54 protein-coding genes, 1 tRNA gene and 1 other RNA gene (2 of these 56 cut by a window edge) are annotated in these 56,922 nt (G+C 69.9%); 23 read left to right on the plus strand and 33 right to left on the minus strand.

The genetic code is table 11. From position 1 onward, the window contains the following. The 4 genes from OG990_RS24180 to OG990_RS24195 form a co-directional block, all read right to left on the minus strand. A protein-coding gene (locus tag OG990_RS24180; protein ID WP_406077270.1) for an SRPBCC family protein crosses the window boundary here: on the minus strand, nt 1-251 show its 5' portion. The gene continues 628 nt to the left of window position 1, outside the view; the window shows 251 of its 879 coding nt (coding positions 1-251); the start codon lies at nt 249-251; its stop codon lies off the left edge, out of view. Beyond that, complete coding sequence (locus OG990_RS24185; RefSeq protein WP_355606691.1) at nt 244-801, minus strand: helix-turn-helix domain-containing protein; 558 nt, start codon at nt 799-801, stop codon at nt 244-246. Before OG990_RS24185 ends, OG990_RS24180 begins: the two co-directional genes overlap by 8 nt. Before the next feature lie 91 nt (nt 802-892). After that, nucleotides 893-2,236, minus strand: a complete 1,344-nt coding sequence (locus OG990_RS24190; protein ID WP_406077271.1) for a class I SAM-dependent methyltransferase — start codon at nt 2,234-2,236, stop codon at nt 893-895. Then, entirely contained in the window at nt 2,233-3,630 is a 1,398-nt protein-coding gene (locus tag OG990_RS24195) for an FAD-binding oxidoreductase (protein ID WP_328423848.1), read from the minus strand. Before OG990_RS24195 ends, OG990_RS24190 begins: the two co-directional genes overlap by 4 nt. 93 nt (nt 3,631-3,723) lie before the next feature. On the opposite strand from OG990_RS24195, the gene OG990_RS24200 reads away from it, so the two are divergent. The 3 genes from OG990_RS24200 to OG990_RS24210 all read left to right on the plus strand — a co-directional run bounded on the left by OG990_RS24200 (nt 3,724) and on the right by OG990_RS24210 (nt 5,320). After that, complete coding sequence (locus OG990_RS24200; protein WP_406077272.1) at nt 3,724-4,194, plus strand: aminoacyl-tRNA deacylase; 471 nt, start codon at nt 3,724-3,726, stop codon at nt 4,192-4,194. Between the two features lie 54 nt (nt 4,195-4,248). Continuing rightward, nucleotides 4,249-4,533, plus strand: coding sequence for a DUF427 domain-containing protein (locus OG990_RS24205; protein ID WP_406077273.1), 285 nt, complete (start codon nt 4,249-4,251; stop codon nt 4,531-4,533). A gap of 73 nt (nt 4,534-4,606) precedes the next feature. Beyond that, nucleotides 4,607-5,320: an RICIN domain-containing protein gene (locus OG990_RS24210; RefSeq protein ID WP_406077274.1), complete on the plus strand. Its 714-nt coding sequence runs from the start codon at nt 4,607-4,609 to the stop codon at nt 5,318-5,320. Between the two features lie 10 nt (nt 5,321-5,330). On the opposite strand, the gene OG990_RS24215 is transcribed toward OG990_RS24210, so the two are convergent. Then, on the minus strand, nt 5,331-6,686 hold the full coding sequence (locus OG990_RS24215; RefSeq protein WP_406081860.1) for an MFS transporter: 1,356 nt from the start codon (nt 6,684-6,686) through the stop codon (nt 5,331-5,333). A 1-nt stretch (nt 6,687) separates the two neighbouring features. Here OG990_RS24215 and OG990_RS24220 point away from each other — a divergent pair, with 1 nt between their 5' ends. Continuing rightward, nucleotides 6,688-7,695, plus strand: a complete 1,008-nt coding sequence (locus OG990_RS24220; RefSeq protein ID WP_406077275.1) for a GlxA family transcriptional regulator — start codon at nt 6,688-6,690, stop codon at nt 7,693-7,695. A gap of 143 nt (nt 7,696-7,838) precedes the next feature. Here OG990_RS24220 and OG990_RS24225 read toward each other — a convergent pair whose 3' ends face one another. The 8 genes from OG990_RS24225 to OG990_RS24260 all read right to left on the minus strand — a co-directional run bounded on the left by OG990_RS24225 (nt 7,839) and on the right by OG990_RS24260 (nt 16,398). After that, nucleotides 7,839-8,303, minus strand: coding sequence for a hypothetical protein (locus OG990_RS24225; RefSeq protein WP_328423836.1), 465 nt, complete (start codon nt 8,301-8,303; stop codon nt 7,839-7,841). A gap of 28 nt (nt 8,304-8,331) precedes the next feature. Next, nucleotides 8,332-10,284 (minus strand): vWA domain-containing protein, encoded by a 1,953-nt coding sequence (locus tag OG990_RS24230; protein WP_406077276.1) that lies wholly within the window; start codon nt 10,282-10,284, stop codon nt 8,332-8,334. Between the two features lie 2 nt (nt 10,285-10,286). Beyond that, on the minus strand, nt 10,287-11,747 hold the full coding sequence (locus OG990_RS24235) for a magnesium chelatase (RefSeq protein WP_406077277.1): 1,461 nt from the start codon (nt 11,745-11,747) through the stop codon (nt 10,287-10,289). Between the two features lie 58 nt (nt 11,748-11,805). Further along, nucleotides 11,806-12,882, minus strand: a complete 1,077-nt coding sequence (locus tag OG990_RS24240) for a hypothetical protein (RefSeq protein WP_386984930.1) — start codon at nt 12,880-12,882, stop codon at nt 11,806-11,808. A 76-nt stretch (nt 12,883-12,958) separates the two neighbouring features. Next, the gene (locus OG990_RS24245) at nt 12,959-13,609 is read right to left on the minus strand and encodes a response regulator transcription factor (protein ID WP_386984932.1); all 651 of its coding nucleotides are present in this window, start codon (nt 13,607-13,609) and stop codon (nt 12,959-12,961) included. Further along, entirely contained in the window at nt 13,606-14,850 is a 1,245-nt protein-coding gene (locus tag OG990_RS24250) for a sensor histidine kinase (RefSeq protein ID WP_406077278.1), read from the minus strand. The genes OG990_RS24245 and OG990_RS24250 overlap by 4 nt, the downstream gene beginning before the upstream one ends. Nucleotides 14,851-14,914: 64 nt before the next feature. Further along, nucleotides 14,915-15,421: a hemerythrin domain-containing protein gene (locus OG990_RS24255; protein ID WP_355606653.1), complete on the minus strand. Its 507-nt coding sequence runs from the start codon at nt 15,419-15,421 to the stop codon at nt 14,915-14,917. Next, entirely contained in the window at nt 15,418-16,398 is a 981-nt protein-coding gene (locus tag OG990_RS24260; RefSeq protein ID WP_406077279.1) for an aldo/keto reductase, read from the minus strand. The genes OG990_RS24255 and OG990_RS24260 overlap by 4 nt, the downstream gene beginning before the upstream one ends. A gap of 69 nt (nt 16,399-16,467) precedes the next feature. Between OG990_RS24260 and mgrA the strand changes: the two genes are divergently transcribed. Then, nucleotides 16,468-17,463, plus strand: a complete 996-nt coding sequence (gene mgrA, locus OG990_RS24265) for an L-glyceraldehyde 3-phosphate reductase (RefSeq protein WP_406077280.1) — start codon at nt 16,468-16,470, stop codon at nt 17,461-17,463. Nucleotides 17,464-17,487: 24 nt separating this feature from the next. Here the strand turns inward: mgrA and OG990_RS24270 are convergent, their stop codons facing one another. After that, nucleotides 17,488-18,408 carry a lytic polysaccharide monooxygenase gene (locus OG990_RS24270; protein WP_406077281.1) on the minus strand — a complete coding sequence of 307 codons (921 nt, stop codon included), beginning with the start codon at nt 18,406-18,408 and terminating at the stop codon, nt 17,488-17,490. Between the two features lie 114 nt (nt 18,409-18,522). Further along, entirely contained in the window at nt 18,523-19,479 is a 957-nt protein-coding gene (sigJ, locus tag OG990_RS24275; protein WP_406077282.1) for an RNA polymerase sigma factor SigJ, read from the minus strand. 181 nt (nt 19,480-19,660) lie between these two features. Between sigJ and OG990_RS24280 the strand changes: the two genes are divergently transcribed. The 10 genes from OG990_RS24280 (at nt 19,661) to OG990_RS24325 (ending at nt 32,394) form a co-directional block, all read left to right on the plus strand. Continuing rightward, entirely contained in the window at nt 19,661-20,758 is a 1,098-nt protein-coding gene (locus OG990_RS24280; protein WP_406077283.1) for a nuclear transport factor 2 family protein, read from the plus strand. A 537-nt stretch (nt 20,759-21,295) separates the two neighbouring features. Continuing rightward, complete coding sequence (locus OG990_RS24285) at nt 21,296-22,300, plus strand: hypothetical protein (RefSeq protein ID WP_406077284.1); 1,005 nt, start codon at nt 21,296-21,298, stop codon at nt 22,298-22,300. Between the two features lie 1,051 nt (nt 22,301-23,351). Further along, the gene (locus tag OG990_RS24290) at nt 23,352-24,644 is read left to right on the plus strand and encodes a GTP pyrophosphokinase family protein (RefSeq protein WP_406077285.1); all 1,293 of its coding nucleotides are present in this window, start codon (nt 23,352-23,354) and stop codon (nt 24,642-24,644) included. 214 nt (nt 24,645-24,858) lie between these two features. Further along, nucleotides 24,859-25,440: a hypothetical protein gene (locus tag OG990_RS24295; RefSeq protein ID WP_406077286.1), complete on the plus strand. Its 582-nt coding sequence runs from the start codon at nt 24,859-24,861 to the stop codon at nt 25,438-25,440. 215 nt (nt 25,441-25,655) lie between these two features. Beyond that, a complete protein-coding gene (locus OG990_RS24300) occupies nt 25,656-26,321 on the plus strand; it encodes a hypothetical protein (protein ID WP_406077287.1) in 666 nt (221 codons plus the stop codon). Nucleotides 26,322-28,045: 1,724 nt separating this feature from the next. Continuing rightward, nucleotides 28,046-28,168, plus strand: a complete 123-nt coding sequence (locus tag OG990_RS24305) for a hypothetical protein (RefSeq protein WP_406077288.1) — start codon at nt 28,046-28,048, stop codon at nt 28,166-28,168. Then, on the plus strand, nt 28,165-29,430 hold the full coding sequence (locus tag OG990_RS24310; RefSeq protein ID WP_406077289.1) for an MFS transporter: 1,266 nt from the start codon (nt 28,165-28,167) through the stop codon (nt 29,428-29,430). The genes OG990_RS24305 and OG990_RS24310 overlap by 4 nt, the downstream gene beginning before the upstream one ends. A 715-nt stretch (nt 29,431-30,145) precedes the next feature. Then, the gene (locus tag OG990_RS24315) at nt 30,146-30,448 is read left to right on the plus strand and encodes a transposase (RefSeq protein WP_406077290.1); all 303 of its coding nucleotides are present in this window, start codon (nt 30,146-30,148) and stop codon (nt 30,446-30,448) included. 192 nt (nt 30,449-30,640) lie between these two features. Beyond that, nucleotides 30,641-31,726 carry an IS110 family transposase gene (locus tag OG990_RS24320; RefSeq protein WP_406077291.1) on the plus strand — a complete coding sequence of 362 codons (1,086 nt, stop codon included), beginning with the start codon at nt 30,641-30,643 and terminating at the stop codon, nt 31,724-31,726. 23 nt (nt 31,727-31,749) lie between these two features. Then, nucleotides 31,750-32,394 carry an IS3 family transposase gene (locus OG990_RS24325; protein WP_406077292.1) on the plus strand — a complete coding sequence of 215 codons (645 nt, stop codon included), beginning with the start codon at nt 31,750-31,752 and terminating at the stop codon, nt 32,392-32,394. On the opposite strand, the gene OG990_RS24330 is transcribed toward OG990_RS24325, so the two are convergent. After that, entirely contained in the window at nt 32,360-33,757 is a 1,398-nt protein-coding gene (locus tag OG990_RS24330) for an IS30 family transposase (RefSeq protein ID WP_406077293.1), read from the minus strand. The genes OG990_RS24325 and OG990_RS24330 overlap by 35 nt on opposite strands. Before the next feature lie 20 nt (nt 33,758-33,777). Between OG990_RS24330 and OG990_RS24335 the strand changes: the two genes are divergently transcribed. Continuing rightward, nucleotides 33,778-34,101: an integrase core domain-containing protein gene (locus OG990_RS24335; protein WP_406081861.1), complete on the plus strand. Its 324-nt coding sequence runs from the start codon at nt 33,778-33,780 to the stop codon at nt 34,099-34,101. A 6-nt stretch (nt 34,102-34,107) separates the two neighbouring features. On the opposite strand, the gene OG990_RS24340 is transcribed toward OG990_RS24335, so the two are convergent. After that, nucleotides 34,108-35,052, minus strand: a complete 945-nt coding sequence (locus OG990_RS24340; RefSeq protein ID WP_406077294.1) for an IS481 family transposase — start codon at nt 35,050-35,052, stop codon at nt 34,108-34,110. Between the two features lie 626 nt (nt 35,053-35,678). Here OG990_RS24340 and OG990_RS24345 point away from each other — a divergent pair. Next, nucleotides 35,679-35,840, plus strand: coding sequence for a hypothetical protein (locus OG990_RS24345; protein ID WP_406077295.1), 162 nt, complete (start codon nt 35,679-35,681; stop codon nt 35,838-35,840). 358 nt (nt 35,841-36,198) lie between these two features. Here OG990_RS24345 and OG990_RS24350 read toward each other — a convergent pair whose 3' ends face one another. Both OG990_RS24350 and OG990_RS24355 read right to left on the minus strand, forming a co-directional pair. Continuing rightward, a complete protein-coding gene (locus OG990_RS24350; RefSeq protein ID WP_406077296.1) occupies nt 36,199-36,516 on the minus strand; it encodes a hypothetical protein in 318 nt (105 codons plus the stop codon). Between the two features lie 102 nt (nt 36,517-36,618). After that, nucleotides 36,619-37,329, minus strand: a complete 711-nt coding sequence (locus OG990_RS24355; protein ID WP_406081862.1) for a creatininase family protein — start codon at nt 37,327-37,329, stop codon at nt 36,619-36,621. A 168-nt stretch (nt 37,330-37,497) separates the two neighbouring features. Between OG990_RS24355 and OG990_RS24360 the strand changes: the two genes are divergently transcribed. Further along, nucleotides 37,498-38,250 (plus strand): tyrosine-type recombinase/integrase, encoded by a 753-nt coding sequence (locus OG990_RS24360; protein WP_406077297.1) that lies wholly within the window; start codon nt 37,498-37,500, stop codon nt 38,248-38,250. Nucleotides 38,251-38,335: 85 nt separating this feature from the next. On the opposite strand, the gene OG990_RS24365 is transcribed toward OG990_RS24360, so the two are convergent. Together OG990_RS24365 and OG990_RS24370 are read right to left on the minus strand one after the other, a co-directional pair. Next, a tRNA-Ala gene (locus OG990_RS24365) sits at nt 38,336-38,408 on the minus strand. 85 nt (nt 38,409-38,493) lie between these two features. Continuing rightward, nucleotides 38,494-39,084, minus strand: a complete 591-nt coding sequence (locus tag OG990_RS24370) for a YqgE/AlgH family protein (protein WP_355606635.1) — start codon at nt 39,082-39,084, stop codon at nt 38,494-38,496. Between the two features lie 172 nt (nt 39,085-39,256). Between OG990_RS24370 and OG990_RS24375 the strand changes: the two genes are divergently transcribed. Together OG990_RS24375 and mdlC are read left to right on the plus strand one after the other, a co-directional pair. Next, the gene (locus OG990_RS24375; RefSeq protein WP_386984944.1) at nt 39,257-40,057 is read left to right on the plus strand and encodes an S-methyl-5'-thioadenosine phosphorylase; all 801 of its coding nucleotides are present in this window, start codon (nt 39,257-39,259) and stop codon (nt 40,055-40,057) included. Between the two features lie 143 nt (nt 40,058-40,200). After that, nucleotides 40,201-41,796 carry a benzoylformate decarboxylase gene (gene mdlC, locus OG990_RS24380; protein ID WP_406077298.1) on the plus strand — a complete coding sequence of 532 codons (1,596 nt, stop codon included), beginning with the start codon at nt 40,201-40,203 and terminating at the stop codon, nt 41,794-41,796. 55 nt (nt 41,797-41,851) lie between these two features. Here the strand turns inward: mdlC and OG990_RS24385 are convergent, their stop codons facing one another. The 10 genes from OG990_RS24385 to pruA all read right to left on the minus strand — a co-directional run bounded on the left by OG990_RS24385 (nt 41,852) and on the right by pruA (nt 50,680). Next, complete coding sequence (locus tag OG990_RS24385) at nt 41,852-42,796, minus strand: hypothetical protein (protein WP_406081864.1); 945 nt, start codon at nt 42,794-42,796, stop codon at nt 41,852-41,854. A 53-nt stretch (nt 42,797-42,849) separates the two neighbouring features. Beyond that, on the minus strand, nt 42,850-43,353 hold the full coding sequence (locus tag OG990_RS24390) for a hypothetical protein (RefSeq protein ID WP_406077299.1): 504 nt from the start codon (nt 43,351-43,353) through the stop codon (nt 42,850-42,852). Between the two features lie 154 nt (nt 43,354-43,507). Beyond that, nucleotides 43,508-44,188, minus strand: a complete 681-nt coding sequence (locus OG990_RS24395; RefSeq protein WP_406077300.1) for a hypothetical protein — start codon at nt 44,186-44,188, stop codon at nt 43,508-43,510. A 122-nt stretch (nt 44,189-44,310) separates the two neighbouring features. Next, nucleotides 44,311-44,686: a transfer-messenger RNA gene (ssrA, locus tag OG990_RS24400) on the minus strand. Between the two features lie 104 nt (nt 44,687-44,790). Continuing rightward, nucleotides 44,791-45,270, minus strand: a complete 480-nt coding sequence (gene smpB, locus OG990_RS24405) for an SsrA-binding protein SmpB (protein WP_328423795.1) — start codon at nt 45,268-45,270, stop codon at nt 44,791-44,793. 151 nt (nt 45,271-45,421) lie between these two features. Then, nucleotides 45,422-46,297 carry a permease-like cell division protein FtsX gene (ftsX, locus tag OG990_RS24410; RefSeq protein ID WP_355606617.1) on the minus strand — a complete coding sequence of 292 codons (876 nt, stop codon included), beginning with the start codon at nt 46,295-46,297 and terminating at the stop codon, nt 45,422-45,424. A 67-nt stretch (nt 46,298-46,364) separates the two neighbouring features. Continuing rightward, nucleotides 46,365-47,045, minus strand: coding sequence for a cell division ATP-binding protein FtsE (gene ftsE / locus OG990_RS24415; RefSeq protein ID WP_328423791.1), 681 nt, complete (start codon nt 47,043-47,045; stop codon nt 46,365-46,367). A gap of 117 nt (nt 47,046-47,162) precedes the next feature. After that, entirely contained in the window at nt 47,163-48,284 is a 1,122-nt protein-coding gene (gene prfB, locus OG990_RS24420) for a peptide chain release factor 2 (protein WP_328423789.1), read from the minus strand. Between the two features lie 64 nt (nt 48,285-48,348). Then, nucleotides 48,349-48,864: a PadR family transcriptional regulator gene (locus OG990_RS24425; protein WP_328423787.1), complete on the minus strand. Its 516-nt coding sequence runs from the start codon at nt 48,862-48,864 to the stop codon at nt 48,349-48,351. A 187-nt stretch (nt 48,865-49,051) separates the two neighbouring features. Continuing rightward, nucleotides 49,052-50,680 (minus strand): L-glutamate gamma-semialdehyde dehydrogenase, encoded by a 1,629-nt coding sequence (gene pruA, locus OG990_RS24430; protein ID WP_406077301.1) that lies wholly within the window; start codon nt 50,678-50,680, stop codon nt 49,052-49,054. Nucleotides 50,681-51,019: 339 nt separating this feature from the next. On the opposite strand from pruA, the gene OG990_RS24435 reads away from it, so the two are divergent. Then, nucleotides 51,020-52,099, plus strand: coding sequence for a hypothetical protein (locus OG990_RS24435; protein ID WP_406077302.1), 1,080 nt, complete (start codon nt 51,020-51,022; stop codon nt 52,097-52,099). 13 nt (nt 52,100-52,112) lie between these two features. Here the strand turns inward: OG990_RS24435 and OG990_RS24440 are convergent, their stop codons facing one another. Beyond that, nucleotides 52,113-52,622 carry a DUF6912 family protein gene (locus OG990_RS24440; protein WP_355606607.1) on the minus strand — a complete coding sequence of 170 codons (510 nt, stop codon included), beginning with the start codon at nt 52,620-52,622 and terminating at the stop codon, nt 52,113-52,115. A gap of 214 nt (nt 52,623-52,836) precedes the next feature. On the opposite strand from OG990_RS24440, the gene OG990_RS24445 reads away from it, so the two are divergent. Then, entirely contained in the window at nt 52,837-53,064 is a 228-nt protein-coding gene (locus OG990_RS24445) for a helix-turn-helix domain-containing protein (protein ID WP_328423779.1), read from the plus strand. 101 nt (nt 53,065-53,165) lie between these two features. Then, complete coding sequence (locus OG990_RS24450) at nt 53,166-53,756, plus strand: Rv3235 family protein (protein WP_406077303.1); 591 nt, start codon at nt 53,166-53,168, stop codon at nt 53,754-53,756. Between the two features lie 350 nt (nt 53,757-54,106). Here OG990_RS24450 and secA read toward each other — a convergent pair whose 3' ends face one another. Next, nucleotides 54,107-56,922: the 3' portion of a preprotein translocase subunit SecA gene (gene secA / locus OG990_RS24455; RefSeq protein ID WP_386984963.1), read on the minus strand. Its footprint extends 106 nt past the window's final position; the window shows 2,816 of its 2,922 coding nt (coding positions 107-2,922); its start codon lies off the right edge, out of view — the gene reads right to left on this strand; the stop codon is at nt 54,107-54,109.

A 56,922-nucleotide genomic window follows, 5' to 3' on the forward strand; every position in this document is an offset into this window, starting at 1 on the left:
AACTCGCTCGTGGTCTCCACGCCGTCGAGCAGCCAGCTGAAGCGCAGCGTGTCGTCGTCGGCGTGCAGCAGTCGCTGGTGCGGGGCGTCGCCCTCGGGCGTGTACCGGCCCCAGAACTCGTACCGCTCGGGCAGCTCGACCTCGACGTGCTCGGCCAGCCAGAGTCGCAGCTCGGCCGGGTCGGTCAGTGCCTGGCGGACGCGCCCGACGGGCGCGGAGAGGCGGGCCTGCACCTTCATCGGTTCACTCATGGTCGTTCCCTTTCGGATAGCAGGCCACGGCGAGCTTGAAGGCATCCCCTTCGCTGCCGCCGTAGCGGGTGAACAAGTCCTGAAGTGCGGTTTGCAGGTCGTGCAGGAACTGCTGGCGCTGCTCGGCCGGCACCCGGATCTCGCCGGAGACCCCGATCGAGGGCAGCTCAGGCGCTGCCCGGTCCAGGCCGGCGATGTCGGCCTGGACCTCCTCCATCAGGTCGAGCAGGTAGCCCAGGCTCAGCTCGTCGCGGGCCCGGCGCAGCCCGATCCGGCCGACCAGCCGGGGGGAGAGCCAGTAGGACCGGGCGGCGGCCTGGTAGATGCCCTCGGTGATGCCGCGAACCTTGCGCTCGTTGACCAGGTCGACCAGGCCGGCCGCGACGAGCTGCTTGACGTGGTAGTAGACGCGCTGCGGCGTCTGGTCGAGTCGGGCCGCGATCTCGGTGCAGGTGCGCGGCTCGGCCAGTTGCCGCAGCACCGCGACGCGCTGCGGCTTGAGCAGGGCTTCGGCCTGCTCAATCTGCTCCAGGTACAGGACGTCTCTCATGGCAAAATCAGTTTGTACGTACAAAACTTGTTTGTCAATCGGTTCGCCAAAAGCCGCGCCGACTTTTCGGCGCGGCTTCAGGCGGTGACGGTCAGGGCAGCCAGTCGGGCCGCAGCGGGTAGCTGCTCTGACCCTCCGGGCCGTTGTGGGTGGCCAGCACCTGGTGCAGCTGGATGCCGTTGCGCTCGAACGCCATCCGCGACCCGGCCATGTACAGCCCCCACACCCGGGCGGTGCCCGCGCCCACCTCGGACACGCAGAAGTCCCAGTGCTCGACCAGGTTGCGACACCAGGCGGCCAGCGTCAGCGCGTAGTGCTGGCGCAGGTTCTCCTCGTGGTGCACCTCCAGCCCGGCGTCGTGCACCTCGCTGATCAGCCGACCCGGCCCGGCCAGCTCACCGTCCGGGAAGACGTACCGGTCGATGAACGCTCCGGAGCGGTGCGGCGCCCGATTGTCCGCCCGGGTGATGCAGTGGTTGAGCAGCCGCCCGCCCTGCCGCAGCCGATCGCGCAGCGCCCCGAAGTAGGCAGGGTAGTTGCGCACCCCGATGTGCTCGGTCAGCCCGATCGAGGAGATGGCGTCGAACTGCTCCGCAGGCGCGTCCCGGTAGTCCAGGTGCCGCACCTCGGCCAGCTCGGTCAGCCCCTCCCGCTCGATCGCGGCCTGCGCCCACTGGGCCTGCGCCTTCGACAGGGTCACCCCGAGCGCCTTGACGCCGTACTCGCGCGCGGCGTGCCGGACCATGCCACCCCAGCCGCAGCCCACATCGAGCAGCCGCATCCCCTGCTTGAGCGCCAGCTTGCCGGCGACCAGGTCGTACTTCGCCGCCTGGGCCTGCTCCAGGGAGTCGTCCGGGGACCGGTACACCGCGCAGGTGTACGTCATCGACGGGCCGAGCACCTTCTCGTAGAACGCATTGGAGACGTCGTAGTGGTGCGAGATGGCGGTGCTGTCCCGGACGCGCGAGTGCCGCAGCCCGTTCATCACCCGCTTCCAGCGCGGCTGCGCCTCCTGCGGCGGGGCCGGTGGCGGCAGCAGCCGCTCCCAGCCCAGCCTGCGGGCCAGCGCCAGCCCCTCCGTCAACGACGGTGGGCGCAGCCGCAGCTCATCCTTGAGCACCCGCAGCGCCTCGTACGGGTCGCCCTCGTGCACTCCCTGCAACGCCAGGTCGCCACTGACGTAGGCCCGGGCCATGCCCAGGTCGCCGGGGGCGGTGAGCAGGTACGACAGGCCCCGCTCGGAGCGGATCGCCAGGGTGATCCCGGCGTCGGCCGGGCCGACGGCGCTGCCGTCGTACCCGGTGATCCGCACCGGCAGTGGCCCTGCGGTGACGGCACGGACCACGTCCGCCACAGTCGGAACCGCTTGCCGGCCCCCCGCCGGCGGGGTGGCGGGGACGCTCGCCGCCCCCTGATCTCGGTCGGTCAGGCTCATGCTCGTGCTACCGCCTTTTCGTACAGTCCCGTCAGCCGGTGGTCCGGGTCGTAGCGGTCCTTCACCGCGCGCCAGGTCTCGCCGCCGTAGAGGCGATCGAAGGCGTCCCGGTCGTAGTACGCGTCGGAGTAGAGCGACTTGTGCCCGCCCGACTCCGACACCCTGCGTTCGATCGTGCGGTTGACGTCGCCGTCGGCGGCGCCCGGCGCGATCGGCACGCTCCCCCAGAACCCAATGTTGACGTAGTCCTGCCCCGGCCGGAGTGGATACAGCGGCCAGGACCGCGCGGAGCCCGGACCCTCCGGCTCGCGCAGGCGCAACGGACAGAGCCACACCGGATTCATCCCCACCGCGCCGGCGAACCAGCGCAGGAAGTCAGCCGTACGTTCGAGCGGAACCTCCACGTCCTGCACCACCCGCTCCCGGGCCGGCTGGCCGCGCAGCCGGTCGATCCGGGCCGCCACCTGGTGCCGATGCTCGAGCCGGACGAGGCGGTGATACACGTCGCTGCGCCGGTAGCGGGCCGGCCAGAGCCGGCGCACCACCGGGTGCTGCGCGCCGAAAGCCGCCGAGCACCAGAACCAGTCGGTGTCCCAGCGCCAGAGATAGTCGTACGCGGTGAGCACGTCGCGGGTGCGCTGGCGCAGCGACCGGTAGTAGATCCCCTGGCCGGTGTAGTCGCTGGGCGGCTCGGCCGCGTCGGTGAACGTGGCCAGCACCAGGTACGCCTCGCCGGGGCTGAACATCACCCCGTCCATCGCGTCGACCGGCTCGCCGGCCCAGGACCGGGTCGCGGTCACCTCGGCGATCGCGTCGGTGAGCGCCTCCAACTGGGTGAACCGGATGTTGCGCAACGCCACGTACCGGCCGACCGGCTGCAGCTCGATGCGCAGCCGGGTGGCGTAGCCGAGGCTGCCCAGCGAGTTGGGGAACGCGGTGAACAGGTCGGCGTGCTCGCCGTCCGGCCGGGCCGTGATGATCTCGCCCGAGCCGGTGAGCACATCCAGCTCTCGTACCGACTCGTGCGGCAGGCCGTTGCGGAAGGAGGTCGACTCGATCCCGAGGCCGGTCACCGCCCCACCCAGGGTGATGGTGCGCAGCTGCGGCACCACCAGCGGCATCAGCCCGTGCGGCAGCGTCGCGTCGACCAGGTCCTCGTAGGTGCACATGCCCTGCACGTCGGCGGTACGCCCGGTCGGGTCGACCGAGAGCACCCGGCCGAGGCCGCTCACGTCGAGCCCCGGAGTTCGGGGAGCGGACCGGGGACGGAACAGGTTGGAGGTCCGTTTGGCAAGCCGGACAGGCTCGCCAGTGGGCACCGCGGCGTACGACCGCCGCAACGTGGCCACCGCTTGATCATGGTCAATCGAGGGATCCACACGCTCAGCGCGCATGTGATCACCTTACGCCCGTACCCAGGATTCGGTGGGATGTCGACGACGGCCGTTTCCCGTCCAGTGGCTGGCCGGGCGGTTACCGTGGCGGGCATGCCGTCGCCCGCGATCACCGCCCTGGACGCCGCCGGCCTGCCCTACCGACTGGTCAGCCACGGCCCGGTCGCCAGCCTGGCGGAGGCCGCCGCCGCCCGGGGCGTGGCCGTCCCGGACGTGGTCAAGACGATCGTGGTCCGCCGCGGCGCGGACGACCACCTGTTCGTGCTCACCCCCGGCGACCGGGTCGTCTCCTGGCCCAAGCTGCGCGCTCTGCTCGGGGTGCACCGTCTCTCCATGCCGGACGCGGCCGGCGCCCTCGCCGCCACCGGCTACGAGCGCGGCACCATCACCCCGTTCGGCGCGAGCACCCCCTGGCCGGTGATCGCCGACGAGCGGCTGCGCGGCCGGGAGATCACCCTGGGCGCCGGCGAGCGCGGACTCGCCATCGCGGTCGACGCCGACGCCACGATCGCCGCTCTCGCGGCCACCGTGGCCGATGTCACCGACCCACAGCCGACCCGGTGAGCCTCCCCGCACCGACCACTGTCATCGTCGGTAGCACGGCCTAGTGTTGGTCTCATGCCAAAAGCCATGTGGAACGACCTGGTCGTCGCCGAGAGCGACGACACCGTGCTGGTGGAGGGCAACCACTACTTCCCCCGCTCCGCCCTGCGCGACGAACTGATCCAAGAGTCCGCGACGCACACCGTCTGCCCGTGGAAGGGCACCGCCTCCTACTACACCCTCGAGCACGAGGGCAGCACCAGCGAGGACGCGGTCTGGTACTACCCGGAGCCGAAGCCCGACGCCGAGATGGTGCGCGACCGGGTGGCGTTCTGGAAGGACGTCCGGGTCGTCGACTGACCCGTCCGCCGTGGCGGCCGGCCGCCGGTGTCCGACTGGCCCCGGCCCGCCGCCGTGGGTGAGGATGGCTCGCATGTCCGCGCCCGAGGAACGCCCCGACCCCGCCGGCACCGTCTACGGCGGTCGCCGGGCGCCCCGTTCCGGCCTGCTGAGCGACCCGCTGCTGCGGGTGGCGCTGGCGGTCGGGCTGGTCGGCGTACTCCTGGGGGTGGTCTTCGCCACCGGGCTGTTCGACGGTGACGACGAGCCGGTGGTGCCGGCGACGGTCGGCGCCCCGACCAGCGCGGCCGAGCCCACGACCCCGGCGGCCGAGCCGAGCCCGACCGCTGCGGCCGAGCCGTCACCGACCCCGGCGGCCACCACCCCGGCCGCCCCGGCCACCGGCCCCAAGGTGCTGCGGGCCGCCTCCGGGCTCTGCCTCGGGCTGGACGGCGACGGCGAGAAGGCCGAAGCCGAGTTGGCCGCGTGCACGGGCGGCCCGGAGCAGCAGTGGGTGGTCAACCCGGCCGGCGCGGACGTGGTGACGCTGACGAACGCCGCCTACGGGCAGTGCCTCGACGTCGAGGGCGGCAGTGCGGACGACGGCGCCCGGATGCAGCAGTTCCCCTGCCACGGCCAGGTCAACCAGCAGTGGCGGCTGACCGCCACCGGCACCGGCCCGGTGCTGCTGGTCGCGGTGCACAGCGGCAAGTGCGGGCAGGCCGACGACGACGGCGCCGAGGCCGGGGACGAGGTCCGGCAGCGGTCCTGCGACGGTCGGCCCGCCCAGCAGTGGACCCTCGGCTGACCGCCCGGCCTCAGCCCCGGAAGCTCCACGCCCGGGGCGCGGTGGCGGCGACCAGCACGGCCTCCGGCACCGGCCGGCCCGGCCGCCTGCGCAGCAGCAGCGACAGACCGGCCGCGCCGATCGACAGGGCGCCGGCCACGTACCAGGCCATCGCGTAGTCGCCGAGCCGGTCCCGGACCAGCCCCGCGCCGGTCGCCGCGAACGCCGCGCCGAACTGGTGGGCGGCGAACACCCAGCCGAACACCACAGCACCGGCGCTGCCGAAGTACTCCCGGCACAGCGCCACGGTGGGCGGCACGGTGGCCACCCAGTCCAGGCCGTAGAAGATGATGAACACCAGCATGCTCGGCTTGGCGGTGCCGGCGAACAGGCTCGGCAGCACCAGCAGGGACGCCCCGCGCAGTGCGTAGTAGGCGCCGAGCAGCAGGCGGCTGTCCACCCGGTCGGTCAGCCAACCGGAGGCGATCGTGCCGACGATGTCGAAGAGCCCGACCAGGGCGAGCAGCCCGGCGGCGGTGGTCTCGGTCATGCCGTGGTCATGCGCGGCCGGCACGAAGTGCGTACCGACGAGGCCGTTGGTGGTCGCGCCGCAAATCGCGAAACCCCCGGCCAGCAGCCAGAACGGTCGGGTCCGGGCCGCGGCAGCCAGCGCACCCAGCGCCCGGCTCGCCGCACCGCCGGTCGCCGGTGGCGCCGCGACGACCTCTGTCGCGCCGTAGGCGGGCCGGTCGAGATCCGCCGGGTGCTCGCGCAGCAGCCACACCACCAGGGGTACGACCGCCAGCGCGGCTCCGGCCACGACGAGCGCCGCCGTGCGCCAGCCGTGGTCGCGCACCAGCACCGCGATCAGCGGCAGGAAGACCAGTTGCCCGGCCGCCCCGCCGGCGGTCAGCACCCCGGTGACCAGGCCCCGCCGGCGGACGAACCAACGCCCGGTGACGGTGGCCACGAAGGCCAGCGCCATCGAGCCGGTGCCCAGCCCGACCAGTACGCCCCAGCAGAGCAGCAGCTGCCAGCTGGCGGTCATGAAGACCGTCAGCCCACTGCCGGCGGCGACCAGCAGCAACGCCACCGAGACCACCCGGCGGATGCCGAACCGGTCCATCAGCGCGGCGGCGAACGGCGCGGTGAGCCCGTAGAGCAGCAGGTTGACCGAGACGGCCGCGGAGATGGTGGCCAGTGGCCAGCCGAACTCCTCATGCAGGGGGTGCAGCAGCACCGAGGGGGTGGCGCGGAACCCGGCCGCGCCGACCAGCGCCACGAAGGCGACGGCGGCGACCAGCCAGGCGGGATGCAGGCGGCGGTTCTTGGACACGCGACCAGTCTGGGCGGCGCCTCCGGCAGCGACGAGTGGCCGGAAAGCCATCATGCGCAATAATCGGGCCATGACCGCGCGCCCGCACCGGATCGCCGTACTCGCCCTGGACCAGGTGGTCGGCCTCGACCTCGGCACCCCGTCCCAGGTCTTCAGCACCGCCCGGAGCGCCGACGAGACGCCCTTCTACGACGTGCGGATCTGCACGCCGGATGGCGGGGCGGTCCGCAGCACCGCCGGCTTCCAGGTGCTCCCGGACCACGGGCTGGAACTGCTCGACACCGCCGACACGGTGATCGTCCCGGGCATCCACGGCGGCAGCGCGTTGACCTTGGGGACCCTCGAACCGGAGGTGGCCGAGGCGCTGCGGTCGGCGTACCGACGGGGTGCCCGGGTGATGTCGATCTGCACCGGGGCGTTCGTGCTGGCCGCCGCCGGGCTGCTCGACGGGCGTCGAGCCACCACCCACTGGGCGTACGCGGAGCGGTTCCGCCGGCTGCACGCCCGGGTCGACCTCGACCCGGGCGTGCTCTTCATCGGCGACGACCGGGTGCTCACCTCGGCCGGAGTGGCCGCCGGCATCGACCTCTGCCTGCACGTCATCCGCCTCGACCACGGCAGCGAGGTGGCCAACCGGGCGGCCCGCCGCTGTGTGATGCCGCCCTGGCGGGACGGCGGCCAGGCGCAGTACATCGAGCAGCCGGTGCCGAAGGCCACCGACACCAGCACCGCCGGCGCGCGGGAGTGGGCCCGGCAGCGGCTGCACGAGTCGATCGCGCTGCGCGACCTGGCCGAGCAGGCCCGGATGAGCGTGCGCACCTTCACCCGGCGCTTCCGCTCGGAGACCGGGCTGAGCCCGGCACAGTGGCTGCTCCAACAGCGCACCGACCACGCCCGGCTGCTGCTGGAGACCACCGACCTCACCGTCGACCAGATCGCCCACCACTGTGGCTTCGGCACCACCGCCGCCCTGCGCCAGCGACTACATCAGCGCGTCGGCGTAGCCCCCTCCACCTACCGCCGCACGTTCCACCCACGCCCGGAGTTGATCGACACCTGATCCGCCCCGCGCGGCGGGCCGAGCCCGTCACTGCGACAAGCCTGATACCTGTGAGCATTTTGATGACTCACAGGTACCACGCTCAGCAGACCGGGTTGCCCAACCCACGCCACGCCCGAACGGCTGCGCAGGCACGACACGTCTCAAGGGCTGCGCAGCATGTGGAGCTGGGCCTGGTGTTTGGGGAGATGGACCCGGGTGTGCAGGTCGAGGGTGCGGGACCAGGGCAGCGGCTCCTCGACGATCAGGTCGAAGCCCTCGCGCAGGTGGGTCTCGACCGACGTCTCCGCCGCCAGGCCCAGTCGGTCCACCAGCGCGCACAGCCGGTCGCTGGTGCCGTGCAGCAGCGCGGTCAGGCCGCGCAGGCCACCATGCTCGGCGACCAGCGCGTCGAGCTGCGGGCGGTGCATGTCATCCAGGTCGTAGTAGGCGAACGTCGAACCGGCCAGCAACGCCTCGGTGGCCTGGATCATCAGCTCGTCGTTGGCGACCAGGTGCGCGACGATCTGCTCGGCGCTGAGCTGACCCTCCGGCGGCGGACCGAACCCCGCCGCGTCGATCTCCGCGAACACCGCGTCATACGCCCGCCGCAGCCCCCCGCTCTCCACACCCCCAGTCAACCGCGCCCCGCGGGGGTTAGCGGCGGGATTGGCGGGAGCGGAGGTAGTCGCTCACCACGTATTCGCCCAGATCGTCGGTGTCCGGGGTGAACACCCGACCGCGGCTGCGCCGGGCCACCGCGTCGACGAACCGGCGCAGACCGGGATCGTCGCCGAGCATGAACAGGTTGAGCGTGGCGCCGTAGCGGCTGAGCCGGTCCACCTCTCGGACGGTCGCCTCGATCGTCTCCGGCAGCGGCGGCCAGTGGAACAGCGCCTCCCCGTCGTCCGGGTCCAGGTGGGCGGTCGGCTCCCCGTCGGTGACCACCAGCACCACCGGCTCGGCGTCGGGGTGCCGCCGCAGGTGCCGGCCGGCCAGCCGCAGCGCGTGCTGGAGGTTCGTGCCCTGTTCCCCGTCCGGCTCCACGGCGGCCAACTCCTGCTGGCTGAGCGTCATCGCCTCCCGGCCGAAACCCACGATCTGCAGAGCGTCCTGCGGGAACCGGGTCTCCATCAGGTGCGCCAGCGCCAGCGCCGTCTGTTTCATCGGCCCCCAACGACCCTGGGAGATCATCGAGTACGAGAGGTCGACGCAGAGCACCACCGCCGCGGAGGCCCGCTTCTCGGTCTCCACCACCTCGAAGTCGTCCACCGCGAGCTGCACCGGCACACTCGGCCCGCCCCGGCTGACCGCCCGGGTCAGCGTGCGAACCACGTCCAACGGCTGCTCGTCCCCGTACTGCCAGGGTCGGGACGCACCGCTGACCTCGCCGGCGGCGCCCGCCGAACGCAGGTCGTGCTGGCCGCGTGGCCCGGCGGTCAGCTCGGAGAAGACCCGTCGCAGCGCGGTCCCGCCGAGTCGGCGCAGCGCCTTCGGGCTGAGCGTGAGCCCGCCCGCGTCGCGGCTCACCCAGCCCTGCCGGCGTAGCTCCCGCTCCAACTCGCGCAGCCGGCGGACCTCGTCGGCGGCGTCCCGGCCCAGCGTCCGGGCCACGGCGTCGACGTCCACGTCGTCGAGGGTGGCCCCGGGGTGTTCCTGGTCGAGCTGGTCCAGCAGGTCGTCCAGCTCGCCGATCTCACTCAACGCGCCGGCCGCGTCGGCGTAGCCCAGCGGCTGCTCGCCCCGGACCCGCTCGCCGCGCCCCCACCGCAGATCCGGCCGCAGCGCCCGCAGGTTCGCGTCCAGCGCGGACAACTCCCCGGCCAGCCGGTCGCCGAGCGACTGCTGCATCAGCCCGGACAGCTCGGCGCGCTGCCGATCGGAGAGCGAGTTCATCAGCCGCTCGCCGGCCGCCGAACGGCGGGCCAGCACGTCGATCAGCTCGTCGACGGTCTCCGGCCGTTCCGGGAAGAAGTCGCCGTGCCGGCGCATGAACTCGGCGAACGCGTCGGTGGTGTCCTCCGCGCGGCCGTGCCGGGCCAGCAGGTCGTTCAGGTCCCGCATCATCTCGGCGAGCCGCTGCTGGGTGGCCGGGTCGGCGGACGCGCGCACCGCGTCCCGCAGCCCGGCGAAACGCTGGCCGAGCACGTCGTCGCGGAGCTGGTCGAGGATCTGCTGGTACGACCGGCGGGCGTCCTCGCTGGCCCACTGGTAACCGGCCAGCTCCTCCACGGCACGCGCCGTGGAGCGGGGCAGGTTGTCCAGCACGGACTCGGCGAACCGCGCCGCGTCGTCGTCGCGCCCCCGCAGCTCGTCCCGCTCGGCGGCGAGGGCCTGGTCGAGGAGTGCCTGTGCCCGGGTCACCGCGCCGTCCAGATCGCCCCGCCGCAGCGCCTCCCGGCGCAGCCGCCGGGCTCGGGCGGCCAGGTCGTCCAGCCCGCCACGCCCCTGCGGGCCACGGCGCAGCAGGTCGCGCAGCGCCTCGCGCAGGCTGCCGCCGGCCAGCACCTCGGCGCCGACCGCGTCCACCGCCTCTTGCACGTCGTACGGGGGCGCGAGCGGGTCGGGCCCGCCGCGCCACTGCCCGTACCGGAACCGGTTGCCGGCCACGGTCAGCCCCGGCCGCCGTAGACGGTGCGACCGGAGTCGGTCACGTCCTTGCCGAGCCGGCGGGTCAGGTGCAGCCCTTCCAGCACGAACTCGACGCCGGCGGCGGCCTCCTCGGGGGTGGGAGCGTCGCCCAGGCCCAGCCGGTCCAGCACCTTGGCCAGCCCGGGCACGGTGCCCACCTGGCGCAGCAGCTCGGCGGCACCGACCAGCTCGCCGGTCTCGATCGCCGCGCCGTCCTCGACCAGCCCGGTGAAGCCGGACAGGTCCAGCCCGGCCAGGTGTGCCCGGAACGTCTCGGCGGTCGCGGTCCGCAGCAGGTGGGCGAGGATCTCGATCTCCCGACCCTCCTCGCCGCTCTCGAACTCCACCTTGCCGCGCAACGTGCTGGTCACCGACACCGCGTCGCCGACCCGGGCCACGGCGGACTCCGGCCGTCCCCCCGGGGTGCCACCGGCGGCGAGCAGGCCGGCACGGCGCAGCGCGGCACCGGCGACCGTCTCGGCGGCGGCGATGGCGAACCGGGCGGAGACACCGGAGCGCGGGTCCACCGACGGCGACTCGCGCACCGCGCGGGCGAACCGGGCCAGGACCTCCAGCACGTGCTCCGGCACCTCGGCGACCAGGTCGGCCTCCTGCCGGATCAGGTCCAGCTCCAGCTCCAGCTCGAGCGGGTAGTGGGTACGGATCTCCGCGCCGAACCGGTCCTTGAGCGGGGTGATGATCCGACCCCGGTTGGTGTAGTCCTCCGGGTTGGCGCTGGCCACCAGGAGCAGGTCCAGCGGCAGCCGTAGCTGGTAGCCGCGGACCTGGATGTCCCGCTCCTCCAGCACGTTGAGCAGCGCCACCTGGATCCGCTCGGCCAGGTCGGGCAGCTCGTTGACGGCGAAGATGCCCCGGTTGGTGCGGGGCACCAGCCCGAAGTGAATGGTCTCCGGGTCGCCGAGGGTGCGCCCCTGGGCGATCCGGATCGGGTCGACGTCACCGATCAGGTCGCCGACGCTGGTGTCCGGGGTGGCCAACTTCTCGCCGTAGCGCATCGAGCGGTGCAGCCAGGCGACCGGCTGGTCGTCGCCGGCCTCGGCGACCTGGGCGCGGGAGGCCGGGGTGAGCGGGTGCATCGGGTGCTCGTTGAGCACCGAGCCGGGGATGACCGGCGTCCACTCGTCGAGCAGCCCGCCGAGAGCGCGGATCAGGCGGGTCTTGCCCTGGCCGCGCTCGCCGAGCAGCACCATGTCGTGCCCGGCGAGCAGCGCCCGCTCGACCTCGGGCAGCACGCTGTCGTCGTAGCCGACGATGCCGGGAAAGCGGGTCTCGCCGTTGCGCATCCGGGCGAGGAGGTTGTCGCGGAGTTCCTGCTTGACGGTGCGGTACTGGTGACCGGCCGCCCGTAGCGCGCCGAGCGTGCCGGGCAGGTCGGCCGGTGGAACCGGAATTACCGGGGAGGGCGCAGTCACCCGACCCACGCTAGCTCACACTCGCGGGGGTGCCCCGTGCATCGGGGGGGCACCCCCACTCCCACCTTCAGCTCCGGTCGCAGCGCCGGCAGGCACCGCGGCGGCGCAGGTGGTACGCGTAGGTGGCCGCGCCGAGCGCCAGCCCCCAGAACGGCCAGAGCAGCATCGGCGCCCCAGCCAGGCTGAACCCGTGGGTGAGCTGCCAGAACTCCGGGTTGCTCAGCAGTCCCAGGGTGGCCGCGGTCACCGCGACGGCGACCAGGGTGGCCGGCACCACGGCCAGCTTCACCGGCACCCGGCGGCCGGCCAGTCCGAGCATCCAGCGCGGGAACCGCTCGCCCCAGCGCTGCACCAGCCCGAGGGTGAGGATCGCGCCGACGGTGGCGAACGCGCCCAGCCCGAACCCGGCCCACACCAGCCCGGTCTCGCGCATCTCGGTCAGGAACTCCCGGGAGATGCCCAGCGGGATGCCGGCCGCCCAGGCGAACCGGGTCAGCGCGTACGCCAGCGGGATGGCCGCGGCGATGCCGGCGGCCCACCGACCCCAGCGCGCGGCGGCGGCCGGGGTGGTCCAGCCCCGGCCGGTGTCGCCGCGGCCGCAGCCGACGCAGGCTCCGGCGGTGCGGCGCTGCCAGGCGAGCACCGCCCCGGCCAGCAGCAGACCGCCGACGAGCGCGGCGAACCGGGCGAACAGCGCCCAGGTGAAGATCTCGGCATAGTCGACCGGCGGCCAGCCGAACGGCGCCCCGACGATCAGCATCGGCAGATAGCCGAGGATGACCAGCACCCGGGCGTCCGGGACGACCACGGCGAGCACGAACGCCACCGTCCAGCCGTAGCCGGCCAGCAGCACCCGCAGCGGGCCGGACGGGCGGACCGCCGGACGACTCATGGCCAGCGCCGCCACCGCGGTGGTCAGCAGCAGGCCGGCGAAGAGCGGGGTGGCCAACTCCACCGGCACCAGGCGAAGCAGGTTGGCGTCGCCGCCGTGCGGGTCGTTCGCGCCGAACGGGTAGCCGGCGCCGGTGATCGTGCCGAGCAAGGCGAGGACGCCCCACAGGCCGAGCCAACCGGCGGCCAGCGGGGCCAGCCGGTCCGGCCAGCGGGAGTCGGAACGGGGTCTGGAAGCAGTGATCGTCGTCATGCTCCCAGCGTCGACCGGCGGCCGGCCGGAACCCTCCCGGGCGGCGGTGAACCCAATCCCCCTCAGGAGGGACGCGTCAACCGGACGGGGTGACGAAGCCCGACTCGTAGGCGGCGATCACCGCCTGGGTGCGGTCGCGTACGCCCAGTTTGGCCAGCACGTTGCCGACGTGCGTCTTGACCGTCTCCACCCCGACCACCAGGTGCGCGGCGATCTCCGGGTTGGACCGGCCGCTGGTCATCAGCCGCAGCACCTCGGCCTCCCGCTCGGTGAGCCGGGCGGCAACCAGCCGGTCGCCCCCGGCCGGCCCGTACGCCCCGACCAGTCGACGGATCGCAGCCGGGAAGAGCAGCGACTCGCCCGCCGCGACCACCCGGACGGCCTCCACCACCTCGGCCGGCCGGGCCCGTTTGAGCAGGAAGCCGGCCGCTCCGGCGCGCAACGCCTCGTAGACGTACTCGTCATTGGCGAAGGTGGTGACCACCAGCACCCGGGGCGGGTCGGCGGAGGTGGCCAACAGGTGCCGGGTGGCCTGGATCCCGTCGATGCCGGGCATCCGCACATCCATCAGCACCACGGCCGGCCGGTGCCGGGCGACCAGCGGCGGCACCTCGGCGCCGTCCGCGGCTTCGGCGAGCACCCGCAGGTCGGGCTGGGCATCGATGATGGCCCGCAACCCGATGCGGATCAGCTCGTCGTCGTCGACGATCAGCACCCCGGTGGTCATCGCGTCCCCTCGTACGGAAGGCGGGCCTGGATCCGCCACCGGTCGCCGTCCGGCCCCACCGTGAGCTGGCCGCCGAGCAGCAGCACCCGCTCGCGCATGCCGTCCAGGCCCCGGCCGCCGCGGCCCGGGTCGGCGCGATCGGGCCGACCCACCGCGTTCACCAGCTCCAGGTCCAGCGCGTCCGGGTGCAGGTTCAGCCGCAGCGTCACCGGCCCCTGCCCGTATCGGGCGGCGTTCGTCAGCCCTTCCTGGACGATCCGGTAGCCCTCCCGGGAGACCACCGCGGGCACCCGCGCCGGGTCGCCGCTGCGCTGCGCGTGCACCGCCAGCCCGGTCGCGCGGGCGTCGGTGAACAGCCGCTCCAGGTCGGCGAGGGTACGCTGCGGCGCCACCGAGGGCCGGTCGCCCCCGGTCTCCCGGAGCAGCCCGAGCACGTGGTCAAGTTCGTCCATCGCGGTACGCCCGGCGTCCTCGATGGCGCTCAGCGCCCGCCGGACGAACTCCGGGTCGGTGTCCAGCATCTCGCGGGCAGCCCCGGCCTGAAGGGTGGCCACGGTCAACGCGTGGCCGACCGAGTCGTGCAGCTCCCGGGCCAACCGGTTGCGCTCGGCAAGCCGGGTGGCCTGCGCTTCCAGGGCGGCGATCCGCTCCGCCGGGGCCGGGCCGAGCAGCACCGGCGCCATCGACCCGGCGAGCGCGCCGAGCCCGGCGACGGCGTAGCCGAGGCCGACCAGCACGGCCACTCCGGTCAGCGTCAGCCAGCCGGTGTCCCGCCCGTCCAGCGGCCCGAACCGTTCCCGGCTCATCAGCTCGGCGCCGATGCCGAACTGCTGGGCGATGAAGGCCAACGCCATCGGCACGGCGGTGATCAACGCGACCATCACCGCAGCGCCGATGGTGAGGTGGGTGCCAATCCAGAGCGCGCTGCGCAGCCGGGTATCCCGGTCGCCGCGGTGCCCCGGCACGGGGTCGGGCAGGTCGACGCCCAGCAGCGCCCGCACGGCCGCGACCTCCAGTGCCCGGCTGCCATCCAGCAGCAGCGGCACCACGGCGATCACCACCGCGATCACCAGCAGGGCGAACACCAGCGGGCGGGGGACCTCCGAGCCGGCGAGCAACTGCGCGAAGGTCACCGCGAGCAGCCCGTACGGGAGCGCCAACACCCCGCCCAGCAGCAGGAACACGCCACGCCGCCAGGTGCTGCCGGCGACCAGCGGGGCCAGCATCGCTCGGGGGGTCACCCCGTCATTCTGCTGCCGTGGCCGCCCTTTGCGACTCCCCCGTGCCGGGGAGATCGAGCCGCGCTCAGCGGTGGTCGGCCACGTACGACTGCGGGTCCTTGTCGCGGAACGGCAGGTTGCGCCCGTTCTTGTGCTCGCCGTAGAAGGTCAGCCACCGCTGGCCCAGCTCGGCACGCAGCTCGGTGCCGGCGTGCCGGCGGAAGTCGGGCAGCGCCTCGTCCTCCTCCTCGGCCAGGTGCTCGCTGTTCTCCCGGCGGGCCGTGCCCACGGCCGCCCACCAGCGTTCCGAGCCGACCGGGTGCAGCTTGGACTCGGCGATGGCGTCCCGGATCTTGTTGTGGTCGCCGATCGCGTCGGCGGTCTCGTCCTCGCCATCGTCGCCGTGCTTGACCAGGTGCGGGTAGAGGATCGCCTCCTCCGCCTCGGCGTGGATGTCCAGGTGCAGGGCGAGGGCATCCCAGATGGCCAGCAACTCCTGCTCGTCGCGGGCGTCGTCCAAGCGGGCGAAGCCGCGCCGGAAGGCGGCGTGGTCGTCCAGGATCAGTGCGGTGATGTCGTCCACTGTGCTCACTTCTCCGTCGGGTTGGCGAACCGGGCGCGCAGCATTTGAGGCATCGCGGCGAGGCCGGTGACCGGGCGGAACCGTTTGGCGGCCTCGGCCAGCGCGGCGTACTCGTCATCGGCGAGATCGATGTCGGCGGCGGCCGCGTTGCGTTCCATCTGCTCCACGCCGGACGCGCCGGGGATGGCCAGCACGTTCGGGTGGCGCAGCAGGTAGGCCAGCGCGATCTGGCTCGGGGTGGCGTCGTGCGCGTCGGCGACCTGGCGCAGCGTGTCGATCAGGGTGGCGCCCCGCTCCAGGTTTTCCGGCAGGAAGTACGGGTTGGCCCGCCGGACCGCGCCGCTCGGCGGATTCTTCGCGTCGTACCGGCCGGAGAGGAAGCCCTGGGCCAGCGGGCTGTACGCGATGACGACCCGGCCGGCCTGCCGCGCGTACGGCAGCAGGTCCTGCTCGGGCGCCCGGTCCAGCATGCTGTAGCGGACCTGGTTGCTGAGCACCCGCCGGCCGAGCGCCGCCTCGGCGACCTGCCAGCGGCGCAACCCGTAGTTGCTCACGCCGACCTCGTTGACCAGCCCGACGTCCTGCAACGCCCGCATCCCGCGCATGGTGCTGTGGTCGGCGACCAGCGGGTGCGGCTGGTGCACCTGGTAGAGGTCGAGGGCGGTGACGCCGAGCCGGGCCGCCGAGGCGACGGCCCGCTGCTGTACGACGGCAGCCACCGGCAGCACCGGGAAGATCTTGGTGGCGACCACCACCTTGGGCCGGTCATCGCCGAGCGCCGCGCCGAGAATCCGCTCGCTGCGCCCGAAGCCGTAGATCTCCGCGCTGTCGAAGACGGTCACGCCCAACTCGACGGCCCGCCGGACGATCTGCGTCGCCTGCGCTTCGAAGGCCGGGCCGTAGCCCCACTCGCGGGAGCCGAACTGCCAGGTGCCCAGCCCGATCTTGGACAGCGGTTTGGGAGTGTCGAGCGCGATGAAACGCATGGCGTCGAAGCTACCCCGATGTCCTGGTTCACACGCCTGATCCCGCGCAACCTGCCAGGGCTAGGCTCATTGATCGTGACTTACCTCGCCGCGGACGACCGCTACGACACCATGACCTACCGGCGCAGCGGACGCAGTGGCCTGCGGCTGCCCGCCGTCTCCCTCGGCCTGTGGCACAACTTCGGCCCGGACCGCCCGTTCGAACGGCAGCGCGACATCGTCCGGCGCGCCTTCGACCTGGGTGTCACCCACTTCGACCTGGCCAACAACTACGGCCCGCCGCCCGGCGCGGCGGAGGAGAACTTCGGCCGGATGCTCGCCACCGACCTGAGGCCGTACCGGGACGAGCTGGTCATCTCCAGCAAGGCCGGCTACCTCATGTGGCCCGGCCCGTACGGCGAGTGGGGCTCGCGCAAGAACCTGATCTCCTCCCTGGACCAGTCGCTGAGGCGGATGGGGCTGGACTACGTCGACATCTTCTACTCGCACCGGTTCGACCCGGACACCCCGCTGGAGGAGACGATGGGCGCGCTGGACGCCATCGTCCGCTCCGGCAAGGCGCAGTACGTGGGCATCTCGAACTACAACTCCGAGCAGACCGCTCGCGCCGCCGCGATCCTGCGCGAGCTGGGCACGCCGCTGCTGATCAACCAGCCGTCGTACTCGATGCTCAACCGGTGGACCGAGGCCGACGGTCTGCTCGACACGCTGGAGGAGGTCGGCGCCGGCTGCATCGCGTACAGCCCGCTGGCCCAGGGCCTGCTGACCGACCGCTACCTGGGCGGCATCCCCGCCGACTCGCGGGTGCGCACCAGCGTCTTCCTCAACGAGAGCGACCTCAGCGAGGAGAAGATGACCACCATCCGAGGGCTCGGCGCGGTCGCCGAGGGCCGTGGCCAGTCGCTGGCCCAGTTCGCGCTGGCCTGGGCGCTGCGCGACCCGCGGATGACCAGCCTGATCATCGGGGCGAGCAGCGTCGAGCAGTTGGAGACGAACATCGCCGCGCTGGACAACCTCGACTTCACCGCCGAGGAGCTGGCTGAGATCGACCGGCACCTGGGCTGAGCGCCGCCGGGCCGGCGGGCCGGGTCACCAGATCCGGCGCCGCCCGGCCCGGTGGTTGCGCACCTCGCACGGCCGGCCGACCGGCGGGCCGCCGCTCCGCCGCCGCCGGCTCGCGCCGATCAGCAGCGCCAGGACCAGCACGATGGCGGCGCCGGCCAGCACCGGCCACCGGGCGCCGAGGTCGGTCACCGACGCCACGGGCACGCCCGGATCGGCCGCCGCCACCACCGCCGGGTCGGTGGCGGCCGGCCGGCTCGCGGCGGTACGCGGTGTGCTCTTCGTCGCGGCGGCCGGCTTGGGCGTGCCCGTCGCCGTGCCGGCGCGCGCCGAGCGGAACACCACGTCGGAGCAGGAGTAGTAGGTGTCCGGGGTGTTGGAGTTCTGCCAGATCGTGTAGATCAGGTGCCGGCCGTCGCGACCCGCCGGTAGCCGGCCCGGCAGCTGGTACGCCCCGCCCCGCACCGGCGGGTCGGTCAGCGTCAGAAACGGGCGGGCTTCCAGATCCGCCCAGGTCAGTGGTGCCCGGGGGTTGTAGTCGGGCCGGGTGACGTAGAGCCGGAACGTGCCCCGGTGCTCGATGGTGGTCCGGTACCGGAAGGTGAACCGGGCACCGGCGGTCAGCTCGGTGGCCGGCCAGTCGGTCCGGGGCAGGTCCAGCCCCCGGTACGCGGAGAGCCCGCCGCTGCACAGCTCCCCGTCCGGGATCCGCTCCCGGTCCCGGCCGTTGATCGCGGCCACCCGGACGTTGTCCCACTCGCGGACCGCCGCACCCGCCTCGACGGCCGCCCGGCAGGCGCTGGTGGCCGCGAGCCGGCCCTCGGGTCCGCAGGCCGCCGCGCGGCTGATCGGGTCGGTCGGCGCTCCGTGCGCCCCGGCCGGCGCGGCGCTGACCGGCACGGTCGCCGCAGCGACCAGCACGGCGGCGAGCACTCGACGCACGGTCATGGCTTGACCTCCCGCGCAGTGGTACGGACGCGGGGCGGCAAAGGTTCGATGTCGGGGTGGCCGGGAATCGCGGCGACGGCCAGTCCGTGCCCACCATCGGCGGTGCCGACGGCCTCACCCTGGTCGTCTTCCGTGCGGAGCGGGCAGCCAGGGCCGGAGCTTCTCGGGGTTCAGTACGGCCCAAAGGCGCGTGATCCGGTCACCGACGAAGTCGAACGCGTACACCGCCACGGTGACGCCGTCCTGCAGGGCCACCAGACCGGGCTGGCCGTTGACCGTGCGCTCCAGGATCGTCACGTTGGTTGCCCTGCCGGCGAGGCCCACGAGGTAGCGCGCGATCTGCTCGCCTCCTTCGATCGGGCAGGGCGCGGCGTTGGCGAGGCCGCCACCGTCGCCGGTCGCCGTGGCGTGGGGGTCGAGGAGGCCGATGAGGGCATGGATGTCCTTGGCCTCCCATGCCCGCTTGAAGTCCCTGACGATGCCGGTCTGGCGGGCTGTCGGGGTTGCGGGAGCCTGCGTCGCGCGAACACGACGGCGGGCTGACGAGGCCAGCTGCCGGCAGGCCGCCGGCGTACGGCCGACGATCTCGCCCACCTCGGCGAACGAGTAGCGGAAGACGTCGTGCAGGATGAACGCGACGCGCTCGGCCGGAGTCATCGATTCGAGCACGACGAGGAAGGCCATGTTGACCGACTCGTCGAGGGTGACCCGGTCAGCCGGGTCGACGGCGCTGCCGTCCGACCGTCCGCTGTTCCACTCCGTACGTTCGGGCAGCGGCTCCGGGATCCACTCGCCCACGTAGGTCTCCCGCCGGGCCCGCGCCGAGCCCAGCAGGTTGAGGCAGATGCGACTGGCGACCGTCGTCAGCCAGGCACCGGGGGTTTCGACCGCCTCCTGCTGCTGTTGCGGCATGGCGTACCAGCGCGCGTAGGTCTCCTGGACGACATCCTCGGCGTCGGCCAGGGAGCCGAGGAGTCGGTACGCGAGGTTGATCAGTTGGCGCCGCTCGCTCATGATCGCGCTCAGGCCCGGATCGGGTCGGGCGTGCCCTGGTTCGGATCGGGTGGCCATGGTGTCGCCGACTCCCTCGGTCGCAGCTGCCCTTACCAGTTCGACAAGACAGCGCACCGAATTGTGAGGTTGGCGTCGCCTCACAATCCGAGGGGCTGCGTTGTCGTACTGCTGAGACGAACACACCATCCAGCGGGCGTCATACGCCGGGCTCGATGTGACAGGGAGGCAGGAGGAGCCGATGAGTGACTTTCAGGCCATCGCGGATCGCGTCGAGATCGAGGCACTGCGCGGCGAGTTCACCGACGCGGCGATGATGCGCGACCGCACCCGCCTCGCGTCGCTGTTCACGCCGGACGGCGCGCTGCGGATGCCCAACATCCCCGCCGAACTGGTCGGCCGGGAGGAGATCCGCGCCGGGGGCGAGCGGCTGCAGGCCCAGTGGGACTTCTTTGTGCAGACCACGCACTCGGGCACGATCCAACTCGACGGCGACACCGCGACGGGCCGTGCCTACATCCAGGAGCTCGCGCGCACCCTCGACGGTCGCCAGGGCCTGAACTACGCCATCTACCACGACCGATACCAGCGCACCCAGGACGGCTGGCGGTTCACCGAGCGGGTCTACGAGGTCAGGTACCTCGACAGCACTCCACTGGCGGGCTCGGCACCCGAAGCCACCGTCACCGCGTCCAGCCCAGGAGGCACCACGACCACCCCGATTCCGGCAACGATGTTCGCCGACCCGGCACCCGCGCAGATCCTGGAACGGGCTGCCGCTGCGCTGACAGCCCATGGTTTCACCGTCGAGATCCTCGACGACGCCGCCGCCGCCCGTACGCGCATCGAGGATCTGATACCGGAGGGCGCCAGCGTCTTCACCGCGGCCAGCGAGACCCTCCGCCTGTCTGGCATCGACGAGGCCATCAACACCAGCGGGCGGTATCAGGCCGTCAAGCCACACGTACTGGCCATGGACCGCGTCACCGGCGCCGACGACATCCGGCGGCTGCTCGCCAGCCCCGACGTCGTGGTGGGAAGCGTCGCCGCGCTCACCGAAACCGGCTCCCTCGTGGTCGCCTCGGCCAGCGGAAGCCAACTACCCGCCTACGCCGGCGGCGCCGCCCGCGCGATCTGGATCGTCGGGGCGCAGAAGGTGGTGCCCGACCTGGACACCGCGCTGCGCCGCCTCGAAGACCACGCCCTCCCGCTGGAGAGCGCCCGCGCCCAGGTGGCCTACGGGCAGCCCAGCGCCGTCAACCGCCTTCTCGTCCTCAACGCAGAACCCCATCCCGGGCGCGGCACCGTCCTGCTGCTCCGCGAAGCCATCGGATTCTGAAAACGGACCCGCATCGCAGCTCGGCACGTGGTGGTACGAACCACCCTTCGACGAAAAGCCAATCGGCACCAGTCAATTGACTGGTGCCGATTGGCTTTTACAACCAAGGGTGGAGCCGAGGGGACTCGAACCCCTGACCCCCACACTGCCAGCAGCGGGCGAGGCCTGGTCAACCTCGCCCGCCGCTGCTCACCGACTCCGCCAAGGTACGGACATGTCCGCCGGGATGCACTGCCTTGGCTACTCGCGTGGCTACTCGTCCACGAGCGGGGAGCGTTACTCGGCGGGCTGCTCACCATGCTGTGCCGCCGGCCCGTTGGCGGCACAAAAGTTCCTTTTTGCCTGCAGTAGGTGCTCGTCATACGTCTGCCACACCCTCATGATCAGTCTTGTCAGGGGCATGATCTATGGTCCCCGCTACAACCAGGACGTACGGCGACAGCCCTTGGATGTCCAGTGGGCTCAAGAGCGGCGACGTCCTAGCCAACCCGTCTTCAGTAGTGGCGGGACAGCTCAGACGGCATCAGGAGAAGAAGCATGGACGGCGACCTCCTTTATGAGATTGCCCGCTACAGCCCCCGAGGCGACGAAGAGCAGCTGCTCGAGCGCACACAGGTGCTGCGGAGGGGCGAGACGCTGTGGCGACGCGGTGCCGAAGGGGACGAGATCCGTTGTCCTGACAAGGATGTAGCTGCACTCATCGGCTCCGACCCCACGCTCGGCGAGGTTCACCCGGACCAGATCACCAGAATTCAGGCGAGCCGGGAGTCGCTACGAGACTTGCCGCTGGTCCTCTCCGCACCCGGTGGCGGCGAACTGGTCGATGAAAGCCGGTGGTCCCCGGTGATGTGGGAGCAGCACATCGAACAAGCCGCGAGTGCACGGGAAAGAGACGTGCACCGGGTGCTGTACGTGAACGGAGCCCGCTGGCCTGTTTTCTCCACTTCTGAGGGGGAGCGGTTTCTGCCCGAGGATCCCAAGTCGTGGGGAACGGAACCGCTTTTGACCCCTCAGTGGGGCGAGTTGAGCTTCACCGAAACGGGCAGTATGACGTCCGGCATCGACCGGACGGCGATCGGCCTTGTCACTCCCGGTGTCATCGCCAGCACCACTCACTTGGACGAGACGGAGCCCCAAGACGTCAGACTCGAACGACGCACTGACGACGCGGTCGCCTTCGTCGAGTGGCTCTTGGATGGCTCACTCTCGACAACCTTCTTCGAAACGCCTCGGGGGGAGGAGATGCTTGCGCAGCTGTTCGTCGAGGCGAGTGTGGGGGGCCACAACGGCGAGGCCGTTCCGGGAAGCCGCCTCGTCGAGGTCGACCAAGAGAACCGGATCTTCGGCTGCTACGACAGCAGCGAGTGGACGTTACAGCTGGCGCTGGAGCCGCCCGTGGTGAATGCCGTCCTCGACGTGCTTGCCGGTCGCGGCCCGCGGCTGGCAGAGATCGTAGAGGCTGCCCGCCGCCCAGACTCGCCTGCGGGCCTCGCGAGGAGAGCGCGGCTAGAGCAGTGGGAGCGAGATCGCGGAGCGGCATAGGGTCACGTCCGTGGTGTAGGCGCCCTGCGTGAGGCCGGCTGTATACGGGCTAAATCGCTGATGTCGGCCCGCGTCGGGCGTGTCTAGATTGCCCCTGTGGGAGATCGCTGGAGCACGGCAGGCTGGAGATCGATTCAGGACGGGCGCAAGGCGGTGTTGCACCGGCCGAACCCTGCAAGCCCGACGCGGTCCATGTGCCGGCGCCAGTTCGACGATAGGTCGCCCCTGCTCTTGAAACCCTTGCCAGGGGTCAGGTTGTGCAGGGACTGCGCCCAAGCCGTCCGGGAGGCCCGCATGGCGATGAGGATGCTGCTCAGGGTCAGCGAACCCGTGAGCAGGCAGATTGCGTCGGACCTTCCCAGGGTGAAGGAACAAGCAGTAGAAGCAGACCGACGTGACCGAGAGCAGGAACGTGGCAGGTCGGTGAGAGCTGTCAGCAGTGGCCTGCCCACCCTAGGCCGTCATCGGCGGTGAGACGCCTTGCCGGTCCATGTGTCCTGAAGTCGGGCCCGCTACGTCCGGCTGACGCCTCGCTTACAAGCTCTGTGCGGATCGTCCGGCGACGTCTGTCCGTGTTCGCGACCTCGGGCGACTGTCCGCACGCGTCCGTCGGCGGGCACCCTCGTCCACGCCGGTTGCTGTCGCCGCCGCTGTCGACAGGCTCCACCCGATCCAAGCTGTTGTTCCAAGTCCAAGACCGGGGGTGCCGGTTCGTACAGGTCCGCTGAAGTAAGAGCCCCAGCATCCCGACCTCCCACGCGATCCATCGCGGGCCGGTTCTGACCAACGGGCTCTAGCTGGTAGACGCCGCATGTCGGCATCGAGTAACTCGCCACCGAACTCCAACCACAGCCAGTTCTGGTCGATCACGTCGGGTGGGACGCAGTCTTCGTTGGCGGGCACCAGCATTTTCTGAGTCCAGCTTCTGGCGCTCCCAGAGTGCGCGTTCATCAACACGCAGCGCACCACTTCGATCTTCCTTCACGCTACTAGAGCAGCTATGCTAGGCCGCAGCAAGATAGTCGGGCATCGAGTAGCGGGGCAGGGCTTGATGGACTTCGTAGAAGAATTTATCGCTCGATACACCAAGGAGTACGATTTCTACGAACAAGCCGGACGCCTTGCATCACAGGAGCTTGAATCCACTCTGCAGGCAGCGGGCATACGGTCTATCGTCACGCATCGCGCAAAGTCTCGAGATCGCCTACAGGAAAAATGCCGGCAGCGCGAGCTAAAGAATGGGCCCTACAAAAGCGTCGACAGTGTATTTAGTGATATCGTCGACCTGGCAGGAATCCGAGTTGCCCTGTATTTTCCTGCCGAGATTCAACAAGTTGATGGAATTATCCGAAGGCTGTTCAATGTAGCCGAGATAAAGGAATTTCCGGAGCACGGAGAGCTGCGAGCCGGCAAACGCTTCAGCGGCTATGCGGCCGCGCACTATCGAGTGCAGTTAAAAGAACAGGACTTGAGCGACAAGCGCTACTCACTTGCCCGAATCGAGATCCAAGTCGCATCTGTGCTTATGCACGCATGGGCCGAAGTTGAGCATGACCTGGTATATAAGCCTTTGGCTGGCAACCTTTCTGAAGACGAGCTCGCGATTCTGGATCAGCTCAACGGCTTGGTCCTCGCCGGCGAGATTGCGCTCGAGAGACTTCAGAAGGCGGGTGAAGTTCGGGTTACAAGCAGTGGCCGCAGGTTCGCGAACCACTACGACTTGGCCGTTCATCTACTGAGCCGCGTGCCCGATGAAATGGATCGGCCCGTCAACGAGGCTGGATTGGGGCGAGTTGACCTACTCTTTGACCTACTGTCAAGGCTAGGCGTCGATACTCCAGATCAACTTTCGCCATATTTAGCAGCCCTGCATAATGATCTAGAGAGGCGCCCTTTAGCGGAGCAGATCATTGACGGCCTGCTAGCTGAGGACCCGTCACGCTATAAGGTGTACCAGGAACTCCGCGAGGCTCGACGTGCTGCTTTCTACGGCTCAAACCCGGAAGAAGACGACTCCGCTGCTCGAGTTGGCGCTTATCTGATGCTGTGGGTAGAGCTGGAGCATCTCACTAGACAGCTCGGCCCCGCGCTCGGCTTGCGCAAATACACGATGCCCCCTGGCCGGCTCTTGCGAGAGCGGAATCTCCTACCCCTAGAGATGGCCGTCGAATACGACAGGCTGCGCCAGTTACGGAACTATCTCGTACACGGCACCGGCCCAGTGGCTCCTACTGAGCTCGCCGAAGCTCTACACCACCTGCGGGGAATCATCAACGAAATTCGCAGACGGCTTGGGGACGGTTCCAGCGATGATCCCAGTGGAGGTCAGGGCACCACAGAATAGGGCGTACAGGTCGACTCGTCTGTCGCCCACCAGGTCAGGCGCTATCACATAGCGTCTGACCTGGTTCTTTGTCGGGTGCTGCTGGTCTTCGTCGGTCATCGTTGGTCCGCGTTTGACGGCCCCGTCACGGCCCAGAGACTGCCCGGGAGGCGTCATCGCGCGGGTCGGCCGTGCAGGTGGCTTCGGTCCTCGTGCGCGTGTCAGCATCGATGTTGTGCTCACCTTGACCCTGGACACGAACTGTTTGGTAGCTCTCGAAGAGAACAGGCCTGCTGCTTCCGGAGTGCGAGCACTCCTGGAACAACACGACGCGGGACTCGCCCAGGTCCGGTTTGCTGCAACGACAGCGGCGGAACGACGGCGTGACGGCGAGTACCTACCGAACTTCGGGTTCTTCCAAGCCCGTCTGAAGGCCGCAGGTCTTGATCACCTTGAGCTTGTGAAGCCGGTAGCAATTCTTGGCCTCACCTACTCCGATTGGTGTGTGGTCGCTGGGGACCATGATCATGTGGAGCTGCGGCGCATCCACGACGTGCTGTTCTCTTCGCCCTACGACTACGGCCAGGCAGTACCGGCCGACATCGACGAGGTGGACCGGCAGAAGGCCGAGCACAAGTGGCGTAACCGCCGTCTCGATGGTCTCGGCCTGCACTGCCACATTCGCTCGGGTGGTGATGCTTACGTAACCTCCGACGAGAACTTCGTTAAGGCGACGAAGCAGGCTCCTCTTGCGGCGCTCGGCGCTAAGCTGATCTTCTCGCCGGAAGAGGCTGCCGCCTACGGCCTCCACACCTAGGTGAGCAGGGCGAAGCCACCCACGCCGGACCTCTTCGTCCCGAAGGAACCATCGCCGGTCGATGACCTGCGGCGAGTGGCCAGTTGAGCTTCCCCGCACGGTCCACCATCGTCCATCGACATCCGCCCTGGCCCGCCTCCGTCGTCACCCAATTGGTCACCCGGCCAAGCCTCGCGCGGCCCAACCCGCTCGACTCGGCCTGCCAAACTACATCTATGCAGTTCAGCGAAGCATCGGTTGTGGCCCTGGCCGCCATCGGCGGCAACATAGTCCTGACATGGGCGACTCTTCGAGGTCAGCGCAAGTCGCTCCACCTTGATCGGCTCTGGGAGCGGCGTACCGCTGCTTACGACGATTACGTCGCAATGCTGCGGACGGCGGAACAGGCTCGGAGTGAGACGATGGACACCGAACGATGGGAAACGGCACCTGCGCTGCCCGACCGGGCAGAGCAATCAGCTGTCATCAGCAGGACCGAGCTGTATGGCTCGAAGCCGGTTCGTGAAGCAGTGTCGGACTGGGCTGAAGCCGATCGAGACTGGCACGCTAGCTACAACGCGTGGAGGTCGTACCAGATGACCCCGCACAGACGTGACACTCCCCGGGGCGAGGTAGCCAGCCGCACCGACGAACTCATGGCCAAAGCAAAGAGAGACCAATTCCGGACAGAGGTTCTTGCTGTTGCTGCCACCGACACCATCCGCAGTGAGGTGCTGACCGCTCGGCCTCGCCGCCTTTACATCAAGTATCAGATAGAGCGAGACCTTGCTGCCGTCGACCGGTCGAGGGGTGGGACCGACGTCTATGTACCGCCTAGGTGGCTACCCGGATGGGCTGATCGCATCGGCCGACTCGTCGGCATCGTTGGCCGGCGGGCGTAGATGTCTCCCGGGACAGCGACAAGCTAACGGCACTGCGGCCTCGGCTGACGTCCGAGTCCACGCCGCACCGCGCACCGTCAGTTTGGAAGGTGCCGACTGTCAGCTTGGGAAGCGGGGTTGATCTGCATCAGGTAGTCGCGGTGCCTGATGGATGAGCTGCCCAGCGCTGGCAGCCGGGGCGCCGGGGGTGCTCGTGTTGGCCGCTGCTTACCGCTACATCGGGCACGCATCGGGCACGCTGACGCCGTCGCCGTCCCGGCTGTCGACCTAGACCTGTGGATTACCGGCGAGGCGGTTGCTGACGGCCCGGTGGGCAGGTCGCGAGCCTCGGCCGGTTGATAATGGGCTGTGGCAGCCTCGTTGGTTCTGTACTTCTATGCTGCACGGCGGCCAGGTCGAGACGGAGTTCCGGGCCACCCGGAAGCGGCTGCGTATCGGCCGCGACAAGAGCCCGCCGTCTACATGTAGGACAAACGGCGTGCGTGTCGCCGTCGCCGAACGAAGCCCTGCTCTGCCTCGCATGCACTTCCGAGAATAGAGGCGACCTGGTACTTAATGCGTGAATCGGACCGCGATGTTGCATAGGTGCACTACCGTATGACATCGAGGGTCAGCGCTGTTAGCGCCTCTAGGAGCAGAGATGGATGGAGTGAATTGGGCGGAAGTCTCTCTCGGGTTCCTTCTCGGCCTTACACCTCTCGCAATGCGACAAGTCTACATTCTGATCAAGTACACGCGATTGCCCGGCCGACGCAAGTACTTGGGCGTTTGGTGGGCGTACCACAGGAGCACAACGGGTTCCGGTCATGTTTTTGAACGACGCTTGGACGTCAAGTATTCCCTTTTAACCGGCAAACTAAGTATCTATGCGAAATCTACGCCAACGGACGATGACAGAAACGTCCCCCTTGTATACTCTGGCCAGATCTCGGCGCGGCAAGGGATGGTGCGATACATAGAGCTGCACGACCCCGCGTCGCATGAGCGGGTTATGTGGTATTTGTTCGATCCGTTTTACGATCCTGTACCAAGTACTGTCGGCCTCTATATCGCCCTCGATCTGCGGGGGCTTCCGGCGGCCGGCCCCCTATATCTCAGCAGGGAACGCGCTTCTACGGCAGAGATAGACACGAAGCTCGACCCTCACGTGCTGCGAGTCCAGACACTTCTCGACAATATTGAGCAATCCAGAAGCCGGAACGGTAAGGCACCTGCGGATGAGGCTACCAATCCGACACCTGATCCCGAGTTTTCTTCAAAGCAGGACTGACACTTGCCGGCTATCCCGATGCTCCTATGGGTGTCAAGCTCCGTCGTCCCGAAGGAACGATCACAGGGGCTCGACCAGGCGCTAACACTGGCATTACCTGCGAAAACAGTCCCTTGTCGTCCGTCAACGTCCGTCCGGTGCACCGCGGTCGTCACTCACTTCGTCACTCACCAGCCGTTGCCGGTCTCCCACACTCCGAGGCGGATCTCCCGATCTTCGCTAACCTGGCCCGGTGCTGAGCTGTGGCCGGGCCGCTGCTCTCCCCGCCAGTCCCCGACGACACCTCTCGCCAGTTGTGGCCCGTCCTGGTGAGGCCGATTTCGTCTGTCATTCAGGGTCGGCCCGGGCCGTTCGTGGAGCTAGCGTGACAGGAGAGTGACAGGTGCAGCGCCGGACCTTGCACAACCACCTCGCTGACCCCGAATTGTGGGTTGACCCTTATAGGTGGCGCGACGTGACCGCACGCATCCGCGAGGCCACCGCCGATCTGCACCGTGCCGCGGTGCCGCCGGGCACGCCCGGGGCCGTCCGCACCAGCACGACGGTTGCCCTGTTCGAGATGGAGCCGGAGGCGTGAGCGCGGCGGGGGCGCTGAGGCCGTTGCGGTACCCGCCCTTCCGCTACCTCGTGGCCGCCCGCACGGTCACGATGGCCGGTAATGCGGTAGCGCCGGTCGCGCTGTCGTTCGCCGTGCTGGACCTGACCGGCTCCGTCCGCGACCTCGGTCTGGTCGTCGGCGCCCGCTCCCTGACCAACGTGTTGTTCTTGCTGGTCGGCGGTGTGATCGGCGACCGGCTGCCGCGGCATCTGGTGATGGTGGCCGCGAGTCTGCTCGCCGCTGGCTCCCAAGCTACGGTAGCGGCAACTGTGCTGACCGGTTCGGCGACCGTGCCGATGCTGATCGTTCTGTCGGCGGTCAACGGGCTGGCCAGTGCGTTGGCGTTGCCGGCCGCCTCCGCGCTCGTGCCGCAGACCGTGCCGGCCCAGCTACGACGCCAGGCCAACGCCATCAACCGGCTGTTCTTCAACTCCGCAATGATCGCCGGCGCCTCGCTGGGCGGGCTGCTGGTGGCCGCCGTCGGCCCCGGCTGGGGACTCGCCGTCGACGCGGCGACCTTCACCATCGCCGCGCTGCTCTTCGGACTGGTACGTGTGCCGCCGATCGATCAGCCCACCCACGAACGTTCTCATGTGTTCGCCGACCTGCATGACGGCTGGAGCGAGTTCACCTCCCGGACCTGGCTCTGGGTCGTCGTGGCCGGGTTCTGCCTGATCAACGCGGCGTTCTCCGGCGGGGTGAATGTGCTCGGGCCAGTCGTCGCCGACCAGACGATCGGTCGGCAAGCATGGGGGTTCGTACTTGCGGCCCAGACCGCCGGCATGGTGATCGGGGCGGTTGTCGCCTTGCGGCTACGCGTACACCGGCTCCTGCTGCTCGGGGTGGTCTGCATGGCTGGAAACACACTGTTGTTGCTGGCCCTCGGGCTGGCCCCGGTCGTCGGCGTGCTTCTGCTGGCCGCCCTGCTCGCCGGCATTGGGGTGGTGCAGTTCAGCGTCGCCTGGGAGACCACCGTGCAGGAGCACGTGCCCACCGAGAAACTAGCCCGCGTCTACTCGTACGACATGGTCGGCTCGTTCGTCGCCATACCCGTCGGTCAAGTCGTCGCCGGCCCGGTAGCCAACACCGTCGGCGTGGCGGCCACGCTGGTCGGCGCGGCCGGTCTCATCCTCCTCGCGATACTCGGAATGCTCGCCAGCCGCGACGTACGCGGGCTGCAACACCGACCCGCACCAGCGGAAGCCACTGTTCACGCAGCAGCCACAGTCAGCGCTGACTGACCTCACATCGGACACGATCCTGCCGCCGCCATCCTCACTGTCTGCCGTCGACCCGCCCTCCTGGGGAGCGGGCCGCCGCCCGGCCCGCCACGTCAAGCGGACCTTGACGCAGGTTCGGACGCTGGCGGGCCGGGTGGTGGTCTGCTCGGCTTGCCCGGGTCGATGGCAGGCGGGATGGCCTACCGCGACCACCCACGGACCGCAACTCGCCGGCGGAGCCCCGGCCATCCTGGAGCCGGAGCGCCCCCGCCGGAGGCGCAGTAACCGCAACCCCGCGCACGCCGCCACTCGCCCGACGTGGCTGGCGTGTGCGCCCCCTACGCCGCGCGGTCCTGGCCGCGCGGCCCCGGCCGGCTGCCGGCCCAACCTCTCACCGGTCAACACCCTGTCTTTCTGCGGCGGCCCCCGGGCTCACCGCCTTCCGCGCCAGCCGCCGGGCGTCAGGCGTGACGGCCGCCAGAGCGCCAGCGGCGGCGGCCGGCGCGCGCCCAGGCGGCGGCGCGTGCGGCCCGTCCAGGGCCGCCTTGAAGACGTACAGAAAGTTTGAACAGCCCCCGGCAGCCGGCCGGTGTGCAACCGACGGTGATCGTTTACGCCTGGGTCGTGGTCTTTTGCTTGAGGCGTTCGTAGGGGGTTTGGGCCTGCCCCGTTTTGACGGACATCCGAGATCAGGGGACCTGGGGTCTCCGGGAGGATGTCCAGCATCAGGGAGAGCGTGGGAAAGAAGCGGCCACGGCCTCGGCGTTCGTTCACGCCGGAGTTCAAGGCCGAGATCGTCGAGTTGTGTCAGCGTGGTGACCGCACGCTTCGGCAGGTCAGCCAGGACTTCGACCTGACCGAGACGGCAGTGCGTGAGTGGCTCAAGCAGGCCGAGCTCGACACCGGCGTCCGCGCCGATGGGCTGACCACCGACGAACGGGCCGAACTCGCACAGCTGCGCAAGGAGAACCGCAGGCTGCGCGAAGACGTCGATGTGCTCAAACGGGCGACGGCTTTCTTCGCGTTCATGCCAGCCTGATCGTGGTCCGGCGGGGTTCGCTCGTTTCTTTGCTGCCCCGGCCTTCGGCTGGTGGCTTTTCGTTGATGTGCGGCCCCGCCGGATCCTGCACCGGGCCGCGGTGTGGCTTGATAGGTGCGTGCCGATGCTCGATGAAGGCGTGCCCCCGCTGCCCGGCTGAAGGTTTCAGCTGCTCAAGGCGAGGGAGACGGCATGGTCGTGATCGGGGTCGACGCGCATAAGCGCAGCCACACGCTGGTGGCGGCGGACGAGTTGGGCCGCAAGCTCGGCGAACGAACGGTCGGAACGACCAGCGATGGGCATCTGCAGGCGGTGCAGTGGGCCGCGCAATGGCCGCAGGTCCGCTTCGCGCTGGAGGACTGCCGGCACCTGACCCGCCGTCTGGAAGGCGATTTGCTGCGCGCCGGGCACCAGGTGGTGCGGGTGCCGACCCGGCTGATGGCCGCGGCGCGTCGGAGTTCGCGGCAGGCCGGCAAGTCCGATCCGATTGACGCGCTCGCGGTGGCGCACGCGGCGCTTCGCGAACCGGACCTGCCGGTGGCCCGGCTGGACGGCCCAGCCCGGCAGGTGAAACTCCTGTCTGACCACCGCCGGGACCTGGTCGCGGAGCGGACCAAGTTGGTCAACCGGCTGCGGTGGCATCTGCACGAACTTGACCCGGGCCTGCACATCCCGTCTCGAGGTTTGCGCCGCTACTGCGTCATCGACGACCTCAACGACCGGCTCGCCGGGGCTGAGGGCACGGTGGCTCGGATCGCCCGGGACCTCCTCGTGCGGTGTCGGGAGCTGACGGTGCAGATCAACAGCTTGGAGCGGGAACTACGCGACCTGGTCCGCGTCCTGGCGCCGAGCCTGCTTGCAGTTCCCGGCTGCGGTGTCCTCGGCGCGGCGATGATCCTGGGCGAGACCGCCGGCGCCGACCGGTTCCGTTCCAGGCACGCCTACGCCCGGTTCAACGGCACGGCCCCGATCCCGGTCTGGTCAGGCAACACGGTGCGGGTGCGGCTCAACCGTGGCGGCAACCGGGTCGTCAACACCGCCCTGCACATGATCGCCGTCACGCAGGCCCGCGGCGTCGGCCCTGGCAAGGACTACGTCGACAAGCAGCTCGCCGCTGGCAAGACCCGCACCGAAGCGCTGCGGCTGCTGCGCCGCAGGCTGTCCGACCGGGTCTTCACCGCCCTCCTCGCCGACGAACGCCGCGCATCCCAGTCCGCCCGAACCGTCACGCCGTTGCCTCCTACCAACCTGACAACCGTGATGACGGCGGCGGCTTGACATAGGAGCATCAAGGAGACCCGGTGAACGTCTTCCCGTTCATCGCCGCGGAGCAGGCCGGCAAGCACAACGTCAAACGTGCCTGCGAACTGCTCGAGGTCTCCCGATCCGCCTACTACCAGCAGAAAACCGGCGCCCAGTCGCAGCGCGAGCGGGTCGATGCCCGGCTCACCGACAAGATCACCGTGCTGCACGAACGGTCCAAGGGCACCTACGGGGCGCCGCGGATCCACGCTGACCTCACCGAGCAGGGGCTACGGCACGGCCGCAAACGCGTCGCCCGGCTGATGCGCACCGCCGGACTCGCCGGCAAGAGCCCACGCCGCTGGCGCACGACCACAATCCCGGATCCGGTCGCCGGGCTCCGGCCTGACCTGGTCGGCCGCGACTTCCGTGTTGATCCTGGCGTAATCGATACCCGCTGGTGCGGCGACATCACCTACATCAACACGTGGCAGGGCTGGCTCTACCTGGCCACCGTCATCGATCTCGCATCACGCCGGGTCGTCGGCTGGGCCGTGGCCGACAACCTGAAGACCGACCTGGTCGACGCCGCCCTCGCCGACGCTCTCGCACGCCGCCGACCCGAGCCCGGGCTGGTGTTTCATTCCGACCGCGGCACGCAACTTAGGTTCAAGGAGTCGTTGCAACACCGGCTTGTTGGATAGATCTTAGGTGATCGTCGAGGGCTTCTGCGGGGGTCTTCCAGCCCAGGGCCTTTCGTGGCCGGCTGTTGAGGGCGGCGGCGACGGCGTCGAGGTCGGTGATGCTGTGTCGGGATAGGTCGGTTCCCTTGGGGAAGTACTGCCGTAGCAGACCGTTGGTGTTCTCGTTGGTTCCGCGTTGCCATGGACTGTGGGGGTCGCAGAAGTAGACCTCGATCCCGGTGTCCAGGCGCAGCCGCGCGTGCTGGGTCATCTCCGATCCCTGATCCCAGGTCAGCGATCGGCGTAGTTGCTCGGGCAGGGTGGTGATCTGGCCGGCGATCGCGTCGCGGACCGCCTCAGCACCGTGTCCGGCCAACGGCGGGCCGTTCTTCACGACCGGTTGCTGGCCGTGTCCTTCCATGCGGGGTAGGTGCAGCAGCATCGTGAAGCGGGTGGTGCGCTCGACCAGCGTGCCGATCGCGGACCGTTGCAGGCCGATGATCAGGTCGCCTTCCCAGTGCCCCGGGACAGCGCGGTCGTCGGCTTCGGCCGGCCGTTGACTGATCATGACTTCGGGGCTGAGGAAGTGCTGGCCCCGCCTGCGGGTCCGGGCCTGCGGCACCCGCAAAGCTCGTCCGGTGCGCAGGCACGCCGTCAGCTCCCGGCGCAGCGTGCCGCGGCCTTGAACGTAGAGCGACTGGTAGATCGCCTCGTGCGAGATCCGCATCGACTCATCATCGGGGAAGTCCAGCCGCAGCCGGCGGCTGATCTGCTCCGGGCTCCACGCGGTGCCCCAGCGACGGTCGGCGCGACGTCCGTGGCGGCGTCCCTTCCACGGCACGTTCGGACCTGGAATCGGCCGGCCCTCGCCGTCAGTGACCGCCCCGGCAAGCCGTTCCTGAACATAGTCGCGCAGCCGCTGGTTAGCGGCGAGCTTGGCGACCTTCGGCCGACGGCCGCGGCGTTCGGCATGCCACTGCGCGACCGAGGCCCGATACTCCAGCCGACCGCAACGGGTGGCCGCGTTGCGGCGCAGCTCCCGCGAGATCGTCGACGCATCACGGCCGATGAGCCGGGCAATCTCACGCACGCCCTTGTCCTGGGCCTTGAGCAGCGCAATCTCCTCCCGCTCGGCGATCGACAGGTACCGGCCTGACGGCGGCTTGAGACACAGCGGCGGCATGCCGCCACCGTGACGGAACCACCGTCCGCCCACCGGCTGCGACACACCGCAGGCCAGCGCGGCTTCCTCGCTCGACAAGCCTTCGGCGATCCGCCGCCAGAACTGTCGCTGGACATCCCTGGCGTTCAGGTCCGGCCGTCCTGGTGACCGCATCGCCGGTCGACCCGTCATCGCGGTCACCCAGCCCGGTGGTCTCCCCATTCGCACACCCCTTGATCGAGGTGTTGCGACGACCACTGGAATCCGCCCAATACGTCAGCGCCCAACACGCCCGCCTCGCACACCGTCACGACATCCGCCTGTCCGTCGGCCGGCGCGGACAGTGCTGGGACAACGCAGTCGCCGAATCGTACTTCGCCACCATCAAAACCGAACTCCTGCACCGCCAGGCCTGGCCCACCCACCAAGCCGCCCGCCAGGCCATATTCGAATACATCGAAGGCTGGTACAACACCCGTCGCCGACACTCAACCCTCGGCTACCTCAGCCCTGCGGCCTTCGAGGCCACCAGCTCACAACCGCTACCGATCGACCAAGCCGCCTAACTAAGATCAACACAACGACCCTGTCCGTCGAAACGGGTCAAGCCCAGTTTGGCCGCCGAGGCCGCCGTGGGGGCGATGGTAGTTGTAGTAGTCCTCCCATTCGCGGAGCTTGTCGTTGAAGACTTGGGCGTCGTCGATGACGACACCGTCGAGCATCCGGTAGAACTCCTCGGCGTCGATGCGGTGGGATCTCTCCACCTTGCCGTTGAGCCGCGGCGTTCGTGGCTTGATGTAGGCGTGGTGGATGCCTTTGTCCAGCACGTGCCAGTGGAACGCCGATTGGAACTCGGCGCCGTTGTCAGTCTGGATGACCTGCACCTGAAACGGCAGCCGCTGCAGCACGTAGTCCACGAACTGGATCGCGGTCTTCTGGTTGAGCTGCGGGTAGATCCGTAGCACCCGCAGCCGGGTGCAGTCGTCGATCGCGGTGAACTGGTAGTACTTGTTGCGGCCGCCACGTCGGGCGCCGGCGGAGGTGATGGGTTCGATGAACTTCACGTCGATCTGGACCCGGTGGCCGGGCAGCTGCTTCTCGTACCGCTTCCACCGTTTGTCGTGGCGCTTGTAGCGCTGCGAGGCCGGGAGTCGGTTCATGTCCAGGCGCTTGAGGATGCGCCACACTCCGGAGTGGCTGATGTCGACGTCGTGGTACCGCTTGAGGTACATCGCGATCTTCTCCGGCCCGAAGTGGTAGTTCTGCCGCAGGTAGATGATCTTCCCGACGACTTCGACGTGGGTGGCGTTGGGGCTGGTCTTGGGCCGCTTGGATCGGCTGCGCAGCCCGTCGACGCCTTCGGCCTGGTAGCGGCGGTACCAGATGTAGTACGCCTGCCGGCTGATCCCGTAGTACCGGCAGGTCAGCGCGACGTTGCCGCAGACCTCCTCGACGTGGCGGATGATCGCCAGGCGCCGCTTGGCCTCACGATCGAGGGAGGGGTGAGGGGTAGACATAGATGGTCTCCGTAGTCGCCGGAAACCCCGGTGTCAACGATGTCCGTCAGTTTTAGACCGGCAGCCGGCCGGCAGTCGGCCGTGTCGTACTCCGGTTGATGCGTTACACGTTGACTCCGCTTGATGGGTTACGCGGTCCCCGACTCGCTGGCTACCGACTGTGAACCTCTGGCCGAAGACGCGGATGCGGCAACATCCGCTTCTGCCGAGTTGAGTGCACTCGACTATCCGGGCGAGAGTGCGCCTGCACAGTCACCATCGCCGCCGTCACTCAACGCATCCCCGTCACCCGACTCGGCGACTGACTGCTCAGCCGGCTGGGGTGCCTTCGCAGCAGTGGTCGTGGTGGTCGGGTACGCTGTCCGGCAAGTGCCAGCCCTCGGGGTGGCGTCTGACCCTCTGGTCAATGCTTTGCGGCGAACTTCGGTGCCGACTACCGAACGAGCCTTCTATAGAAGAGACCAGACAGAACACGAGCGAATACATAGCGGTACCTACACAGCGCGTGGTCAGAGCAATACAAGGTTTCCGCCCAGTCGGAGCGGGACCTCAGTCATTGGCCCATAGGTGGCCGAGCTGAGTCCTGCTTGTCTCCAGCTCGGTCGCCGAAGCGTTAGGAGACCGTCGTGGAGATCGAAACCGTTCAGTCGAGCCTGTCGCCGTTGACTCGCCTTGCCGTCGTCGGCGTACTTGTGGCCGGAGCTGTCATCGTCCTTCGATCCTCCGACTCGGAGCATCGGGCGGACATGATTAGGGCGATGGTCGAGCCGATCCACCCCGGCCGGTAGACAGCCGACAGGAACGCACACCCGCTCGACCTGGGCTTCAGGCATCGAGCGGGTGTTCCCTCCACCCAGAACGACCCCACCGCTGTTCTAGCGGAGAGGTCGGAGATGGCTGTCTCGTCAGATGACAGGCGGGTTAGCGGCATCCTCATTTGCCGCTGTCCGCGCGTCCCTGGCGCGTACTGTCCGTCGCCCGGCAGTAGGCGGCGGATCCGTCACGCGGTGTGACGAGCTGGCACCCGTCGGCCGACGAACTGTCACCCATCAACTGGGAACAGATGCGTAACGCATCAAGTGGAGCCCGACACCCGGCAGTCGGCCGAGTTAGCACAGGCGTTCGATAAGCGCCGAACTCTCGGCACTATCCCCCGGTCATCCGCCGAACGAGCTCAGCTGATGCCGCCCCGACGACAGCCACTGCGGCTACCAAAAAGACCCCGGCCACGATGTACTGCATGACGCGCGAGAAGGCACGCTCGTGGTCGGGGTCTGGCTCGCCGAAGAACTTCACCCCCGGATTGAATCGGCGGCCCGTCGCGGTCGAGCGACGCGCGTGAGAGTCCCGGTAGCCCCGGAAGTTGGTGATGATGGCGATCGGCCACAGCGCTAAGAGCAGGCCGACGATGAGCATGAAAACGACCGCTCCCGCGCTGGAGTCGGCGAGTGAATTGGCAGCCATGGGGTTCCTCCGTCGACGAGCGGTCCGACAACGCTACGGCGACGCAAGGAATGCTCGTAGACCGGCAGCGCGACTGACTGAACCACACCGGCCTGTGCGCCGCTAGATGCCGTGGACCCGTAGGTGGTCCGCAAAGGAGTTGGTGAAGCTTTCCAACGCCGCCTTGCCCTTCTCACGGGTGCCAAGGGATGGACGTCCGATGACTCCGCTGGTGGTGTAGGCGGCCATCCCCAACGTCAACAGGTGCGGCCGGTCGTCGGCTAGCCAGTCCGCGGTCTCGTTGCCGTCGCGTACAAAATGCGGGGCGACGTGAAGCAGCAGGGAGCTTTCCATCTCGCCGGCGTGCATGTCGTCGTGGTTGCCGGTTTCCATGCCTGCTTCCTGGCGGGCCTTGGTCCAGTCATGCGATTGCGGGTACAGGCTCATGGTGGGTCCGTTGGCCGCCGTGTACTCCTGCACGACGTTCGACAGGACGTAGTTGCCGCCGTGGCCGTTGATGAGGACCAGGTGCTCGACGCCAGAACGGGTCAAGGACTCGGCTACGTCGGCCACGATCTGGTAGAGCGTGCGGGAGCTGATGCTGACAGTGCCGCGCCAGCTGGCATGCTCGTGCGAGCACGAGATGGTGACCGGTGGGAGCAGCATGGCCGGGTACGCCCTGGAGATGTCACGGGCGATCGCGGAGGCAACGACGGTATCGGTGATGAGCGGCAGGAAATCCCCATGCTGTTCGAAGCTGCCGACCGGCAGTAGGGCAACCACGGAGTCGCGCTGCTTCTCCTCCGCCGCAGTAGCTGCTGTCACCAGGTCCATCATCAGTGGTGCGTCCCTCTCAGGCGGTCGTCAGTCGCTTGATAGCGCGACTTAGCTCGGATACTTCCTCATCCCGACGCCATGGCGCCAGCCGCTCACGTAGCCGCCTCAGCTCTCGTAGGGCGCGCGCTGCGGTATCTGCACGCGCAGATCCGTCGAGCGTTGTCCGTGGCCGTCAACTGGGGCCTGATTGCCCGCAACGTCGCCGTATCGGTGCAACCGCCCACCCTGCCGCACAACGAGGTGAGCCCCCTCACGGTGGAGGAGGCGCGGCAGCTCCTCGCCGCCGCACGTGGCGACCGCATGGAAGCCCGGTGGGTCATCGGTCTGTCGCTGGGACTGCGCCAGGGCGAGGTGCTCGGGTTGTGGTGGGAGGACATTGACCTCGACGCCGCGACCCTGCGGGTACGCCGTCAGCTCACCCGGGCACGGTCGGCTGGCGAAAAGCTCTCATTCGGCCCATTGAAGTCGGCCAGATCCATGCGGGTCCTACCGCTGCCGACTGCCCTGGTCGTCGCTCTCCGCCGGCACCAGCGGCGACAGCTAGAGGAGCGCAACGCGCTCGGCGGTGCTTGGGCAGACCCTCGACTTGTCTTCGCCTCGACCACGGGCGGCCCCGTAGACCACCGCAACGACACCAGGGCTTTCAAGGCGCTCTTGGTGGCGGCCAATGTCCGGTGCGAGGAGGCGGCTGCCGCCGACGGATCGACTCGCTTGGTGCCGAAGGTTCGCCTTCACGACCTGCGGCACACCGCCGCCACGCTCTTGCTCGCCCAGGGCGTGCCTGCCCGGGTGCTCATGGAACTCCTCGGCCACTCCCAGATCGGCATCACCATGAACATCTACAGCCACGTCATGCCCACTCAGCTTGTCCAGGCTGCCGACGCGATGGAAAACGTGTTGTGGGGCGAGGGACAGTAGCTGTGGCTACTCGCTCGGCTACTTCCGCATACTGCAACAACCAAGGGCGCCCGTCAGTGTTGACGAACGCCCTGGTCAATAAGGGTGGAGCCGAGGGGACTCGAACCCCTGACCCCCACACTGCCAGTGTGGTGCGCTACCAGCTGCGCCACGGCCCCTTGTTGTTTCCCGGTCGCCCGGGCACTGGGAAACTATACACATCCCGCCCGGCATGGTCATCTCGCGGGGTCCCACCGACCCGGGTCAGTTGAGCGCCACATCCGGTGGGAAGTGGGCGACGGCGGACATCATCCCGCCCTGCCGACGCAGCACCATCGGCCACAGGTCGTCCGGCCGGTCGACGAAGGCGTCACCGGGCAGCGCGTCCAGCAGGAACCAGGAACCGTCGGCGATCTCCTGCTCCAGCTGCCCGGTCCCCCAGCCGGAGTAGCCGGCGAAGACCCGGATGCCGCCGATGCTCTCCCGCAGCCGCTCCGGGTCGATCGAGAGGTCGATCGTTCCGACCGCCCCGGAGACCTGGTGGAAGCCCTTGAGCCGCCGCAGCGGTTGCCGCATCCGGGCCAGGCAGATGGCCGAGTCGGGCTGCACCGGGCCGCCCTCGAAGAGCACCGCCGGGTGGCGGGCCAGGTCGCTCCAGTCGCCGAGCACCTCGGCGACCGGCACCTCGGTGGCCCGGTTCAGCACCACGCCGAGCGCGCCGCCCGGCTCGTGGGCGACCAGCAGCACCACCGTGCGGTCGAAGTTCGGGTCCTTGAGCGCCGGAGTCGCGACCAGCAGCCGCCCGGTCATCGACTCCATCGCCCGTCCGCCGATCGCCTGGCCCTCTCCCTGCATCCCACACACCCGTCAACCGTGAACCCGCGCCGGGGATCCGTCACTCACCGGACCCGCACGGTGCACCGGGATCAGCCGCGCTGTCAACGCCATGCCTGGCACCATAGCCTGCACTCCGGGTGCTGGCTAAGGTCTGACCGGCAGGTGATCGGACAGTTAAGACGGAGGGTCGATGGCACCGAAGGCGGACCTCGCGGTGATCGGCGGGTCGGGCCTGTACGCCCTCCTCGACGGCACCACCCATGAGCTGGAAACTCCGTACGGCCCGCCGTCGGACGTGGTGACCATCGCGGAGGTGGCCGGGCGGCGGGTCGCGTTCCTGCCTCGACACGGCCGCGACCACCGGTACCCGCCGCACCTGATCCCCTACCGGGCCAACCTCTGGGCGCTGCGCTCCCTCGGCGTACGCCAGGTGCTCGCCCCGTGTGCGGTCGGTGGGCTCCGCCCGGAGCTGGGCCCCGGCACGTTCGTGGTGCCCGACCAGTTGATCGACCGGACCAGCGGGCGGGCGCAGACCTACTACGACCAGGGCGCGGTGCACGTGCCGTTCGCCGACCCGTACTGCCCGAGCGGCCGGCGGGCGCTGCTCACCGCCGCCGCCGGCCGGGACGTCACCGCCGTGGACGGCGGGACGGTGGTGGTCGTGGAGGGCCCACGGTTCTCCACCCGGGCCGAGTCCCGCTGGTTCACCTCTATCGGCGGCATGGTGGTCAACATGACCAGCCACCCGGAGGCGGTGCTCGCCCGGGAGCTGGCCCTCTGCTACTCGTCGATCGCGTTGATCACCGACCTGGACGCCGGGTTGCAGGCCGGCGAGTCGGTGACCCAGGACGAGGTGTTCCGGGTCTTCGCGGCGAACACCGACCGGCTGCGGGGCGTGCTGCTGGACGCGCTGGCCGCGCTACCCGCCGCGCGGGACTGCGCCTGCGGCCGAGCACTGGACGGCATCACCCTGCCCTTCCCGCTGCCCTGAACCGGTGCGGGCGCAGCCCGCTGCGGTGGGTCGGGTCACCGACGCCTGGAAAACGCCCGAAACGTCCGTCACATCCCGATAGATTCGGCTGATCGGGAGGGCGACCGCGGTCGTCCCTGCGCGCGACACGGAAGCAGGTGGCGATGGCAACGGTCCGGGACGCGACGTACGACGTACTCCGCGCCCTCGGCATGACCACCGTCTTCGGCAACCCCGGCTCCACCGAGGAGCCCTTCCTGCGGGACTTCCCGGCCGACTTCCACTACGTTCACGCGCTGCACGAGGCGACGGCGGTCGCGATGGCCGACGGGTACGCCCAGGCCACCGGCGCGCCCGCGCACGTCAACCTGCACACCGCCCCGGGCACCGGCAACGGCATGGGCAACCTCGTCACCGCCTGGCACAACAAGACCCCGCTGATCGTCACCGCCGGCCAGCAGACCCGGGAGATGCTGCTGCTCGAACCCCGGCTGACCAGCCGCCGAGCCGCCGAGCTTCCCCAGCCGTACGTCAAGTGGGGCTACGAGCCGGTCCGCGCGCAGGACATCCCCGCGGCGCTGCTGCGGGCGTACGCGACCGCGGTGCAGCCCCCGGCCGGGCCGGTCTTCCTCTCCCTGCCGATGGACGACTGGGCCCAGCCGGCCGACCCGCCGCCCGCGCCGCGCTCGGTGGCCACCCGGTTCGCGCCGGACCCGCAGCGGTTGGACGAGTTCGTCCGGGTGCTGGCCGGCAGCCACAACCCGGCGCTGGTGTTCGGGCCGGGGGTGGACCGGTCTGGGAGTTGGGCGGCCGCCGTGGCGTTGGCCGAGCGGCTGGCGGCACCGGTCTGGTCCGCCCCCGCCCCGGAGCGGAGCGTGTTCCCGGAGGACCACCCGCACTTCCGTGGGGTGTTGCCGTTCGCGATCGGGCCGCTGGCCGAGGCGCTGAGCGGGCACGACACCGTGCTGGTGATCGGCGCCCCGGTGTTCCGCTACTACCCGTACGTGCCGGGCAACCATCTGCCCGCCGGCACCCGGCTGCTGCACGTCACGGACGACCCGGACGAGGCCGCCCGGGCCCCGGTCGGAGACAGCCTGCTCGGCGATCCCGGGCTCACCCTCGAGGCGCTGGTCGACATGGTGCCGCCGGCCGACCGGCCACCACCGGCACCCCGGGACTCGATGGCGCCGCCGGAGGTCACCGCGCCGCTGAGCGCCGACGCCCTGTTCGCCGCGCTCGCCGCGCACTGGCCGGCGGACGGGGTGCTGATCCAGGAGTCACCGTCCAATCTGTCCGCACTGCGCCGCCGGGTGCGCATCAACCGCCCGGCGTCGTACTTCACGATGGCCAGCGGCGGCCTCGGCTACGGCCTGCCGGCCGCGATCGGCGTGGCCCTAGCCGAGCGGGACACCGGACGCGGCCGGCCGGTGGTGGCGGTGGTCGGTGACGGTTCATTCCACTACTCGGTGCAGGCGCTGTGGACGGCCGCTCGGCTGTCGCTGCCGGTGGTGGTGATCGTCCCGATCAACCAGCAGTACGCGATCCTCAAGGCGTTCGCCGAGTTGAAGGAGACGCCCGGCGTGCCCGGCCTGGACCTGCCGGGGCTGGACATCACCGCGATCGCGGCCGGCTACGGCTGCGCCACCGAGGTGGTGGAGACCCCCGACCAGCTCGGCGCGGCGCTCGCCGCCGGGCTGCGCGCCAACCGTCCCACCGTGCTGCCGGTACCGATCGGCACCGAGGTGCCCAGCATCCTCTGACCCGCGCTCACCGGGCCATCAGCACCAGCGGCCCGTCCGGGGCGGTCGTACGCGGTCAGCGCGGGGCGATCGACAGTGGCGCGCCGGTGGAGACGTCCAGCACCGGCCGGGCACCCAGCGGCGCGGCCAGGGTGACGGTGACCGGCTCCAGCTTGAGCAGGTCAATGCACTCGCCGGTGGACCGGGTGACCCCGCCGCCGACCACCACCACGTCCGGCCGTTCCTGCACCAGCGGGGTGATCCCGGTGTCGCAGGCACCGACACCCAGCCGGACAGTCAGCCGCGCGCCGTCGACCGCCGTCAGGTCCTGGGCTGCCACCAACCCGTCCGGCAGCGGCCGTACCGGCGCGGTGGGCTCGGGGACCGCGGTGACCGCCGTCGGCGCCACGGCGAGCCGGGCCACCGGGATGGCCAGCTCCTCGATGGTGAACAGCCAGGCCGGGACCTGCGCCTCGCCCCGGCTGGTGCGTACCGGCACGGTGCCGAGCGTGACCCCGGTGACGGTCAGCGGAAGGCAGGCGGTCTCTGGGCCACTGCTGACCCAGCCGTCCGGTCCGGGTTCGACGGTGAGGCCGGGGGTCGGTAGTCCGGGCCGCTTCGGCCGTCCCGGACAGGGCAGCGGATCGCCCTGGTCGAGCTGCCGGTACGCCTCGGCCGCGCTGACCAACGGCAGAGTCAGCCGTCCGTCCAGGAAGCGGATCTCCCCGCCGACCCGGGTGGGCGGGATCGGGACCTGCGCGCGGTACCAGCCGGCCCGGAAGGCGGCCTCGGTGTCCGGCGTGAAGCCCGGGTCGCCGTTGAGGATGGTCGGTCCCTGCAACGGGACGTACCCGGTGCGCCAGTCGGCACCGGGCCGCCACGCCTCGGCGACCTCGGTAGCTCGCTGCTCGAACGCCTCCGAACGGTGCTCCGGGGCGGTGGGCGCGTCGGCCTCGGTCGGAGCGCAGCCCGCCGCGAGCACCAGCAGGGGCAGAGTGAGCAGCAGGATCGATCGACGCATGCTGGTACGACGCACCCGCCGACGCTCCGGTTCCCCGACCCCCGGCAGCCGGCTCAGGTCTCGCCGCCCAGATCCATCTGGTACGCCTGCCAGAGCAGGTCGGCGCCGCGCCGTCGATGCCGCGCCAGCGTCCGCACGAGGTGCCCAGCCCGGCCGCGCACCTCGTCGGGGCAGGTCTGGGGCTGCTCGGCGGCCCGCTGCACGGACAGGATCGCGGCGACGATCGCGGCGTGCTCCCGGGTCAGCAGCCGGACCCCGTGGACCAGCCGGGGTGAGTGGGCGAGCAGTTCCCAGTAGAGACCGGTGGGACCCTCGGTGACCCGGACGTGCTCGGCGAAGCCCTGCCCGACCGGGCGCAACCGGACCAGCACGCGCTCGCGCCAACGGGGCTCGGTCGCCGCGACGGCGACGGCCCGGGCGAGCGCGTGCAGGTCACCAGCGAGCCCGGCCGGGCGCGGGTCACCGGGCAGCCCGGTGGGGTGCGGACCGGCGGGGAGACCGGCCGAATGCGGATGCGGGACGGCACGTGACGGCTGCTGGACCGGACCGGCGGCCATGGGCACCTCCCGCGCTGCATTGCTACCGCATACCGCGATGGTGAACCCGCTCGTCCGCCCTGTCCAGAGCCCTCGGACGCCTCATCTGCCCCATCCGCAGCATCAGTCCCGCAGACACCACAGGCATGCCTTTTTCGCGGGGCGGTGCAGCCGGTCAGCCCGCCGACGGGTGCTCCGCCAGGCGGCGCAGGTGGCTGGCGGCGGCGTGCGCGTCGCCGTCGCGCCCGTCCACGGGACGCCCGGTGCTGATCGCGTCCGCCAGCGCCCGCAACTCGGACGGGGGCAGGGTGTCCAGCCCCATGCCGCGCAGTGGGATGGTGACCCGCCGCCCGCTCTCGCCGTCGGTGGCGACGACGACCGGCACCCGGTGCCCGCACGCCCGCACGTCGTCCCCCGCCTCGCGGTACGGCAGGGTCGCGGCGTCGATCCGGGCGGTGGCGAGGTCGACGGTCCGACTGGCGAACGCCCCGCGCACCCGGACCCGGCTGCCGTCCAGCCAGGCGGCCGTGCGGAGCACCCGCAGCACCAGGTAGAGACCGAGCAGGGCGAACGGCAGGCCGCACAGCCCGACGAGCGGGCCGGGGCCGGTCTGGTCCCCGCCACTGCCGGAATCCTGCAGCCCGGGCGGCAGCAGCCCCGGGGGCAGGTCGCGAGCCTCCTCGTAGGTGGCGAGCCCGTCGCCCGGGCCGGTCAGCCGGCGCAGCAGCCCGTCGGCGACCAGGGGCAGCACCACGAACGCCGCGCCGACGGCGGCAACGAAGACGCCGACCACCACCGAGACGGTGCGCTGAGCGGGTGACGCGCCGACCGACAGGCGCAGCTCCTCGTTCGTCACAGCCGGCAGCGTAGGCGAGCCACGCCGTGGCCGGCGTCATGGCTCCCGGGAATGCCGGAGCCGAGTGGGCCCGGATACGACGATGCGCCCCGGCCGGGGGGCCGGGGCGCATCGCTTCGAGGTGGTGGAGGTGCCGGGAATCGAACCCGGGTCCTTCGCCGGTTTGTCAGGGCTTCTCCGAGCGCAGCTCGCTGTGCCTCTACTCGGCCCCACCGCTCACGCGAGCAAGTTGGTGTGACGGGCCCAGTCGCTGATTAATCTCGCCGCACGGACCCCGCGACCGGGTCTGATTGGCCAGCCTTCTAGCTGATGCCGGCTACTGGGACGAAGGCGTTCCCAGGCCGACAGACTTAGCTACTCGCCTCAGGCGGCGAGAGCGAAGTCAGCGCGATTGTTCTTGGCGCTTATAAGTTTCCGACGACCGATTCTCGAGACGACGTCGGCTTCCTCGGCTCGCTTCCCCTGTCGCTGCGTACGAAGTCGAAACCAGTCACCCCCTCGACAGGCCACCGATGTGGCGGCACTGACAAGACTAACGCCTGCCGCAACGGGTTTCATCCCGAGCCCCGGGCCGGCGCGCCGACCCGGACAAACAGGATTATTCAGTCGTCCATGCCCTTGCCGCGCCGGCCGGAGACCCGGGCGATCTCCCGGTCCGCGTCCCGCTTGGCGAGGTCCTGACGCTTGTCGTACGACTTCTTGCCCTTGGCCAGGGCGATCTCCACCTTGGCCCAGCCGTCGGAGAAGTAGACCTGCAACGGGACGATGGTGAGACCGCCCTCGCGGGTCTTGCCGAGCAGCCGGTCGATCTCGCCCCGGTTGAGCAACAGCTTGCGCGTACGCCGGGGCTCGTGGTTGGTCCAGGTGCCCTGGGTGTACTCCGGGATGTGCATCGAGTGCAGGTACAGCTCGCCGTTGCGCTCCTGGGCGAACGCGTCCACCAGCGACGCGCGCCCGGCCCGCAGCGACTTGACCTCGGTGCCGGTGAGCGCCATACCCGCCTCGTACGTGTCGAGGATCGAGTAGTCGTGACGCGCCTTCTTGTTGGAGGCGACGACCTTGCGCCCCTTTTCCCGTGGCATCGGTGCCACCCCCTCTCCCGGACGGTCCATGGCCGGGATCACTCCGGCCGGACAACCGATCATGCTACCTGAATCACAAGGACCCTCCCGCGCCGTTTATTTCCGGCAGCGGGAGGGCCCTCGGGCGATGACGGGACGACCCGTACGGCGCCTAGACCCGCAGGTAGAAGCGGAGGGTGATCCAGGCGGTGCCGGCGCTGACCAGGCCACCGACGCCGGCCATCAGCGGGAAGATGAACAGGATGTCACCCCAGCTGATCGGCGAGAGCAGGCCCTGCAACGCGCTGAGTGACCCGTCGAAGAGCAGATACTTCGCCGCGACGAGGGCAACCAGGCCGAGCAGCGAGCCAATCAGGCCAGCCACCACCGCCTCCAGCACGAACGGCGCCTGGATGAACCAGTTGGAAGCGCCGACAAGTTTCATGACCGCCACCTCACGCCGCTTGCTGTAGGCGGCCACCTGGATGGTGTTCGCGACCAGCAGCAGGGCGGCGACGGCCATCACGATGGCGGCGGCCAGCGCGATGTTCTGGATCGAGGTGAGGATGTTGAAGATCTTGTCCAGTAGTCGGCTCTGGTCGACAATCTCGTCGACGCCCTCGGTTTCCTTGTACTGGTCGTAGATGTTCTTGTACTGCTCCGGGTTGTTCAGCTTCAGCCGGAACGACTCGGGCAGCTGGTCCGGCTTGACCGCGTTCACCAGGTCCGGCGCGTCCTGGTACATCTCCTTGAAGCGCTTGTACGCCTCGTCCTTGTTGACATAGAGGACCTCCTTCACCAGGGGGTCGCCGTCCAGCTTGGCATTCAGGTCGGTGCGCTGCTGCTCGGTCACCTCCTGGCTCAAGAAGATCGAAACCTCGATGTTCTTGTAGTAGAGGTCCTTCATGTCGTCGACCTGGCGGTACATGAGACCGCTGGCGCCGAGCATGGTCAGCGAGACCGCCATCGTGATGATCATCGCGATGGACATGGTCACGTTGCGCCACAGTCCGACCAATACCTCGGACAGGACGTATTTCACGCGCATCGGGGTTTCCTCCGGGTCTCCGGCATCAGGTGTTCGTCGTCAGGCTGCGCAGGGGTGGAGCGCCGGCTCACCCGTAGACGCCGCGGGCCTGGTCACGCACGATGCGACCGCTCTCGATCTCGACGACGCGGCGGCGCATCTGGTTCACGATGTTGGAGTCGTGGGTGACCATCACGACGGTCGTGCCGGTGCGGTTGATCCGGTCCAGCAGACGCATGATCTCGATCGAGGTGTCCGGGTCCAGGTTTCCGGTCGGCTCGTCCGCCAGCAGGATCAGCGGACGGTTCACGAACGCCCGGGCGACGGCGACGCGCTGCTGCTCACCACCCGAGAGCTCGTGCGGGTAGCGGTGCTCCTTGCCGCCGAGCCCGACCAACTCCAGCACCTCGGGCACGACCCGGCGGGCAACCGCCTTGGTCTTGCCGATCACCTCAAGGGCGAACGCCACGTTCTCGTACGCGGTGCGGTTCGGAAGCAGCCGGAAGTCCTGGAAAACGCAACCAATCGAGCGCCGGAAGTGGGGTCGCTTCCAGGAGCGCATCGAGGTGACGTCCTTGCTGTTGACGATGACCCGCCCCTTGTTGGGGGCGACCTCGTGCAGCAGCATCTTGATGATTGTGGACTTGCCGGAGCCGGATGGACCGATGAAGAAGACGAACTCGCCCTTCTCGATCGAGACGGACACGTTGTCGAGCGAAGGCCGGGACGCCTTCGGGTACGTCTTCGTCACTTGCTCAAGCTGAATCACGGGTGGTGAGTCTACGCGGTGTAACGACAGTGCCAAGCCCCACGCCCCGTAGATACGCCGCGCGTCCTCGATTAGGGCTCTACCAGGAGATCGACGACGCGCTCCGCCTGCGTGTCGTCACGCACCGTCGCCGGCGAGTTGGCGCTGCTTGCGCCAGCGGATGCCGGCTTCGATGAAACTGTCCAACTCGCCGTCGAAGACCGAGCTCGGATTGCCGGTCTCCTGCTCGGTTCGGAGATCCTTCACCATCTGATAAGGGTGCAGGACGTAGGACCGCATCTGGTCCCCCCACGAGCCGGCGGCGTTCTCCTTGAGCCCCTCCAGCTTGGCCTGCTCCTCCTGGCGCTTACGCTCCAACAGCCGGGCCTGGAGAACCCGCATCGCGGAGGCCTTGTTCTGCAGCTGGGACTTCTCGTTCTGGCAGGTCACCACGATGCCGGTCGGAATGTGGGTGAGCCGCACCGCCGAGTCGGTGGTGTTGACGCTCTGCCCGCCCGGCCCGGAAGAGCGGTAGACGTCGACCCGCATCTCGTTCTCGGGGATGTCGATGTGGTCGGTCTGCTCGGTGACCGGCAACACCTCGACGCCGGCGAAGCTGGTCTGCCGGCGGCCCTGGTTGTCGAACGGGCTGATCCGGACCAACCGGTGGGTGCCCGACTCGACACTGAGCGTGCCGTACGCGTAGGGCACCTTGACCGCGAAGGTGGCCGACTTCAGGCCCGCCTCCTCGGCGTACGAGGTCTCGTAGACCTCGGTCGGGTAGCCGTGCCGCTCCGCCCAGCGCAGGTACATCCGCAGGAGCATCTCGGCGAAGTCCGCCGCATCCACGCCACCGGCGCCGGCCCGGATGGCGACCAGCGCCTCCCGGGAGTCGTACTCGCCGGAGAGCAGGGTGCGGACCTCCATCTCCTGGATGGCCTTGGTCAGCCCGGTGATCTCCGCTTCGACCTCGGTGAGCACGCCCGGGTCGGATTCGGCCTCGGCCAGCTCCAGCAGCACCTGGGCATCGTCGAGCTGCGAACGCAGGCTGCCCAGCTTGCTGATCTCGCCGTTGACGTACGACAGCTGCGAGGTCACCTGCTGAGCCTTGGCCTGGTCGTCCCACAGATCGGGGGCGGACGCCTCCTGCTCAAGCCGGGCCTTGTCCTCGTGCAGACGGTCAAGGTTGAGGACGGCCTCGATGTTTCGCAGGGTCGCGTCGAGTTCCTTGAGCTGTTCGGCGTAATCGGCAGCGGTCACGACAGACAAGCGTACTGTGCCGCGAGCGAAGCAGCTCGTTCCCTATGGGCGAACCCGCCGGAGGTCACCCGACGGGGGCGGACTTCAGCCACGACAGGGCCGCCCGGTGGTAGGCGACGGCGAACTCCAGCGCGCTGGCGTCGTACGTCTCCCCGTCCCGTTTGGCGTTTTTCACCTGTTCCCGGACCTGCGCCAGGGCCTCGGTGTGGTACTCGTTGGCGGAGGCGTACAGCCCCTTCAGCTGGCTGGCGGAGTGCAGCTCGCCGAACGCCATCCGGAGCGCGATCGGGTTGCGGATGGTGTCCCGCCCCGGGTTCTCCGTCAGCCAGCGGGAAAATGTCCGTTTCCCGGCAGCGGTGAGCGAGTACGGCTGGCTCATCCGCGGCCCCGGCTTGCCGAGCCGCACGAACCCCCGCTCGGCCAGCACCGGCAACTCGCGGTAGACCTGGCTGCGGGTCATCGACCAGTACGGCGCCAGCCGGCGCTCAGCGGCGGCCATCAACTGACCGCCTGTCATCGGGCCCTCATGGAGCAGGCCGAGAAGGGCCGCCGCCGTAGGGTTGACTCCGGAATCCGCCATGCCCACTACGCTGCCACTTTGCGCTCGCGGCGTCCAGGATTTGACGGTTTGCCACCCGACAGGACTTCCTATGTGCACTGTCGGCGACAGACTGTCCGTTGAGGACCATCGATGGGTACGGCGATGGGGTGAACCCCGGCCGGACCACCGCCGGCAGCGCACGCGCGCCGCCGGCGGTCGGCGCCGGTCAGCCCATGTGCGGGTACGTGTGGTCGGTCGGCGGCACGAAGGTCTCCTTGATCGTCCGCGGCGACACCCAGCGGACCAGGTTGAGCCAGGAACCCGCCTTGTCGTTGGTGCCGCTGGCCCGGGCGCCGCCGAAGGGCTGCTGCCCGACCACCGCGCCGGTCGGCTTGTCGTTGATGTAGAAGTTGCCGGCCGCGTACCGCATCCGCTCGCCGACCGCGTCGATCACCCGGCGGTCGGTGGCGAACACCGACCCGGTCAGCGCGTAGGGCGCGATCGACTCGGCCTGCGCGACCACCTCGTCGAAGCGGGCGTCGTCGAACACGTGCACGCCCAGGATCGGCCCGAAGTACTCGGTGGTGAAGGTCTCGTGGGCGGCGTCGCTGCACTCGAAGAGCGTCGGCCGGACGAAGTACCCGACCGAGTCGTCGGCGGTGCCGCCGGCCAGCACCCGGCAGGTGTCGTCGCCGGCGATCAGCTCCAGCGCGGCGGTGTGCCGGGCGAACGCCTTGTCGTCGATCACCGCGCCGCCGAAGTTGCTGAAGTCGGCCACGTCGCCGTAGGTCAGCGAGTCGGTGGTGGCGGCCAGCCGGTCCCGCAGCCCACCCTCCCAGAGCGAGCGCGGCACGTACGCCCGGGAGGCCGCCGAGCACTTCTGGCCCTGGTACTCGTAGGCGCCACGGATCAGCGCGGTGTGCAGGGCGTCCACGTCGGCGCTGGTGTGCGCGACCACGAAGTCCTTGCCACCGGTCTCGCCGACCAGCCGCGGGTAGCCCCGGTAGCGGGCGATGTTGTCGCCGACGGTCCGCCAGAGCTGCTGGAAGACCTTGGTCGAGCCGGTGAAGTGGATGCCGGCCAGGTCCGGGTCGGCGAGCACGACGTCGGAGACCTCCTCGCCCCGGCCGGTCACCATGTTGATCACGCCGGGCGGCAGGCCGGCGGCCTCGAACAGCCGCATGGTGAAGTGCGCGGCGAACTGCTGCGTCGGGCCCGGCTTCCAGATCACCGTGTTGCCCAGCAGGGCCGGCGCCGAGGGCAGGTTGCCGGCGATGGCGGTGAAGTTGAACGGGGTCACCGCGTAGACGAAGCCCTCCAGCGGGCGGTGGTCGAAGCGGTTCCAGACGCCGGGCGAGGAGCTCGGCTGCTCCTCCAGCAGGCGCCGGGCGAAGTGCACGTTGAACCGGAGGAAGTCGATGAACTCGCAGGCCGCGTCGATCTCCGCCTGGATCGCGGTCTTCGACTGGCCGAGCATGGTGGCGCCGTTGAGGGTGTCCCGCCATGGACCGGCGAGCAGCTCGGCGGCGCGCAGGAAGATCGCGGCGCGCTCCTCGAACGGCAGCGCCCGCCACATCGGAGCGGCATCCTTGGCCGCCTTGATCGCGGCACGGGCGTCGTCGTGGGTGGCGTGCGCGGTCACGCCCAGCACGTGCGCGTGCTGGTGCGGCTGCACCACGTTGATCGAATCACCGGCGGCCATCCGCTGCTCGCCGCCGATGGTCATCGGCAGGTCGATGCGCTCGGCGGCGAGCTGGCTCAGCCGCCGCTGGAGCCGCTCCCGGTCGGGGCTGCCCGGCTCGTAGTTGCGAACCGGCTCGTTGCGCGGCTCGGGTACGGAGAACACGGCGTCCATCAAGGCTCCTGGCGATCTCGACAGCAGTGGCGAAACCGGACCCGCGGGCACCGACCGGACGGCCGGACACCGGACGCCACGCGGCAGGGCCGAGCAGCGGCGGGACCTCCCGCGATTGTTCCATGCGGGGGTGCCCGCCTCACCTGCACCACCACCCTCCCATCAAGGACCGCCCCACCCCTCCTCCCCTTACCGATGCGTCGCGGGCGGACGCCGGGCACCCGTCCCGGGGGAGCCGGGCCGGGCCGTACCGGTCGCGGCCAGTCCCGGGCGGCGGGGGCGCCCAGCGGACCCGCGTACCCTGAGTGGTCGGTGACCTGCCGCCTCGAAGGGGAGACGATGACCAAGCAGCCCGGCCGCGTCCCGGCCGCGGAGTCGGACGAGCCGGCGGTCGACACGGCCACCCCCAGCGGCAGGCCGGTGCCCGCGCCCGGTGCCGCGGTGCTCGCGCTGCTGGCGCTGGGCTGGTTGGCCGCCATGCTCTGGTCGACCAGGGAGGCGATCATCTCGTCGGCGGCGGGGGTCACCGCGATCAGCCTCTCCGCGTTCGCCCTGCCCGGCGTGATCTCAGCTGCGCTGGTGGCCGGGGCGGCCGTCGCCCTGACCTGCGGCAACGTGCTGTCCCGCCGGTACGGCGACTGGGTCACCCTGCGCTTCGTCGGGGCGATCGGGGCGGGAATGCTGGTCGGGCTGGCCGCCGCGCTGGCGATCAACCTCACCTACTTCGACACGTCGACCACCAACGTGATCGCCGGCACCACCGCGGCCGCGGCGATCATCGGTGGCGCGATCGCCGGTGCGCGGACGGCCCCGGCGGTCGGTGCGGTGGCCACCGCCGCGCTGGGCACGCTGGTCTTCGTGGTCGCGTTCAGCCCCGCCCGGGACCCGCTGTTCGACCTCTACGGCGCGGGCGACAGCCAGGAGTCGCTGGTCGACGCGGCGAAGTGGGTGTCGCGCACCGAATCGCTCCTCGCCGGGCTGCTGGCCGGGCTCCTCGCCTTCGGCTACCTGACCTGGGCACGCCGACGGGCCGTCCGCCGCGACCCCGAGACGCCGACGCTGCGCTGGCCGGCCTACCTGCTCGCCGGCGCCGGGCCGGGGCTGCTCCTGCTGCTCGCCGAGGTGATCATCCGGATCGGTGGCCGGTCACTGCTCGACCTGGCCAGCGCGTTGAGCGAGGCGGACGCGGTGGCGCAGACCTCGCTGGGCACCTCGCGGGTGGACAACGGCATCTGGGTGCTCTTCGTGGGGGCGTTGACCGCGCTCATCGCGTTCGGCCGCACGCTCAGCCCAGCCCACTCCGACGACGACGAACCCGTCGCGGCGAGCACCCCGGACCGGGCCGACCCGTTCGACTCGGATCCAGCCGACGCGGACCCTGTCGACGCGGACCAGGCCGAGGCCGACCCAGCCCGCTGACCGGGCGGCCGGCTCAGCCGGCAGCGCGCAACAGCAGGTCCAACTCGGTCACGTCGTACCACTCCAACTCGTGGTCCTCGGCGCCGTCGACCGTGAACTGGGCGTCGGGGTCGCCAGCGGCGGCCTCAGCCACCACGTCGGCCGCGGCGGCGACCTCCTCGACAGCGTCGGCGCCGTCCACGTGGATCGCCGCGACGGCGCCCACCGGCACGGCGTCGGCCAACGTCACCATGCTGGAACCCAGCTCACCATCACCCCGGCCGACCGCAGCCGGAGGCAGGTCGACCGAGACGACGACCCGACGGCGGGGCGCGGCCGAATCGGCCCGGAGCAGGTGCAGCGCGTCCTGGGCGGCGCGGGTGAACGCCACGTACTCCAACTCCTCCTCATCGCCCTCCGCGTACCACTCGCGCAGCGCCGGGGTCACCGCGTGCCCGCTGTCGGCGGTCAGCCCCTGTTCCCGCAGCCGGGCCAGCATCGGTACGGTCGCCGGCACATACACCCGGACAAGCTCGTCGGTCACCGGTCGTCTCCCCGCTCAGTCCTCCACCGGCGGCAGCCGGCACGGGCGCAGATCATGCCGCACGCCGTGACCGTCATACACCTCGCCTCCGGCCGGTGGAAGTTCCCCGCCGGTGTGTCTCGCCATGGCCGGTCCGCCGCCGGGCCCCGCGTGCTGGGCCGCCGGGGCTGTCAATGGCAAACTAAGGCAAACGACATCAACCCCGGGAGTTTCTGTGGAGCCGAGGTTCCTGCTGCTCTCCGACGTCGCCGCCGAGCTGAACGTGTCGGACTCGCAGGTCTACCACATGGTGCGCAGCGGGGAACTGCCGGCGATCAAGATCGGTGGACGAGGCCAGTGGCGGGTCGAGCGTGCCCGGCTGGAGGAGTACATCGAGCGCAAGTACACCGAGACCGCCGACTGGGTCCAGGACAACCCGCTCGTCGAGCGCGACCCGGAGTAGCCCTCTGCCTCCACTGCGCCATTGACCGCAGCCGTTCCATCACTCAGAATCGAGCCTGCCGGAGGCAAACGAAGGCAAACGCAAGATCAAAGGGGGCAACGATGAGCGAGCCGCGACCCGGTCCGTCCCGACCACCCGTGCGGCTGCGCCCCGTCCCGCCCATCGACCCGCCGTACGCGGACGAGGCCGACGGGGCGTACTGGCCGGCGCCGACCCACGGCCAACTCGCCCTCGACCTGTTCGCCTCGACCCGTCCGGACCCGGTTCGGCCGCCGGACCGTCGCGCCGCCCTCCGACGGGTGCCCACCCGGCCCACCACCCACCCGGGCGCACCGCTGCCACCGGCGACCGCACCCGAGGCGACCCGGGCCGCGCACCGTTTCGTCGGCACCTGCCTGGAGGTGGTCAACGGCTACCGGTCACCGGCGCAGGTGCGGCCCCTGCTCGACCCGGGCCGGGCCGGTGAGCTGCTGACCGAGCTGGCCCGGGCGTCCGGGCGAACCGGTTCACCCCGCCGCCGCGCCGCGCGGCCGGTGGTCCGACTGCTCCGGCTGCGGCTCTGCGAGCCCCGCGAGTCCGCGGTGGAGGCAGCCGCCGTGGTCACCGGCGGCGGTGGTCGGACCTGGGCGATGGCGCTCCGCCTGGAGCACCGACGAGGCCGCTGGCTCTGCACCGCCCTGCACATCCTCTGAGCGCGACCACCGCCCCGCCGGGACCGCCCGACCAGGGCCGCCCCTCCAGCGCCGCCAGCCAGCCGGCCTGCACCGGGGCGGCGAGCAGCCGGACCTCGTCCCCGACCAGGGCCGGGGAAGGGGCCCGGCGGCCGGTTGAGGTGTTGATCGACTCCATGTCGCCGACATTGGGGCATCCCGGCGCCAAGACAACGCGACATCGCCGACATGGAGTCGATCACCCCGACCAGGCGATCACCACCCCGCGCCGCGCGGCGGGCCCGGCCGGTCGGCGCAGGCCCCCGGCGTCGGTGCTGGGGACACGGACGGGCCCCGGCCAGATCGGCCGGGGCCCGTCGCGCTGCTATCGGTCAGTTGCCGCCGTTGGGGGCGCCGTGGCACCGCTTGTACTTGCGGCCCGAGCCACACGGGCACGGCGCGTTGCGGGACGGGCCGTTGCTGGCCTCGGCCTGGTTCGGTGCCGGCCGTCGGGAGGCGGCCGACGGCACCGCCGGGCCACGCAGCCCGGAGGCCGGCCGCTGCGGGGCGGACGGGGCGCTCGCCCCCGGCGACGCCGGGGCACCCGGGGCCGGTCGACCCACACCGAGCGCAGGAGCCTGCTGCTCGGCCTGCTCGACGGCCACCGCGCCGGGGCTGGCCTCACCGTCGATGGTGGGGGCGGAGTATTGCAGGCCCTGCCGCTGCGGCGCCCGGTTGAGACCCTTGGCTCGGATCTCCACCGGCTTGTCGAGCAGCGTGACCTCCTCCGCGTCCGGCTCCGGCTCGGTCACCTGGACATCGACGTTGTAGAGGAAGCCGACCGTCTCCTCCTTGATGCCGTCCATCATGGTGGCGAACATGTCGAAGCCCTCGCGCTGGTACTCCACCACCGGGTCGCGCTGGGCGTACGCCCGAAGGTTGATGCCCTCCTGGAGGTAGTCCATCTCGTAGAGGTGCTCACGCCACTTGCGGTCGATCACCTGGAGCAGCACCATCCGCTCGAGCTGGCGCACCCCCTCGGTGCCGACCTGCTCCTCACGGCGGTCGTACGCGGCGTTCGCGTCCTCCTTGAGGCGGGCGACCAGGAAGTCGGCGTCCATGCCGGCCCGGGAGCCGCCGGCCTCCTCCTCCAACTCCTCGATCGTCACGCCGACCGGGTAGAGCTGCTTGAGGCTGGACCAGAGCTGCTCAAGGTCCCAGTCCTCGCCGTACCCCTCGGAGGTGGCACCCCGCACGTACGCCTCGACGGTGTCGTCGATCATGTTGCGGACCTGCTCAGAGAGGTCCTCGCCGTTGAGCACCCGGAGCCGCTCGGCGTAGACGACCTGGCGCTGCTTGTTGAGCACCTCGTCGTACTTGAGCACGTTCTTACGGATCTCGGCGTTCTGGCCCTCGATCTGGGCCTGGGCGCTCTTGATCTGCCGGGTGACCATCTTCGACTCGATGGGCACGTCCTCCGGGATGTTGAAGCGCTCCATCACCGCCTCGACCGCGCCGGCCCGGAAGCGCCGCATCAGCTCGTCCTGCAGCGACAGGTAGAAGCGGGACTCGCCCGGGTCACCCTGCCGGCCGGCGCGACCGCGCAGCTGGTTGTCGATCCGCCGCGACTCGTGCCGCTCGGTGCCCAGCACGTACAGGCCACCAGCGGCGGAAACCTCGTCCGCCTCGGCGTCGCAGGCCTGCTTCCACGTGGGCAGGACCTCCTCCATCGCCTTGGCGTACTCGTCCTCGTTCTCCAGCGGGTCGAGGCCGCGCTGGCGCAGGTCGTTCGCGGCGAGGAACTCGGCGTTGCCGCCGAGCAGGATGTCGGTGCCACGGCCGGCCATGTTGGTGGCCACGGTGACCGCGCCCTTACGCCCGGCCTGGGCGACGATCTCGGCCTCCCGCGCGTGGAACTTGGCGTTCAGCACGTTGTGCGGGATGCCCCGCCGGCGCAGCAGCTGGGAGAGGATCTCGGAGTTTTCCACCGAAACGGTGCCGACCAGCACCGGCTGACCCATCTGGTGCCGCTCGGCGATGTCCTCGATAACCGCGTTGAACTTGGCCTTCTCCGTCTTGTAGATGACGTCCGGCCGGTCCTCGCGGACCATCGGGCGGTGCGTCGGGATCGTCACGACGCCGACCTTGTAGACCTTGTTGAACTCGCTCGCCTCGGTCTGCGCCGTACCGGTCATCCCGGACAGCTTGCTGTAGAGGCGGAAGTAGTTCTGGAGGGTGATGGTGGCCAGGGTCTGGTTCTCCTGCTTGATCTCCACCCCCTCCTTGGCCTCGATCGCCTGGTGCATGCCCTCGTTGTAGCGGCGGCCGTGCAGGATGCGACCGGTGAACTCGTCGACGATCAGGACCTCACCGTCGCTGACGATGTAGTCCTTGTCGCGCTTGTAGAGCTCCTTGGCCTTGATGGCGTTGTTGAGGTAGCCGACCAGCGGAGTGTTCACCGACTCGTACAGGTTGTCGATGCCGAGCCGGTCCTCTACCTTGGCGACACCGCGCTCGGTGACCGCGATGGTGCGCTTGGAGTGGTCGACCTCGTAGTCGCCCTCACCGTCGGTGCCGGGCTGGAGCCGGGCCACCACGCCGGCGAACTCGCCGTACCAGCGGGCCGAGTGCTCGGCCGGGCCGGAGATGATCAGCGGGGTACGTGCCTCGTCGATCAGGATCGAGTCGACCTCGTCGACCACCGCGAAGTTGTGCCCGCGCTGCACCAGTTCGTCCTTCGACCACGCCATGTTGTCGCGCAGGTAGTCGAAACCGAACTCGTTGTTGGTGCCGTAGGTGATGTCGCACTCGTACGCGGCACGGTGCTCGGTGGCCGGCCGGTTGGGCAGCACCACGCCGACGGTCAGCCCGAGGAACTCGTGCACCCGGCCCATCCAGGCCGCGTCGCGCTGGGCGAGGTAGTCGTTGACCGTGATCACGTGCACGCCGTCGCCGGAGAGCGCGTTGAGGTAGACGGCCATGACCGAGGTCAGCGTCTTACCCTCACCGGTCTTCATCTCGGCGATGTTGCCGAAGTGCAGCGCCGCGCCGCCCATCACCTGGACGTCGTACGGCCGCTGGCCGAGCACCCGCGCGGCCGCCTCGCGGGACACCGCGAACGCCTCCGGCAGCAGGTCGTCGAGGGTCTCGCCGTCGGCGAGCCGCTCGCGGAACTGCTCGGTCATGCCCCGCAGTTCCTCGTCGGTGA

The sequence above is a fragment of the Micromonospora sp. NBC_00858 genome (genome assembly GCF_045207365.1).
GTDB lineage: Bacteria > Actinomycetota > Actinomycetes > Mycobacteriales > Micromonosporaceae > Micromonospora.

What these genes read in the sequence shown, in the direction of transcription:
- OG990_RS24185 (WP_355606691.1), bottom strand. Translation starts at nt 801, where the DNA reads ATGAGAGACGTCCTGTACCTGGAGCAGATTGAGCAGGCCGAAGCCCTG.
- OG990_RS24190 (WP_406077271.1), bottom strand. Translation starts at nt 2,236, where the DNA reads ATGAGCCTGACCGACCGAGATCAGGGGGCGGCGAGCGTCCCCGCCACC.
- OG990_RS24195 (WP_328423848.1), bottom strand. Translation starts at nt 3,630, where the DNA reads ATGCGCGCTGAGCGTGTGGATCCCTCGATTGACCATGATCAAGCGGTG.
- OG990_RS24200 (WP_406077272.1), top strand. Translation starts at nt 3,724, where the DNA reads ATGCCGTCGCCCGCGATCACCGCCCTGGACGCCGCCGGCCTGCCCTAC.
- OG990_RS24205 (WP_406077273.1), top strand. Translation starts at nt 4,249, where the DNA reads ATGCCAAAAGCCATGTGGAACGACCTGGTCGTCGCCGAGAGCGACGAC.
- OG990_RS24210 (WP_406077274.1), top strand. Translation starts at nt 4,607, where the DNA reads ATGTCCGCGCCCGAGGAACGCCCCGACCCCGCCGGCACCGTCTACGGC.
- OG990_RS24215 (WP_406081860.1), bottom strand. Translation starts at nt 6,686, where the DNA reads ATGGCTTTCCGGCCACTCGTCGCTGCCGGAGGCGCCGCCCAGACTGGT.
- OG990_RS24220 (WP_406077275.1), top strand. Translation starts at nt 6,688, where the DNA reads ATGCGCAATAATCGGGCCATGACCGCGCGCCCGCACCGGATCGCCGTA.
- OG990_RS24240 (WP_386984930.1), bottom strand. Translation starts at nt 12,882, where the DNA reads ATGACGACGATCACTGCTTCCAGACCCCGTTCCGACTCCCGCTGGCCG.
- OG990_RS24245 (WP_386984932.1), bottom strand. Translation starts at nt 13,609, where the DNA reads ATGACCACCGGGGTGCTGATCGTCGACGACGACGAGCTGATCCGCATC.
- OG990_RS24260 (WP_406077279.1), bottom strand. Translation starts at nt 16,398, where the DNA reads ATGCGTTTCATCGCGCTCGACACTCCCAAACCGCTGTCCAAGATCGGG.
- OG990_RS24270 (WP_406077281.1), bottom strand. Translation starts at nt 18,408, where the DNA reads ATGACCGTGCGTCGAGTGCTCGCCGCCGTGCTGGTCGCTGCGGCGACC.
- sigJ (WP_406077282.1), bottom strand. Translation starts at nt 19,479, where the DNA reads ATGGCCACCCGATCCGAACCAGGGCACGCCCGACCCGATCCGGGCCTG.
- OG990_RS24280 (WP_406077283.1), top strand. Translation starts at nt 19,661, where the DNA reads ATGAGTGACTTTCAGGCCATCGCGGATCGCGTCGAGATCGAGGCACTG.
- OG990_RS24285 (WP_406077284.1), top strand. Translation starts at nt 21,296, where the DNA reads ATGGACGGCGACCTCCTTTATGAGATTGCCCGCTACAGCCCCCGAGGC.
- OG990_RS24290 (WP_406077285.1), top strand. Translation starts at nt 23,352, where the DNA reads ATGGACTTCGTAGAAGAATTTATCGCTCGATACACCAAGGAGTACGAT.
- OG990_RS24300 (WP_406077287.1), top strand. Translation starts at nt 25,656, where the DNA reads ATGCAGTTCAGCGAAGCATCGGTTGTGGCCCTGGCCGCCATCGGCGGC.
- OG990_RS24320 (WP_406077291.1), top strand. Translation starts at nt 30,641, where the DNA reads ATGGTCGTGATCGGGGTCGACGCGCATAAGCGCAGCCACACGCTGGTG.
- OG990_RS24330 (WP_406077293.1), bottom strand. Translation starts at nt 33,757, where the DNA reads ATGGGGAGACCACCGGGCTGGGTGACCGCGATGACGGGTCGACCGGCG.
- OG990_RS24340 (WP_406077294.1), bottom strand. Translation starts at nt 35,052, where the DNA reads ATGTCTACCCCTCACCCCTCCCTCGATCGTGAGGCCAAGCGGCGCCTG.
- OG990_RS24350 (WP_406077296.1), bottom strand. Translation starts at nt 36,516, where the DNA reads ATGGCTGCCAATTCACTCGCCGACTCCAGCGCGGGAGCGGTCGTTTTC.
- OG990_RS24355 (WP_406081862.1), bottom strand. Translation starts at nt 37,329, where the DNA reads ATGGACCTGGTGACAGCAGCTACTGCGGCGGAGGAGAAGCAGCGCGAC.
- OG990_RS24370 (WP_355606635.1), bottom strand. Translation starts at nt 39,084, where the DNA reads ATGCAGGGAGAGGGCCAGGCGATCGGCGGACGGGCGATGGAGTCGATG.
- OG990_RS24375 (WP_386984944.1), top strand. Translation starts at nt 39,257, where the DNA reads ATGGCACCGAAGGCGGACCTCGCGGTGATCGGCGGGTCGGGCCTGTAC.
- mdlC (WP_406077298.1), top strand. Translation starts at nt 40,201, where the DNA reads ATGGCAACGGTCCGGGACGCGACGTACGACGTACTCCGCGCCCTCGGC.
- OG990_RS24385 (WP_406081864.1), bottom strand. Translation starts at nt 42,796, where the DNA reads ATGCGTCGATCGATCCTGCTGCTCACTCTGCCCCTGCTGGTGCTCGCG.
- OG990_RS24390 (WP_406077299.1), bottom strand. Translation starts at nt 43,353, where the DNA reads ATGGCCGCCGGTCCGGTCCAGCAGCCGTCACGTGCCGTCCCGCATCCG.
- smpB (WP_328423795.1), bottom strand. Translation starts at nt 45,270, where the DNA reads ATGCCACGGGAAAAGGGGCGCAAGGTCGTCGCCTCCAACAAGAAGGCG.
- ftsX (WP_355606617.1), bottom strand. Translation starts at nt 46,297, where the DNA reads ATGCGCGTGAAATACGTCCTGTCCGAGGTATTGGTCGGACTGTGGCGC.
- OG990_RS24425 (WP_328423787.1), bottom strand. Translation starts at nt 48,864, where the DNA reads ATGGCGGATTCCGGAGTCAACCCTACGGCGGCGGCCCTTCTCGGCCTG.
- pruA (WP_406077301.1), bottom strand. Translation starts at nt 50,680, where the DNA reads ATGGACGCCGTGTTCTCCGTACCCGAGCCGCGCAACGAGCCGGTTCGC.
- OG990_RS24435 (WP_406077302.1), top strand. Translation starts at nt 51,020, where the DNA reads ATGACCAAGCAGCCCGGCCGCGTCCCGGCCGCGGAGTCGGACGAGCCG.
- OG990_RS24450 (WP_406077303.1), top strand. Translation starts at nt 53,166, where the DNA reads ATGAGCGAGCCGCGACCCGGTCCGTCCCGACCACCCGTGCGGCTGCGC.